The organism is Nocardia sp. PLKS1-43 (genome assembly GCF_059510335.1).
On sequence record NZ_JCAJZQ010000021.1, the window covers coordinates 1 to 57,509 of the forward strand.

The following is a 57,509-nucleotide window of genomic DNA, read 5'->3' on the forward strand; positions in this document are numbered from 1 at the left end:
CAACGCCACGCCGGTGCCGATGGTGGCCGGCTGAACGAGTCCGAACGCGAGGAGTTGCTGCGGCTGCGGCGCGAGAACGCCGAGATCGCGATGGAGCGCGACGTGCTCGAGCGATCAGTGGTCCTGTGGGTGAAGGAGGCGACCAAGTGAGCGTGGCCCGGTTCATCGCCTCCCAGAGGACCGAGCACGGTGTCCCGCACGCCGTTTGCTGCCGCGCCTTGGGGGTGAGCGAGTCGTGGTTCTATAAATGGCACGACCGACCGCCCACGCCGCGGCGCCGGCGGCGCGAGCAGTTGACCGAGGCGATCCGGGTGGTGTTCGAAGACTCCGGTGCCACCTATGGCAGCCCCCGTATCGGTGACGAGCTGCGCGAGCAGGGTTGGCAGGTGTCCGACAACACCGTCGCCGCGATCATGGCCGAAAACAACTGGGCCGCAAGGAAAGTCAAACATAGACGTGGCTGCACCAAGCTCGGGAAACGGCCGGTGGCACCGGACCTGGTGCGCCGTCAGTTCACCGCGGTCGCCCCGGACGTGTTGTGGTGCGGCGATGTCACCGAAATACCGACCGAGGAGGGAAAACTGTATCTCGCGGCGGTGGAGGAACGGTTCTCCGGCCGGTTGCTCGGCTACGCCACCAGCGCCCACCACGACGCTGAATTGACCTGTGCCGCACTGCGAATGGCTGTTGCCACTCGCGGTGGCAATCTCGAGGGAGTGATCTTTCACTCCGACAGGGGCAGCGAGTACACCGCCGCGGCGTTCAACCGGCTCTGCAAGACCGCCGGCGTGGTGCAGTCCATGGGCCGGGTGGGATCGGCCCTGGATAACAGTCCCGCCGAGGCGTTCAACTCCACGCTGAAAGTCGAATTCGTGCACCGGCATCGGTTCCGCACCCGCGCCGAAGCGAGACTGAAGATCGTCACCTGGATCACCGGGTTCTACAACCCGACCCGGCGACACTCGCTCTGCGGCGGAATGGCACCGGTCGACTACGAAACCCACATGGCCACCGTCCGAGCGGAGGCCGCCGCGACCTGGTCACGAGACGAGGCCGCATAAACGAACCCTCCACACTTCGAGGGGATTGACAGAAAGCATCGGCAAAGGTGTGCTTTATCTCGGCTCTTTCAGCTGTGCGAATGCTTCGGGTGCTCCGAACACTCAGTCGCTTGATGAACTTGGGACCGACTCCAGGAATAGGCTCGTGAGCCTATCTCCGCGAAATATGGTTGTGGACAACGGCTTCCCGCACATGATTTCGGGCAGACCGGTATCAGCGATCGAGTCTACGAACACGCTGTGACGCTCACAGAAGCGCAAACAGCGGTGTGGAGGCTGGAAGCGTTGGCCGTCGATGTCGTTTTCGGCGTTCCAGACGATGCAATCCTGTCCGTCTTATGGATTCGCGATCGATCCAACATGTCCTGGTGCGTCATGACCAGGGTGCTGGATACGTTGCCACCGGCTACGCTCAAGTGACCGGCAGGTTGGCGTGTTTATGGCAACCTCCGGGCCCGGGGTCACCAAGTTGGTGATCCCGCTTGCAGACGCGCACATGGACTCGGCGCGGGGCGGGTCGGTGCGATCACCGGTCAGGTAAGCGGCGGACTGACCGGCACCGGCGCGTTCCAGGAAGCTGATATCTGCTGCATCACAATGCCCCATCATCGCCGAGGCGCGCGATCAACAACCGACGGTGGTGATCGACTTCATCGTCGGCGACGACGCCTTGGTGTGGCCGATGATCGCGGCCGGCGCCAGCAACTATCAGATCATGGCGCCTAAGCCTCGATCCACCGATGTGATCCTGAGTTGTCCGCGCGCCTGTGGCGTGTGCGGACGATTGGGTTTTGGGTGACGGGTAGCTGCTGGTCTGCCCAGCCTTTCCACTGTTGTTCCTGGTCGTAGGGGCGGTTTGTGGTGTTCAGGCGGTCGAGCGTGTGGCGGTGGTGGCATGCCACAGCTGCCGCCAGGCCGCGGCCCAGGGCCAGTGAGCGGGGAGGTGTAGAATCGGTCTTCGCTGCGGTCGGGTGAAACGAGCGGGAATAGCGATGATCTTGCGGCGCAACGTTGTTCCGCGTGCTCTGCCCAGTCGCGGGTCAGCGAGTGCGCCGGCGGCGCGCAGCAGGTTGTGCGCGATCGCTGCGCACAACACCCAGGCGGAGTTCGCGCCGAAGCGCCCGGACGGCATGTGCGCCAGGGGGCCGTCGATCATGTCGGCGAACACCGTCTCGATCACGGCGTGGCGGCGGTGGGTGAGGTCGGCATCAACTGCGGGTTCGGTCGAGTCGGTGAAGAAGGGGTGATACCGCCAGACCGGGAACAGTTCGTCCTGGCGGGCGGCGTCTTTGACCCGGCGCACGATCAGCCGGGCGGTGACCGAGTCGGTTTTCGAAGCGAAAGCGGTATAGGGGATTTCTGCGACCTCGGCGTCGGAGATCCACTCGCCGGTGTCCGGATCGCACACTGCGCCTGGATATTTCACCGGCGTCCACGCATCGGCGGGGATCGACGCGATCGCCCGCTGCACGGCCCGGTTTTTCGTCAGTACCAGCGAGAACCGGGCGCCGAAGCGATGGCACACGCGGATCACTCCACGGCCACCGTAAGCGGAATCACCGCGGACCAGGATCTCACCGCTCACCCTAGCGGCACGGGCGGTCGTGATGGCTTGGGCCACCATCCGACCGGCCCCTTTAGCGGAGCCGGCCTTCCCGGCGCGCAACCGCATTCCCGAAATCACTGGTGCGGCCAAGTCAGTACTGATCGTTGTCGCCAACGGTGAAAGCCCTTTGCGCAGAACCTGTTTGCCCGCAATCTTGGTGAACCCGTAGGACGCGCCCTGCTTGGCATACCCATACACCGGCCGCAACAGCGAATCGATATCGACAAACGCCCGCTGGCCGGCACCGGGCAGCAGATCGACTCGCTCACACAACCGGGACAAGTGCACACGCAGCACCGATTCGAGCTGACGGGCATGCCCGAAACTGAACTCCCGCAACAGGGTTCCGACCGTGGAGGGCGCATACACGCGATCGAACACCGCGTTCATACCGCCGCTGCGCAGCACATCGATATCGTCGATACTGTCCGCACCGGCACACATCCCGGCCACCAGGGTCGCCAGTTTCGGACCTGCATTCGCCGCCCCCGAGCGGATCCGAGGCTGCGCGATCACCACCTTCTCCGTCAGCAACTCACCCAGTCCGGTTTGCTCGGCCAGACGCATCACCGGCACCAGACCAGCCAGCGGCACCAGACTCTGATCATCGAACACCGCTGACTCCACGGCGAACCTATGCGAAACTTGCACTCGAAGTGCCCTTCCGAACCGGACCGATCACTGCCTAGACAACAGCGATCATCCCAGCTCGAAGGGCACTTTTCTCATTCAAAACCCATCCGCGAGCACAAACCCATCGGTGGATCGAGGCTAAGTGCCCGTCTACAAACTGATCGCTGATGTGTAGGGGGCTTGCGCTGGGATAGCTGGATGGTCCGCGTGTCGGGGCGGGATCGGTGGGACCTCCTGGTAGCAACAGGAGTTCTCGAATCACCTGACGTCCCAAAAGGTCCCGTATGTCGTTGTACTCCTGCGTTGCGGATGTTGGCAGCGAAACCGCCGCCAATGGTTGCGGGTGTGTGGCCTGCCGGTTCGGTCACGGCACGAAACATGCTGTGCACGAACGGCGTTACAGCTTCCGAGCTGACCGACGAGCAGTAAGAGGATTCGTCCCCTCCTTCGAAGATGACGAAGCGGCTGCGAAGGGGGATCCACTACGCGATGGACCGGTAACAGGAGTACTGCATGTAGTTCCATCGTCTGCGAACCGGACAGGCGGAACGGTCATTCGACAACCGATTCCAAGCCCCGCAGCGCGATTTTCTCGTTCTCGTCGAGGTGTTCGAGCACACCTTGCGCGACCTGGTCAGGACTTCCGTTACGGAACACATCGAGCAGCGCCGAGTGAACGAGTTTTCGACGTCTGTGCTCCTCCGGTTGCATGTCGAGCCCCAAAAAGGCAAGCCGGACATACCGTTCACCCGCATGCCATAGCCCTTCGAGGATTCGCAGGTCCCACACCGTGGCGGCCGGCTGCAAGAGCTCAAGGTGGAAGGTGTGGTGAGCATCGTATATCTCGTCGATGCCCAAGTCTTCATCACCGAACATCGAAACATAGGCTTTGAGTCGCTGAAAGTCAGAGGCCCGCAACAGCTGGCACGAACGGCTGGCGATTTCCGGTTCGATCTGCCGGCGCAGCCGGTAGATTCCGTGCAGGTCCTCCTGATCGAGGCTAGCCACCTGCGCGCTCCGGCCCGGTCGGGTCACGATCAGCCCCTGCGCCTCCAACTGCCGAAGGGCTTCACGGACCGGGATGAAGCTGACTCCCAGCTGTCCTGCGATCTCGCGCAAGGAGAATGTCTGGCCAGGCCTCAACTCACCAGCGAGGATGGAGCGGCGAATCTCTTTCGCAACCTGGTCGACAACCGATGTCGGCACCAACGTCCGCACGAAGTTCTCTTGGCTTGACCTAGTCACATCACACTCCGTCTTCCGTCGACTTCCGCAAGCGTCGATACTCTGTTATAGCACCACTCTCATGGCAGTCCCCTTGGTCTGCCGTTGTTACCGGCGTGGCCGATACGCCGGACACGCGCAGGCTACAGCCGAAAGCGTGTGTTATCACAAATATCGTACCTCGGTCGAGGTGATGGCCCATCCCGTGCAGTCGTCGTCGATATATGCCCCGCCTTGCGTTGTCCCGCTGACTTCGGGCGCGGGCGCAGACGTGACCGTTCAGATGCCGGAACGACCAGTCTTGTGCCATGACGGCGACCTGTCGTCTTTCGGCTTCGTAGCTCTCGAGCAACTGATCGCCGGCGAAACCGTTGACCGCGGCGGCCAGTTTCCAGCCTAGGTTCACCGCGTCTGAATGCCTGTGTTCAGGCCGTATCCGCCGGTGGGGATCACCTCATGTGCGGCGTCGCCGGCGACGAACAGGCGGCCCGACCGATAGTGATCGGCAATGAGTCCATTCGCGTGCCACACGCTGCTCTGCAGGACCTCCTCGACATGCAGATGCCGCCCGCAGACGGTATCCAATAGCTGCTGTTTATCAATATCTTCGGTTCGTACGCCGTCGGTGATCGCGGTGGTTTGCAGGGTCCACGTGTTGCGCTCGTCCTGGGCAATGATCGCCCCGACTCCACCACCGACGAAGAAGGTGTGCCAGAACTGCCCGTGGGTGTGCAAGGTGGCGAGATCACGGGATTTGAAGTGAACCTGGCAGAAGGTGATCACACCACGTTCACTCTCCATACTCAGGCCCATCGCCCGCCGGACCACCGATCCGGCTCCATCGCAGCCGACCAGATAATCCGCGTGAATCGAGTGGTCTATCCCGCCGTTCGGCGAGACGATCGGGACATCGACGCCCTCTGAACTCTGGGTGACTGTGCTGACTCGCCACGGTCGCAGAACCTCGATGTTCGCGTCTGCGAGGCAGCGGCGCATGAGCAGTTTCTCGACCTCGATCTGTGTGACGCGTTGCCAGGCCTGCGGCCGATGTGGTCCCGTCGTTCTTCGAGGCGATCCAGCTCGACATCTCATCGACGCTGGGGTACTTTCAGCGGCCGACTTCGGGACCGGCCATCGAGGTGCACGAGACGACATCGTGGGAGTGCTTCGCCGCGACGCCGGCCGCTCGGATCTGCTCGACCAAACCGCGTCGGTCGAGTAATTCCACACTGCGCGCGTTCGTTAGGTCCATTTTCGGGAATCGAATCGTGTGCGGCGCTTGTTCCAGGAGCGTGCTCCGTACCCCGTGAAGACTGAGCTCGAGCGCGAGGATCATGCCCACCGGGCCCGCGCTCCCGGAAATCAACACAGATCGCCGATACGACGTGTCGATCTTGGTGTCGGGGCGGTCCGGCCCCGGGGTGGCACCGGGCTTCGCCGGGTGGTTCCCTTGGTGATTCACGATGCTCCATTCGAAGTGGCTGCGGTGACGGGGCTGGGATCCATGAAGATCAGGTATTCGGTCACCTCACCGCTCTCGACCCGGGTACGGGTCACTGCGGGCAGGGTGAATTCGGTACCGGAGCGCATGCAGTGAGTGACCTCGACACGCATCGCGGTCACGTTTTCGTCGGACCGCTTTTCGAGGATCACGTGCCGCATCGCTGCAACCGCGCTGAGGTACGCCTGTTCGGGTCGTCGCGCGACGAGCCGCTCGAAGTAGGCGTGGAGGATGGTCTCGGAGGCATCGGCGGCGCCGAGCGCGCGGCCCAGTCGCATCTGTGCGGCCTGTTTGCCGGAGGCCTTCTCCTGGCTGAGAGTTCCGTGCTGTTGCCGGATGCGTTCGACGAAGGCGTCGGCCGCACCGCGCAGCGCACCGACAACGACAGGCGTTACCTCGGCCATCGCGAACGGCAGGAATGGCAGGTGGTACATCGGGTTCTCGTGCAGCAGCATCCCAGGTGCCGCGCCGGCCAGAGCAAGGTCGAATGGTCCGGTTCGGTACTCGGGGACGAAGACGTTCTCCACGCTGACATCGCTGCTACCTGTGCCCGACATGCCGGAGATGTACCAGGTGTCGAGAACCTTGACGTCCTGTCGGGGAACGAGAAACCACAGCGGTGCTGGCGCGTCGCCGCCCCGAAGGACAGGCCCGCACAGGTGAACCACTCAGCGTGCATCGATCCGGAGTTCCACGCGGTCTGGCCCGTGATTCGGTAGCCACCGTCGACCTTCTCCACCCGCCCGAGAGGGACGGCCGTTCCTGCGGTCAGGGTGTACGGTTTGCTTTCGAAGACTTCTCGTTGCGCCTGTTCGGTGAAAATGTTCAGCCGCCACGCCGCCCCGATATAGAACGATGTGACCCAGCCGGTCGAGGGGCATGGGCGCTGAGCGTGCGGACGACATCGGCCGCGACGTCCAAACCGAACTCCAGGCCGCCATAGGCCTTGGGGGTCAGCGTCGACAAGACGCTCTGCGGGAGCGACTTTGACGAGGCTGTGGTCCAGATCGAGGTATCTGCGCAGAGGGGATCGTAAATCTGCCATCCGCGAGTCGTTGGCAGTGAGCTGACCAGGACGCGAGGGGCGAAATGGGTCGCGGCGTCAGGGGCGGCGAGTAGGAGCGCTTTGAGCGGGACGTCGTCGTATGCGACGACGTCGGATTGCCTTTCCGGACGCAAATGGACGAGTCGTTCGACCGTGCATGCCGCGAGGTCGCTGCGGCGAAATCCTTCCGTACTCGAGGCGAGTTGTTGCGCGACGACCCAGATCTCGCCGAGGTCGCTCGCGGTGTGCGCGTGCCGTGTGCGGCGTGGCGGCCCTACGCCCAGATCGCCTGGACACCAACGGGAATGACGAGTGTGGCCCGCCGGAGTCGTGGTGGCGACGTGATATCTGCTGGGCGTGTCGGCGTGGCGGATGGGGGAGCCAATGGAGCCCCTGGGTATCAGGGGCCTGTCCAAGTCGCAGGTGTAGATCATCGCCCGCGACCTCGACGCCCAGGTCGAAGCACTGTTCGGGTGAGATCGAACCCTGCCCACAGACTCCTGTTATAATATATTTCAAGATGGTGCGATATGGATCATTCACTCCATCTAAGTGAGGAGTTCCCGGTGCTCAACTCTCGGTTAGCGTCTTCCGATTTCTCCGCGGTGTCGTTCCCGGAGGATGCCTACATCACCGACGCTGCCGATTCGGTTGTTGTCTTCCGCGCCAAGGCCTTCGGTTTGAAATGGGTCCGCGGCCACGTTCCGGTGGGCGCCGGAACGAGCGAGGTCGCCGACAGCCGTCTCAGCGGAAGGGGTCTGCTCGCGGCCAACCGGATCACCACTGGCCTCCGGCTGCGTGACTGGCATTTGAGGTCACCGCACTACGTCCACACGACCAAAGACCCTACTATCGCGGTAGCGGCGAACACTGCGGATCTCGCTGAACGGCGAGCTATCTGCGAGGTCACGGTCCGTGAAGTCACAGCGCCGGTGCAACTGGACCTGCAATCGATGAAGGTCGATGACGAAGGGCTTCACATCAGGGCGGGAACGACAGGCGATCCCACGGTCTACCCGATGTTTCCTCCGCTAGCGGGGGTCTCGCGACGAGTCCACCTTGAAATTCATCGTCGCCGCCCGCAAGTCGGATTCCAGCTAGTGCACCTTCGGGAAGGTGCGGCACTGTAATGCTGATGCAAGGCAAACTGCCATGAAAACCGACGGTTGGCTTCCGTCCGAGGGCGATGTCGCTGTGCGGATCTGGCTGGCGGGCGTGGTCTTCGACTACGTGGCCGCCGTATCGGCGGTACGCCACTTGATTCACGATTGGGGGCGAATGCATTGGTGCACAATAGAATTGTTACACGGCGCGGTTGGCGATCTCCGGCTGTTGTCGCGTCTGCCGTGCGAACAATTGTTCCTTGGGCCATGACCGACAGCGCAAAAGCCGGTTTGATATACAGCGACGTGCCCGCGTGCCGACGGCGGCGGCGGTCTGGGTGGATGTTGCGACCGGCGGCGCCCCGGGGGAGGGGCGCACGATGCAGGCCTGTAATGAGACACAATTCTCGTTGACTGACCCTGCTTGTCACGCCGACGGCATGCCGCCATCGGTATGCCTCTTATTCTCCAAATCATCGGAGCGCCATTTCATAACAAGGATGTGCTGACTCCCGCGATCGCTTACAGTTCCAACCCCCGTCGGTTGGGTGTCGAATGTCCGCTGCAGCTCGGCGTGGAGCTTCCACTTTCTGTGGCTCCCCCCGGGGGAGGGGGGACGTGCTGTTCCTGCCCAGGTTTCACTGCAGGTGCTGAACTCGTGCGGTGGTTCGGTGCCGTTCGTGGAGATCAAAATCGTCGACAGGACATGGCCGGGGAAGGTCGGTGAGGTTCTTCTGTGGTCGCCGTGGAGGTTCAGTGGCTGTTGGAGTTGCCACCAGCGGTGAGAACGTGTACTCGGGCCGACGGCCTATGCGCGGGCCGGCCGATTGTGGGCCGTCGAACTGAGCGTCAATTAGTATGCCTACGTGGGAGCAGCAGAAGACCAGGTGAACGAGACCGGCACGGGCTATCGCCGTCATCGAGCAGCGTATCCTCCGGGGTGAGCTGCTACCGAACGAACAGTTGCGCCAGGAGAAGCTGGCGGCCGAGTTGGGTATCAGCCGCGTGCCGCTGCGGGAGTCGCTGCTGATTCTGACGAATCAGGGTCTGCTCGATAGGGGCGGGCAGGGGTTTGTCGTCGCTCGCCGGTCCCGTGCGGAGTTTGCCCAGATTCATTTCATGCTCGATGTTTTGGAGAACGAACTGCTGCGTACTGTCACTTGGCCGGATGATGAAACTCTGGAATACCTGCGTTCGCTGAATGGCAGTATGACCGCGCACGGAACCCAGTTCACCTCGTGAGTTTTCGGTGAGAAGATCCGATCGGCTGGCTTGCTGCCCTCGTTCGGAACAGTCGGTGATGGTCTGGACAACGCGATGATGGAATCGTTCTGGTACTTGATGCAGATCGAACTACTCGACCGCAAGAAATGGAAGACCCGCCTCGAACTCGCGAACGCGATCTTCGACTACATATGCACCGAGCAGGCACCGAGCAGGCCCTGGCTCGTTCGGGCGATGAAGATCGCGTCGATGATCGACGAACATGCTCGCGAATCGCTACCGCACGTGGTGGAACGGTTGATCACCGCCGACCTGCTCGTCGCGGAGCTGGAGAAGGTATTCGCCGCCGCTGGCAGCTCATCGAGGGTGCTGCGGATGTGAGCGGTCCCCGCTGACGAGACCACCCGGGAGTAGAGCCAGGTGATTTCGTTCCGTGTTCAGTTGGTCCCGCAGGCCATCGGATGATGGGTGTGGGTGCAGGCCGCAGCGTACTCGGCCGGCGTGCGGTAACCCAGGGCCGAATGCCGGTGCCGCCGATTGTGGTCGGTCTTGAAATCGCCGATCACCACCCGGGCTTCGAGCAGAGTGGTCCAGTGGTTGCGGTTGAGGCACTCGGTCCGCAGCCGCCGGTTGAACGATTCGACGAAGCCGTTGTTCCAGGGCGTGCCCGGCGGAATATAGGAAATACCGACCCTGTCAGCGCAAAACTGTTGCAGGGCAGTGGAAATCATCTCCGGACCGTTGTCCATCCGTAGCACCCTCGGTGGGCCGCCGGCCGCGGCGAACACCTTCTCCAGCTCGGCGACGAGCCGATCGGCGGTGATCGACCGTTCCACGAGGTGCAGCAGGGATTCGCGGGTGTGTTCGTCGATCATCGACGCGATCTTCACCGCCCGACCGTCGGTAGTGGAGTCGAACTGGAAATCCAACGCCCACACCACCTTCGGCGCATCAGCCTCGAGCGGCGGGACCGAGGAGACCCCGGCTCGTTTGCGGGGATGGTGTTCGCGGACCTGCAGGCCCTCCTCGCGCCAGAGACGGTGAACCTTCTTGATGTTGACCCCTGCGCCCTCGTCGAACCGCAGGGCAGCCCAGGCGCGACGGAACCCGTGCCCCTGATTCTTCACCGCATACGAGCGCAGCCAAACCCGCAAACCGGCGTCCGGATCGGTCGGGGTGTCCTTGATTGGCAGCCGCCGATACGTCGACCGATTCAGCCCAACAACCTTGCACGCGAACCGTTCCGACATGCTCTTCACCTCACGCAGCATGTCCACAGCGCGGCGTTTGGTCGTCGGGCTCAGAATTTTCCCCGCGCGATCTCCCGCAGCGCGTCCTTCTCCAGCTCCGCATCCGCCAGCAGCCGCTTCAACCGGGCGTTCTGCTCGCGCAACTCCTTGAGCTCCTTGGCCGCCTCGGTGTCCACGCCACCGTACTGGCGGCGCCAGTTGTACAACGTCGCCGTCGACACTCCGATCTCGGCGGCTACCTCTTCGCCGGTCTTACCGGCGGCGGTCAACTCGTCGGCACGGCGCAGCTTCCGCACGATGTCCTCCGCGGAATGCCGCTTGCGTCCTGCCATGTCCCTCAGTGTCCCTTCTCGGCCCTCACCAGGCCAAACAAGGACTCTAATACCGAGTGGTCTCATCTATGGGGGACAGCCCAGATGGATAACGGTCCAGAGATGATTTTTGATGCCCTGCAACGGTTTTGCGTCGCCGGTAAACAAGCTGACTGTACAAGCCCGCTCATCGGCAACATTGCGCCCACTGAGAACCAGGCCCACTGAATCCACCTCAGTACGCCGAGCGGGCGATTCCCAGTGCCGCGGTCCGCACTGCGGGAGCCAGCTTGTCGATGGCGGTCTGGGAATGAGCAACGATTCCCAGCGCGGCGCGGACCGTGCCATTGATCCTGAGGATCGGTGCCGCCACGGACACCGCGCCTAAGGACATCTCCTCGTAGGAGAAAGCGGTTCCGGACTTGCGGACCTCGGCCAGTGCCGCGGCAAGACGGCCGGGCTCGGTGATCGTGTACGGGGTCATCCTGGGCAGCTGGGTGTCCACAACGGAGCTGAAGACTTCCTTTCCGGAGAAAGCGATCAGCGCCTTGCCGACTCCGGTGGCGTGCAGGGGGAGGTGTCCGCCAACATGCGTCTTCGTTGGCACGGCCTTGTTGCTGGCGATCTTTTCGATACACAGCGCGTGCGTGCCTTCGAGCACGGTGAGTTGGATGTTCTCCTGTGTCGCTTGGTACAGGTCGTGCATGTACGGCAGTGCGGCCTCGCGCAGGTCGCGCTGCCGTGGAGCGAGCGAGCCGACGGTCCACAACCGCATGCCGATCCTGTAGCGACCGTCGTCGAGGCGTTCCAGTCCACCCCAGGCACGCAGCTCGCCGATGAGTCGTCGCGCGGTGGAGATCGGAAGGTCGCTGCGCGCAGCGATCTCCGTCAGCGACAGCACCGGATGCGCGACGTCGAAACAGTCGATAACCGTCAACAACCTGCGGGAGACGGATTGCCCCGGAGCCTTCGTATGTCCTGCCATTGCGCCAAGTTAGCAAGATTGCCACTGGGCGGCAACGAATGATTGCCGCTGTCTCTGCGGCAGCCCATCATTGCCGTCGTCGCAAGTGCGCAGTCCGCCCAATGCCAAATGGGAAAATCCAGGCGGACAGTAACAAGGAGGTTCTGTGGTGTCAGGAAGTCGTGACGACAGACTTGCCCTTCGCGAGCTGGTCGAGAACTGGGCGCTCTGGCGAGACGCCGGGGACTGGGACCGGTTTGCCACTGTGTGGCACCCTGCGGATGGTTGGATGACCGCGACCTGGTTCCAGGGCCCCGCTGCGGAGTTCATCGCCGTGAGCCGTGAAGGATTCGAGAGCGGTGTGAGCATCCTGCATTTCCTTGGCGGGCACAGCTCGGATATCTCCGGTGACCATGCGATCGCTCAGACGAAGATGACAATCAACCAGCGCGCGGCGGTCGACGGAGTCGCGGTCGACGTCGTGTGCACCGGGCGCTTCTACGACTTTTGCGCCCGCCTCGACGACAGCTGGAAGATCGTGCGCCGACAACCCATCTACGAGAAGGACCGGCTCGACGTCGTCGACCCGTCTGCCCGGCTGGCGCTCGACCCCGAACTACTCGGCCGGTTTCCAGTCGGCTATCGCCATCTCGGTTACCTGCAGACCAAGGCCGGTTTCACGGTCAAGACCGGTCTGCCTGGTCTGACCGGGGATGCCGTAGAGCGCCTGTACGACGAAGGCGAGAAATGGTTGGCCGGCGCGGAAACCCCCGGCGACCCGCACTGAGGACCGATATGAGCACGATATTCACGCTGACCTGCAGCTCCAGCACGCTGCGAGCCGCGGACCTGCCAACCCGGATCGAGGCTGCCTCGACTGCAGGCTTCGCTGGGCTGGGGTTACGCCTCGATGACTACCGGCACGGCGGCCTCGCGGATGCCGTGTTGTGCGCCCGGCTCGAGGAGCACGATCTGCGCGTCCTGGAAATCGAACATTCCTGGGACTGGGTCGCCGCAACGCCATCCCCGGACGAACAGGAGATATTCCGGTTCGCCGATACCATCGGAGTCCGGCAGCTCAACGTCTCGATGTTCGCCCAGCACGACACGGCGACGCTCGCCGACGCGTTCGGCCGACTCTGCGATCGCGCTGCCGGTCATGGGCTCCTGGTGGGGCTGGAGTTTTTGCCGTTTACGTTTATCCGGACGCTACATCAGGCGTGGGAGATCGTCCGGACAGCGGACCGAGACAACGGCGGGATTCTCCTGGATATCTGGCACTGGCGGCGCTCGTCTGCGACCTTCGGCGATCTCGAGGGCATTCCACCGGACCGCATCACCTCGCTTCAGCTGTGCGAGGCGCGGGATCAACCGCTACCCGACCTGCGTTACGAAGCACGTCACCACCGCGAGCTGCCCGGTACCGCAACGGTCGACTTGGTGGCCGGGCTGATGGCGCACGGCGTCAGCTGCCCTGTATCGGTCGAGGTCTTCTCCGACGCGCTCGACGCGCAGCCGCCGCACCAAATCGCCACAGCGGCTGTCGCTGCAGGGAACCGGGTCCTCGCCGAGGCAGGGTGGCTCGACAGTCCTTTTCGCACGAGCTGCGGCGCTGCAAAGAGCAAGTCATGAGCGGCAATGGTTTCAGCGAGGCCGACTCGGTACGCGTCGTGGTGGAGAGTTTGCGAAACACTCCGGACGAGCGTGTCAAGGTGATCCTGTCCAGCCTGGTCGCGCATCTGCATGCGTTCGTCAAGGATGTGGAGCCCACGCATACCGAGTGGCAGCAGGGCGTCGACTTCCTCACTGCGGTCGGCCACATGTGTGACGACACCCGCCAGGAATTCGTGCTGTTGTCGGACGTTCTCGGCGTGTCGATGCTCGTGGACGCGATCAACAACCGGCGGTCGGCCGAGGCGACCGACACCACTGTGCTCGGACCGTTCCACATGGTCGACTCACCCCCCCGGGAGCTCGGTGCGAACATCTCCCTGGATGGCAACGGCGAACCCTGCGTGTTCGCCGGGCAGGTCCACTCGTCGGACGGGAAACCCGTGGCTGGCGCGACAATCGACGTTTGGCAGGCCAACGGTGCCGGCTACTACGATGTCCAGCAACCGGACCATCAACCCGAACGGAACCTCCGTGGGCTGTTCACGGCCGACGACCAGGGAGGCTTCTGGCTGCGGACGGTGGTGCCACGCTACTATCCGATCCCGGACGACGGCCCGGTCGGGCAGCTGCTCACAGCCACCGAACGGCACCCCAACCGGCCCGCGCATATCCACGTCATCGTCGAAGCTCCAGGGCACGCCTCACTGACGACCCACGTTTTCGTCGAAGGCAGCCCATATCTGGACTCCGACACGGTGTTCGGCGTTAAGGAATCACTCGTCCGGCCGGTCACTGTGGTCGACGATCGGATTCGCGCCGCGCAGTACCAGGTCGACAATCCCTTCCGGCTGATCGAGTTCGACGTTGTACTCGATCCTGTTCAGACGAAGGAGTTGTAATGGCACGCGAATTCGTACACGAGACTCGCCCGGGCCGGGTCGTCTTCGGGCCGGAGGCGGCGGACAGCCTGCTTCCCGAGATCGAGAGACTCGGCCTGCGGCGCCTGCTCGTGGTCTGTACGCCCGCACAGGCCGACCTAGCGGCCCAGCTCATCGAGCCACTCGTCGGTCGTATCGAGGAGCTTCACCCGCATGCCACTATGCACGTCCCCGTCGGCGTCGCGTCGACGGCGGTGGCACGTGCACGGGCGCTTGACGCCGATGGGTGCCTCGCGATCGGCGGTGGCTCCTCGATCGGGCTGGCGAAGGCCGTCGCGAAGGAAACAGGGCTACCGATCGTGGCCGTTCCGACCACGTATGCGGGCTCTGAGATGACCGCGGTGTGGGGCCTCACCGAAGCCGAGCGCAAGACCACGGGACGAGACCCCCGCGTCCTTCCGGTCACCGTGATCTACGATCCGCGGCTGACCACTTCGCTGCCCGTGCACCTGTCGGTCACGAGTGGCATGAACGCCTTGGCCCACTCCGCCGAAGGTCTCTACGCCCCCGACGTCACCCCTATCATCGCACTGCTCGCGCAGGAATCAGTCCGTGCTCTAGTGGACGCGCTTCCTCGCTTGGCCACCGACCCGGCCGATCTCGGCGCCCGTTCGGATGCTCTGTACGGGGCCTGGCTCGCCGGCACCGTACTTGGGTCGACCACGATGTCACTGCACCACAAGCTTTGCCACATCCTCGGCGGCACATTCGACCTGCCGCATGCCGAAACGCACACCGCGGTGCTGCCGCATGTCCTGGCGCTCAACCTGTCAGCCGCGCCGGCGGCGAAGTCCGCGTTGGAATCTGCACTCGGCGTTACCGACCCGGCCGCGCACCTGTTTCACCTCGCCCGGGACCTCGGTGCCGAAATGTCGTTGCGGCAACTGGGAATGCCGACCGACGGTGTCCCGACCGTCGTCGAACAGGCGCTCGCCGCACCTTATGCCAACCCGATCGACGTCACTGAAACCCAACTTCGCCACATTCTCGACAACGCTCTCGAGGGTTCCGCACCCACCGCTGGCTAACCCGAGCCCGCTCTTGACGTTGACGCAGCCGTCCAAAGGAGGACAAATGGTTGCAGAACATACCCTCGATCTGCAAACGATGATCGATCGCAACAGGGTCGGGCCCCTACAACGGCGGGTGCTGTTGCTGTGCTTGGGAGTGCTGATTCTCGACGGGATCGACGTCGGCATGGTCAGCTACATCGGACCCAGGCTCATCTCGGACTGGGGTCTGACAAAAGCCGAGCTAGGGCCGATTGTGACAAGCGGACTTTTCGGACTAGCAATCGGTTCCCTCGTTGCAGGCCCGCTCGCCGACCGGCTCGGCCGTCGGAAGGTCATCATCGCTTCGCTGATCTTCTTCGGGCTGATGAATGCGGCAACCGCGCTGACCACCAGTGTCGTCGGGTTCTCAGTGTTGCGTTTGCTGACTGGCTTCGGTCTCGGCGCGGCGATGCCCAACGCGACAACGCTGGTGTCCGAATTCGCTCCTTCGCGGCGGCGTAGCACGATGATGGCGATCACCTACTGCGGCTTTACCATCGGTGCCGCCATCGCCGGCCACTTCACCGACATTTTCATCAAGGCCGCGAGCTGGCAATGGGCGGTTGTCGCGGGCGGGATCCTGCCGCTGGTCTATGCCATCGTCATCGGGTTCGGATTGCCGGAGTCGCCGAAGTTTCTGGCGCGCCGACGTCGCCTGGGCGACCTCGGCGCACTGATGAGGCGCGTCGTATCCGAGCCGATTCCCGAAAGCGCTCACTTCTCACTCGACGAGCCCAGCACGGTCGCCAAAGTTCCTGTCGTCGGGCTGTTTGCGCGCCGCTACCGGCTTGGCACTCTCTCGGTCTGGATCGGCTTTGTCGCCTCATTCTTCATCGTTTACCTGATGAACAGTTGGCTGCCCATCATGATGACCGACGTTGGTTTCTCTCTCACGGCAACCGCCACCATCGGACTCCTGCTCCAGGCAGGCGGCACAGTCGGCAACTTCGCCGTCGGCTGGCTGATGGACCGGTTCGGCTTGCACCGAACGCTGGTGATCGGGATGGCCTGGGCGTCCGTGATGCTCGTCGCGATCGCCGTCGCGCCACAGAAGGTCGTGATCGTCGGCTTCCTGATCTTCGTGTTGGGAATGTTCACCAATTCCGTCGCCACCGGTTTCCCGATCTTGTCTGCCGATCTCTACCCGACGTCGATCCGTGCCACCGGGACCAGTTGGTCCACCGGCATCGCACGGTTCGGCGCCATTGCAGGCGCGGCAGCTGGTACGGCGCTGGTCGCCGCAGGCCTCAGCTACCAGCAGGTGTTCCTGACCTTGTTGGCACCCGCAATGGTCTTGATCGTGGCGGTGACGATCAAGTCTCGTGGCGCGGCGGCCCAACCGGTCGCCGAGCCGTTACTAGTGCACGAGGAGTTCGCATGAGGACATCGAAATTCAACATCGGCATCACGGGTGGCGGCGTGATGGGCACCAAGCATGCGTCAGTCATCCGTGAGGATGGCAATGCCAAGGTAGTCGCTGTTGCCGACCCGCTGAGCGACCGGCTCGCCACTTCGCTGGGCGTGCCGAATCACCGCCACTACGAGGATATGCTCGCCACGCCGGGTCTGGATGCCGTGATCATCGCGAGCCCCAACAGCGAGCACGTCCCAACCGCGTTGGCATGTTTGGACCGCGATATTCCGGTGTTGCTCGAGAAACCGTTGGCGTCATCCGTCGAAGAGGCCCGGACCTTGGCAGCGGCGACCGAAAGGGCATCGACGCCGATCCTGGTCGGGCACCACCGGCGCCACAATGCAACGGTTGCCGCTGCACATTCGTTCATTCGGGATGGCCGTCTCGGCCGGATCGTCGCAGTCAATTCCGTATTTCTCACTCGGAAACCTGACACCTATTTCGAGCAGGCGTGGCACCGGCAGAAGGGCGCAGGTGTGCTGCTGATCAACCTGGTGCACGATATCGATCTGCTTCGCTTTCTCTGTGGCGAGATCACCCGAGTCGCAGCCATTTCGACGACGCGCTCACGGAAATACGAGGTCGAGGACACCGCAGCGCTGACGGCCGAATTCGCGAACGGCGCGCTCGGCACGTTCATTGTGTCCGACAGCTCTGCATCGCCTGCCAACTGGGACCAGGTTTCCGGCGACGACACGAGTTTCCACCAGCATTCAGGAGTGGACACGCACCTCATCACCGGTACCCAGGGGGCGTTGACCCTGCCCCAGCTCGTCCACCATTACTACCCGGACGACGCGACCGGGCACTGGAAGACGCCGATGGCGATCGAAAAACTCCCCGCGGCGGACACCGAGACGTATTCGAACCAGTGGAAGCACTTCCTCGAAGTCGTCGAGGGAACGGCCCGCCCCATCGTGTCCGTCGCGGATGCTGCCCGCACCCTCGAAGTGGTCGAAGCAGTCAGAACCGCCGCTCTCGACGGCAAGACCATCGATATCTGACGCTCAATATCTGATAGCTCAATACGAAAGAGAGAACTATGCGCTTCGCCTACCGAAACCAGCCCGCCCCGCTCGCACTCGGCGGGATCTGCTTCCGTGACCGTCCGTTCGCTGAGATCCTCGCAGCCGGGAGCAGCAGTGGTTTCGCTGGCATCGGACTTACGGTGGGCCAGTGTGTTTCGGCACTCGAACGCGGAATCCCACTGGAGGAATTGCCCAAGCGCATCGAGGACGCGGGGCTCGTGGTAGCGGAATTCGAGCTCGTTCGTCTGTGCGATGGCGGTCCGACCCGCTATGTCAACAGCCTGGTGGAAGATTTGATCGGTGTATTGAACCCCGACCGCGTGCACACCGCGGCATTCACCGGCGACCTCGCCAAGGCGGCCGACGAATTCGCCGAGTTGTGCCGAAACCACCCGAACACCCCGATCGCGGTCGAGTTCATGCCGTACTCGGTGATCAAGAACGTCGAAGCCGCACAGCAGCTCGTCTCGCACGCAGGCACCAGCAATGCGGCGATCGTGCTGGACATCCTCCACTTCTTCCGGTCGGGAGGCAGGCTCGAGCAGATCGACGCCGGTCTGCTGGAACGCGTCGCGGTCGTGCAACTGTCCGATGTGTCCGCTCGCCCCGGCGTGGAACTCGCTCGGGAAGCCCGGCACCTGCGCACGTACCCGGGCCGGGGAAACCTTGACACTGTCGGCTTCCTGCGCACGATTCGCGAAGAGGGGGCGCCGCATCCGCCGATCAGCGTGGAACCCATTTCCGACGCACTCGAACGCCTCCCCCTCGAAGTCGTCGCGGAGGAGGTCATGTTCACCACCCTGCAGGTCCTCGAGCGTGCGGGATGGAGCAGCTGAGCGGGAGTAGCAATCCCGATGGGCCGAGGCAGATGGCGGCCGTAGTGAAGGGGGATCATGCCTGATCGCAGGCTGTGCAAACCGGACGTGCTCGACCGTCGTGCGCGTGATTGCGCCTCCGGTGAAAACCGTTGCGCGGCAGCAGATGCGCATGAACAAGGTGGCGCATGGGCGGTCTGGGCAGCATGCACGGCGGTCTTCATGGTTGCGGTAACCCAGCGGACCTCACTGGGAGCGGCGGGACTGGACGCCGTCGCCCGGTTCAGTGTGGGACCTGGTGCGCTCTCGGGCTTCGTGTTCCTCCAGGTCGCGGTGTACGCGGGAGGGCAGATCCCGGCCGGGATTCTCGTGGATCGGTGCGGTCCGCGCCGAGTGTTGGTGGCGGCCGGACTGCTGCTCGGTGCCGGGCAGGGGCTGCTTGCAGTGGTCAAGGCTTTACCGCTAGTGTTCGTCGCCCGCATCCTGGTCGGCGCTGGTGACGCCGTGGTGTTCGTGTGCGTGCTTTCGCTGGTTGCACGATGGTTTTCGCCCCGGCGAGTGCCAGTTATGACCCAGGTGACAACGATCATTGGCCAGCTAGGGCAGGTAGTGTCCGCATTTCCTCTCGTGTTTCTCCTGCACACGGCCGGATGGTCGGTGGCGTTCGGGGCCGCAGCCGCAGCAAGCCTCGCTGCAGCTGGGGTCGCCGGGATAGCGGTGCGCAACGGCCCCGCTGGGTGGCGTCCTCCGGATCCCGTCTCGACACGGGAGATCATGCGGCAGGTGGTCGGAGTCTGGCGACACCCTGGCACCAGGCTCGCTTTCTTTGGGCACCTCGGCACCCAGTTCTCGATGATGACCTTCGTTCTGCTTTGGGGCCTGCCGTACCTGGTATCGGGTCAGGCCGTGGATCCTTTGCTGGCGAGTGGCTTGCTGACGACCCTAGTGGTCGCCTCGATGTGCGTCGGGCCGGTCATCGGCGTGCTTAGCGCACGTCATCCTCTGCAGCGAGCGTGGCTCCTCCTCGGCGTAGTTGGCCTGACGGCGACGACCTGGGCTGTTGTGCTCGCGACGCCTCCGCCTGCGCCGACCCCTTTGTTGGTCGTGCTCGTCCTCGCGCTCGCACTCGGTGGCCCAGGCTCGGTCGTCGGCTTCGATATCGCCCGCACTACAAACCCGACGAAAACCACTGCGATCGCCCAGGGAGTTGTCAACATCGGAGGCTACAGCGCATCCCTCGCGCTACTGGCTGCGGTGGGCGCAACCCTGTCCGCCCTAGGCGGCTTCTCTCCCGCTGCGTTTCGGATCGCGTGGCTCGTCCAGTATCCGATCTGGGGACTATCAGTGGTCGGGATTCTCTGGAACCAGCGGCAGACAAGACGGCTGATCGGGCTGAGTGCGCCCCCCGACGGCGGTATGCAAAGATGCGATGCTGCCCTCGACTAGGACATAAGCCATGGTGATCTGGTCGTTCCGCTCGGGTTCAATGGAATCCGCCGGCCAGTCTTAAGGCTGATGCGGCATACGTGATATGACGATCAGGCACAATCACCGTGGCTTCGAACGGTCGGGTCCCTCGGTATTTGTTCCGCCGATCGCGGCCAGTGAGCAAAGCGGAGCATCGTTCCACTGACATTCTCAGGGGTGGCCCGCTGATGCGAACACTGGAGCCTAAAGGCCTGACCCTGCCCTGCTGGGCTCGCCGACCGTTACGGCATCCATTCAGGCGAGCCCGTTGAACGAGGGGTGCGCAGGTGAACGGGGCGGTGACGGTTGTGTCGGTGACGGTCTCCATCGAGTCTTCCACTGGACGTTCGAGCGAGTTGCTGTTGCAGGCCTCGTTTGCCTACGCAGTCTTCGGCCACAATCTCACAAGGGTCAGCGCCGTCGCCGGTTGAACCGCCACCGCCGGGCACCATCACATCCAACCGAAGCTCCACCCCAGCCGACATCGGCACCCGTTATCTTTTTTACGTCAAAGCATTCAGAGCATCAGGAAATGCGAGGCCCGGCTGTAATGTGGACGGCTCCGCCAATCGCAACGCCGATCCGGCCGGTTGCGGCGACGACGGGCTGATCGCTGTCAGGCTTCGTGCTTGTCGGCAGCGTATTGAGAGCGATCCTGCAGGTTTCTCAAATACACCGGAGTAGCGATGTCTTCATCGATCTCTACCTGCATTCGGTAACAGGCGCCGCGCACCTGAGCGTCGTCCAAGTATTTGTGGATTTCACGCATCACGTCCTGCCGCAGATCTTCCGCGGTGTCGGGATCAGAGAGTTCGCCAAAGAACACCAGGTCGGTGACCGACTCGCCGGTGCGGTGACGTGCGGATGTCTCGCTGGTGGCGGTCGAGGTCGCGGCGGTTTCTACCCGTCCCAAAGACATCACCGACGCAGTTCCTGACTCGCGCCACCATGTCAGAGCGGACCAGACTGCGTCCATCGCTGCACTCCGCGATGGGGCAGGCGGCAGATCAGCGCGCACCGACACGAGGTAAGGCGCGCGCCCGGTGATCCAGGAGTAGCCAGGCTCGATTGCGCATCGAAAGAAGTTCAGATAGGCAGCCGAGACTTTGACTGTCCAGGGCGTCGGCGCGTTCAGTCGTCGAAGGTACTCAGAGGAGGTCAGTACTGAGGTCCCCTTGAGATCGAGAACGCTGCAATACTCTTCCCCTCCGTCGCTGATACGAAGATAGCGGCGCGCACGGGTGATGCCAGGAATCGTCACGCGCTCGGGCAAATGTTGTGAGGTATGCCAGCGCTCGAACTCATCGGCCATCTCCGGCGCGAGGTCATGCCAGATTGCCAGCATCGCTGAGTGGGCGGCGGGCGTCGCAGAGCCGTTGTCAGTCTTCTTCATCAGGGATTCCTTTCGCGACGCATGGGGTTGACACGCGTCTGCCTCGTCGGACATTGGCCATGCTCAGTCGACCGGCGGCGGTCCCGGAGCGATCAGGCGGTCTTCCCATGGATCCTTGTCTCGGGGGTAGGCCACGATGATGAACTTCAGAGGCTCGGTCCCGGTGTTGACGATGCCGTGGCCAACCCCCGGTGGCACCCACAGCAGGCTGCCAGGCCCGATACGGGACACCTCGTCACCGATGCGCGCTTTTCCATGTCCTGAGATCACATAGAAGATCTCTTCTGCCTCGCGATGGCGGTGCAGCTCAACATAGGCGCCGGGCTCATACGACGAGACATCGAAGTTCAGCTGCGCTCGATAGTCGTTCTCGCCGACCTCTCCTCGGGCGACCAGGGTCTTGGCGAGCGCTTGGCCGATGTGGCCCGGTGGGTTCTCCCACAGGTAGTCGAGTTCGTTGCGGATGAACATCAAGATCCTCCCTCGCGGTCTGGGATTGACAATGTACCAAAGTGGACCCAAGCTCTAAAGTGCCACGGTGATCCAACTTGAAACGGAGTTCCAAAATGCTCGCGCTAGCTCATCTCAGTCTTCTGATGGACGGACCGCCGGATGTTGCCAGGGCGGCGGCGGCCAACGGCTTCACACACATCGGGGTTCGGGTGTTGCCCGCGACGCCGTCGGAGCGGCGCTATCCGCTCGCACCTGGTTCGCCGTTCCTTCGAGAGACTCAGCAAGTTCTCGCAGACCAGGGAGTGGGTGTACTCGATATCGAGGCGCTCAACCTCAACGGGTTCATCACCAGGGACGAATGGCTACCCCAGCTCGAGGTTGGGGCAGAACTCGGGGCATCGGTCCTGAACATCATCGGGTCCGACCCTGATCGCGCGAGGCTGACCGCAACCTTCGCTCGGCTCGCGGCCGATGCAGAGGAGCACGGCATCGTCGCGTCGCTGGAGCCGATCTCCTATCAGCCGCTGGATCGGCTCGAGGATGCGCAGGCCATCATCCACGAGGTCGGTCGAGGCGGCATCATGCTCGATGTTTTGCACTTCACTCGAGCGGGACATCGTCCAGAAGATATAGACAGGATCGATCCAGCCTTGTTCACGGTCATCCAGGTGTGCGACGGTCCTGCACGAGTTCCGCGGATGATGTCGGTTGATCCTGCCGATGTCCCGATGAATCAAAGCGTCGACGGTTCGGATCGCGAACAGGAGGCGCGCCTCAAGCGGCTGATCCCAGGGCAGGGGGAATTTCGTATTGCGGAGATTCTCCAGCGGGTGCCGGTCTCGGTTCCGATTTCTATCGAGGTTCCCGACCCCGTCCGAGCCAAGCAACTCGGCAGTAACGGGTGGGTCGCCGAGCTGGCAGCTGCCGGCATGACAGTGGCCCGGCGTCGAGCCGAGCAAGGACAAGACCTAGCAAACAAGGAGTAGAACACCATGACGGACAAGTCACTCAGCGGTCGAGTCGCCTTCGTGACAGGAGCGGCACGCGGCCAGGGCCGCAGCCACGCGGTACGACTCGCTCAAGCCGGCGCAGACATCATCGCAGTGGACATCTGCGCGCCGATCGACAGCATCAGTCGCTATCCGCACGCGACTGCCGCAGATCTTGCCGAGACCGAGCGCCTGGTCAAGGAGGCGGGCAAGCAGATCATCGCTCGTACAGCGGATGTCAGAGACCAGGGGCGTCTTCGCGAAGTCCTCGACGAGGCGCATAACGTATATGGGCGGCTGGACATCGTCTGTGCAAATGCCGGGATTTTCGACTTCGCACCCGCGCTGGAACAGTCTGACCTTCATTGGCAGACGATGATAGATATCAACCTCACTGGCGTGTGGAATACCTGCAAGGCAGCTCTCCCGTTCATGCGGAAAGGCGGTCGTGGCGGGTCGATCATCATCACGAGCTCAACGGCCGGAACCAAGGGGAATATCAACACTTTGAGCTACAACGCCAGCAAACATGGCGTTGTCGGCTTGATGCGGACCCTGGCAAACGAGTTCGGGGGAGAGGGGATCCGAGTCAACACGATCCATCCCTGCGCCGTCGATACACCGATGATCATGAACACCACGACGTTTGGCTTGTTTGAACCCGAGAACCCAACGCCGACACGGGAATCTGCTGCACCCAGGTTTGCCGCGACGACCGTCTTGCCAGTCCCGTGGATCGCAGTCGAGGACGTCACCAATGCAGTTCTCTGGCTGGCCAGTGATGAGGCGCGGTTTGTGACGGGGGCGACGATCCCGATCGATGCAGGATTCGTGATCAAGTGAGCAGAGAAGGAGTCGGGCCGGAGTCTGTGGGCGACGTATTCCGCGAAGGCACCCCGACCACCCCAGTTCATAGGGAGCTGTGCTGTGGGTGAGGCGCTCAGGGTGGGAGTATGTGGGGTGGGCACGATCGGGCGCACACATCTCGAGTTGTTAGCGGCTTCACCGCGGTGGCATCTGGCTGCGATTGCTGATCCCGCACCAATCGCTGGGCCGATCGCCGCGAGATACGGGGTTCCTCACTTCGAGAACCAGGATGAGATGCTCGATCGAGCAGCGCTCGATGCGGTGGTGCTCGCCGTGCCGAACCAGTTTCACTTGTCGGCCGCACTCTCGTGCATAGATCGCGATGTTCCCGCCCTCATCGAAAAGCCGCTCGCAGACAACCTGGAAGCGGCGGCCAGCATCGTGGCGGCTGCCGAAAGTCGTAATGCGAGGCTGCTCGTCGGGCATCACCGCCGCCACACTCCCCAGATGCTGGCTGGGCGCGAGTTGGTGCAGGACGGGGAACTCGGTCGGATAGTGGCGATGAGCGGGCTTTGGTTTTCCCGGAAGCCCGACAGCTACTTCGATCCACTGTGGCGGCGACAAACAGGTGGTGGGCCCTTTCTCATCAACCTGATCCACGAGATCGATTGTCTGCGGTTCCTGGCTGGCGACATCGAGTCCGTACAGGCGGTCGCGACAAATCGAACTCGGGGATTCGATGTGGAGGACACTGGTGGGGTCTTGATGAACTTTGAATCGGGTGCCATCGGCAGCTTTGCGATCAGCGACGCCGTTCCCTCGCCCTGGCAGTGGGATGTCGCGTCCGGGCAGGGAGCGGGCTTCCCGTACATCTACGGTGATACCTACTTTATCGGCGGCACGAAAGCATCGCTCGGGCTGCCTTCGATGCGGATGCACTGGCATGCAGAGGGCGAGGATTGGCGTAGCCCGCTCCTGACGATGACGAAGCCGACCAGCCGTCGAGATTGCTATGCCGCTCAGTTGGATCACTTCTCAGAGGTCGTCCAGGGGCGCGCCGAGCCAGTGTGCTCTGCACGGGACGCATTCGCCACACTAGCGACGACTCTCGCCGCGGACACGGCCGCCAGCAATGGTCGAGCAGTCGCAGTGCAGCGTGCCTAGCCATGACCTCGCATGTGGCCCACCTCATTCCTCGAGAGTGAGCTAGCAGCACTCTCGGCCCAGGGACAGCGGAATTCTCGGTAGGTCTTGACTGCCCCGTTGGCCGAGGTACTATTTTGAAACGCAGTTCCAACTTGCAACATCGCACCAGGAGTGTTATCAGCCCATGGAGCAAGCTTCCAGTCAGCCGACCCTCATCGCCGAGCCGGATTCAACGTCTGAAGGAGCAGAGGTCCTCGTCGAGCTCCGTGACGTGGAGAAGCACTTCGGTGGTGTTGCGGCACTGAGCAGAATCACCTTCGACGTCCGCGAGGGCGAGGTGCACGCCCTCGTGGGCGAGAACGGTGCAGGTAAAAGCACCCTTATGAAAATCCTGAACGGTGTGTATTTTCCCGACGCAGGTGAAATCTACGTGCAGGGGCAGTCGCAAAAGCTCACCTCTCCCCGCGATGCCGAAGCGCTTGGACTCGCCTTGGTGCCTCAGGAGCTCGAGCTGTTCCCCGATCTGCCGGTCTACGAGAACCTCTTCGTCGGTCGCGGTCGGCCGCGAACTCGCACGGGAGGCATCGACGTCCGGTCGATGCAGCGAACGGCTCGAGACCTCTTCCGTAGCCTTGCGCATCCGATCGATGTGAAGAGGGCAGCGCGCCATATCTCGGTCGCTGATCAGCAGATGGTCACCATCGCACGTGCGCTGATAAACAACGCACGCGTCCTCGTACTCGACGAACCGACCGCTGCGCTGAGCGATCGTGAGGTTGCTCGTCTGTTCGAGGTGTTGAAAGACCTCCGGTCGCGTGGTGTCGGCATGGTTTACATCAGCCACCGTATGGACGAGATCGACGAACTCGCCGATCGCATCACAGTGATCCGCGATGGCCAGCATGTCCTGACCGCCTCCGCTGGCGGCATCAGTCGTTCGGAAATCATCACGGCAATGGTCGGCCGCCCTCTGACTCAACTGTTCACGCGCGATGCTGCAGAGCAGGGCGCGGTCAAGCTCAAAGTTGACGGCCTCGGACGGCGCGGGGAGTTCTCCGACATCTCGTTCGCCGTGCGCGCGGGAGAAGTTCTCGGGTTCGCCGGCCTCGTCGGGGCAGGGCGCACCGAGCTCGCCCATGTGTTGTTCGGCCTGGCCAAGCCAGATCACGGCGTAATCGAGGTCAACGGCGCGGTTTGCCGGGTCAGAAGCCCGGCTAGGGCACAGCAACTCGGCATTGGGCTGGTACCGGAGGAGCGCCGCGCCCAGGCACTGCTCTTGTCGGTATCGATCGCCCGAAACATCACGCTCGCCTCGATGTCCCTGCTTACGCGAATCGGCTTCGTCAACACACGAGCGGAAAGAAGACTGAGTTCACGGCTGTTCGAATCGCTCGGTGTCCGGGGTGGTGAACTCGATAAGCCAGTGGGCCTTCTCTCCGGAGGGAACCAGCAGAAAGTCGTCCTAGCCAAAGCCCTGGCTCGGCAGCCGGAGGTGCTCATCTTGGATGAGCCTACGCGCGGCGTCGACGTGGGTGCCAAACAGGAAATTTACCGACTCATCGATGAGCTCGCCAACAGTGGAAGCGCTATAATATTGATTTCTTCAGAACTAGACGAGGTCTTGGCCCTCTCCGATCGGATACTAGTCATGCGGGAGGGGCACCTGGCGGAGGAATTCTCTGCCGCCGATGCCACCCGCGAATCACTTATCGCAGCAGCCGCCGGTGCAGCTGGCTCTGCTCCAATGTCGACGAAAAGTGCCAGCGTCGACATGTCAGGAGGTGTCAGGTGACGACAATGGCTGTCAGGCCGGGCGAAAAGACATCGTCCGCCCGGCAATTTGCGCTACGATTTCTCCTGCGGAATGAGAGTGCGGCGGTTGGGTTTCTGGTAATCCTTGTAATCATATTCGGCGTGGGTGCCAACCGGTTTATCACACTGGGTAACCTGGGCAACATTCTCGAGCAGGTTTCGATTATCGGAATTATCGCACTCGGTGCGAACCAAGTAATTCTTGCCAGCGAGATAGATATTTCCGTGGGGTCGGGCCTCGCAATCACCACATCGATCGTGGCAACTGCGGTAGCCAAACACAATGCAAACCTCGCCGTAGTCGTTGTGCTCGCAATTGTTGTCGGCGCAGCGATTGGTGCAGTATCGGGCCTCCTTGTTGTTCGCGCGCGAATACCTTCCATCATTGTTACCCTGGGTATGCTCAACGCACTTCGCGGGATCAACAACTTGATCAACCCGGTTGGTGTACCGAATGTCCCCAATCAAATCCGGGTCTTTGGGCACGGCCACTTCCTGGGCATCAGTAATTCGGTACTGGTTTTTATTGCGTGCTGTATTGTAGCGTTGCTCATTGAACGTAATACAAACTGGGGGCGTAACGTCGCCGCCGTTGGCGGAAATACGTCCGCTGCTCGTCTTGTCGGTCTCAACGCTAGGCGGATCACCCTTCTCGCGTTCGTTTTCGGCGGCATCTGCGTAGGTATCGGATCCTTGGTGTACATCGGCCAACTCGGTGCAGTGCAGCCGGCTGCGGGAACTGGGTTGGAGCTGCAGGTGATTGCTGCGGTGGTAGTGGGCGGAACCAGTATCAGTGGAGGGCGTGGCTCGATATTTTCGGCGATCGCCGGTGCGCTCGTGCTCGGCGTCATCCTAAACGGCGCCAATCTACTCGGGCTGGAAGAGCGATGGCAGAACGTATTTGTCGGGGTGACGATCCTCCTCGCAGTAGGTATCGATTATGCGCGGCAGCGCCTCGTGGAAAGACTAATGACATGACTCTAACTCGTAGTATCGCAGAAAAACCGTGGACCCGAGTCAGCCGATTGCGGCCAGGACGGGTGGCGGTACTCGCGGTCATCTTTGTGGCGCTGATCGTGGTGATGTCGCTGCTGTCTCCTCTATTCCTTACTCTTTCCAACCTTCTCGACACATCGCGCTACTTCGTCGAGACGGGACTGATCGCGGTCGGTATGACATTCGTGATCATCAACGGCGGAATCGATCTGTCGGTGGGGTCAATATTGGCACTGAGCTCGGTCAGCTTGGGATTCAGCTATCAGAGTGGCCTGCCGTTGCCACTCGCGGTGATTCTCGCGGTTATCGTCGGAGCTGCATGCGGAACGTTAAACGGTATCCTTACCACGTCGTGGAAGATCCACCCCCTTGCGATCACCGTCGGCACGATGGCGCTATTCCGGGGAATCGCCGAGGCGGTCAGCAACCAACAGGCGGTATCCAGCTTCCCGGCGTGGTTCGGGGTATTCGGTCAAGGTGCCGTCGGACTCGTCCCCAACCAGCTTTTCGTGTTCGTCGTCGTAGTGGCAATTGGCGGCTTATTGCTGAACAGAAGCCGGTTCGGACGCTACACCTACGCCATCGGTCTGAACGATGTTGTCGCCCGCTTCTCCGGTATTCCGGTTCGTTCGCAGCTAATCAAAGTATATGCGCTGACCGGTGCGCTTGCTGGCCTGGCGGCCGTGATCTACACCTCACGTGTAGCCAGCGCCCGGTCTGATGCCGGCATGGGCCTCGAACTGAGTGTCATCGCTGCGGTCGTACTCGGAGGTGCCAGTGTCCGAGGTGGCGTAGGCACTATTTCCGGCACCGTGCTCGGATTGCTCATCATCTCGGCGCTGAATCAAGGACTTCTCCTCACATCTATCGACGCCAACTGGATTCTGGTCGTTATCGGAGCCGTCATGGTGCTCGGCGTGTTCTTTAATGAGTTCTTCCGTGACCGAGTCAAAAACTAATTGTTCGGATGAAAATCTTCGAGTTGGCATCCGCTCGGCGCGACAGCCCGTAGCGCCAAATGAAAGGTAGTACCATGTTATCGATGAAAAAGCGGCTGCTGCTCGCTGTAAGCAGCGTGGTTGCGCTGATCGCCGTCACGGCATGCAGCGCCACAGCGCCTTCTACTACATCAGGTACTTATCGTGCCGATAAGGGGTGCAAGGTTGGTTTGTTGCCGAAGACCACCGCTGACCCGAACTTCCAGGCGATCGCCAAGGGCGGCAGCCAGGCTGCTGACCAGCTCGGGTACCATTTCGAGTTCAATGGGCCGACGACTCTGGACTCCGCGGGGCAAATCCAGTTCATCGAGCAATGGACTCGTCAGAAGTACTGCGGCATCACAATTTCTGCCAATGACCCGAATGCTTTGCTTCCCGCGATTTCGGTTGCTCAGAAAGCCGGTGTAGCGGTTACAACCTTCGACTCCGCAGTCAATTCTAAGGATGTGATCCATCTCGCGCCGTTCTCCGCGCAGGGCATGGGCGAAACGCTAGCTGACGAAATCATTAATTTGACCTCGCCATCTGCCAAGATTTATATCTTGACATCATCCATGACAGCACCCAACCAATTGTCATGGATCGATGTCATAAAGAAGGTAATGGCCCAGAAGTACCCGCAGGCTGTTATCCAGACCATCCAGCCTGGAGAAGGCGATACGCAGAAGTCGTACAACACGGCCAAGGCGTGGCTGCAGGCGAACCCGGATACCAGCGGAGTCCTGGCGCTGGACGGAAATGCCCTGCAAGGAGCATCCCAGGCGATTCAGTCTCTCGGACTGACCGGCAAGGTCAAACTCACCGGCGTCGGTGTCCCCAGCCAGAACCGAACTGCTCTCCTCGATGGGATCGCGTCCTCCTTCTTCCTGTACGACTCGCCGAATATTGGAGTCGCCGCAGTGCAGTTGCTCGGTCAGGTGATGGCGGGCAAGGTGAAGCCCGGTTCGGCCAGCGTGAACCTGGGAAGTCTTGGAACACGGAACTTCACCGATCAGAAGACAGTTTTGTACGGCCCTCCACAGAAATTCACGAAGGACAATGTCGACAACTTCCATTTCTGATCCCAACGGTCGAGCTACTTCTAGCCCAGTCGCCGGAGATTGATAATGCGAGGAGGCGGATTCGATGCCTGAATTTATAGAATCTGGAAGCCTGCGGCAGGTAGGAAGATCAGACGTCTACTTGCCGCCGTTGATCCTCGGATCGGGCCCGCTGGGTGGTCTCTTCAGTGAGGTGGATAAATTCTCGGCCTTGGAGACCTTCGACACGGCCGTGAGACTTGGGATCACAGCCTTTGATACCGCGCCCTTCTACGGACATGGGCTGAGCGAACAACGCCTGGGTTTCTTTCTGGAATCGAACTCCAAAGTTGTTCCAACCGTATCGACAAAAGTGGGGAAGCTGCTGCGACCCGGCTATCCGCCTCAAGCAGATTCTCCTTGGGCAAAGCCGGGTGACTTCGGTATCGACTTCGATTACACCCGATCTGGTGTGCGGCTATCCCTGGAGGCCAGCAGTCAGCGGATGCTGCGAGCGTATATCGATATCGCACTGGTCCACGACATTGATATACGGACGCATGGCGAAAGCTTCGAGGAGCGCCTCGAAGAGGTGACGAGCGAAGCCCTCCCGGCCCTGCGTGAGTTGGTCCAGGAGGGACGCGTCGGCGCCGTCGGGATAGGCCTGAACGAAACCGGTCCTGCGCTCAGGGTCCTGGAGCGCAGTGATCTCGATTGCATTCTTCTTGCGGGGCGGTATACGCTGCTGGATCAGCAGCCTATAGAGACGCTCATCCCCATGTGCCGTGACCGCGGCGTTACGATCATTGCCGGTGGGGTTTTGGCGAGTGGCATTCTTGCCACTGGTCCGCGGGAAGACGCGAGATACGACTATAAATTGGCTCCGGCCGACGTTTCGCGTCGCACCGCCGCCTTGCAGGCTGTAGTGCGAGAGTATGACGTACCCCTGGGCGCGGCTGCCTTGCAGTTCGTCATTGCGGAGCCCGTCATCTCATCTCTGTGTCTCGGTGTTCGCAACCCGACCGAACTCAGACAACTTGTTGATTGGTGCGCCGTGAAGATCCCTGATGAGCTTTGGGAAACGCTACGCGATAAGGAATTGATCGATGAGCGTGCTCACACGCCCACTGCTACGGGGAACCGGCTTGAATTATATGGAAGGTTGTGATCGTGATGAATGATGTAGCGAAGCATCACCACCTGATTCCGGGCGGTGCCGGGAGAACGGAGGATACCCCGGTCTTCGAGCGACGATCGCCAATAAACGGCGAGCTCGTCGCCACCGTCACGTTGGGGAACCGCTCGGATGTCGGCCGTGCGATTGAGATCGCACGCGCGGAGTTCGACAGCGGCGAATGGCCGCGCCTCTCCGGCGCTGGACGCGCCCGGGTCCTGCTGCGGTGGGCCGAATTGATCGCCTCCGATAGGCGGTCCCTCGCAGAGATCGAGGTCGCTGAGGTCGGCAAGCCGATCCGATCCGCCGCAGGCGACGTGGATGCGATGATTTCACTGATCGAACGAGCTGCATATGCCGGCTCGGAACTTCACGGCGCCGCTTACGACGACATGGGCGATGACGACTTCGCGTTCACGCGCCGAGAGCCCGTCGGCGTTGTCGGTGCGATCGTTCCGTGGAACTATCCAGGCGTCTTATTCGTCCAAAAGGCTGCATTCGCGCTCGCCGCAGGCTGTACCGTTGTGGCGAAGCCGAGCGAGTACACCACTGGCTCTGCACTGCGGCTTTCCGAACTAGCGTACGAGGCCGGTGTGCCGAGGACTGCGCTGCTCGTAGTAACAGGATTGGGCGAGGACGTTGGAGCCCCTTTGGCCGAATCGGACAATGTGGACCTCCTGACCTTTACCGGCTCAACACGAACAGCACTTCGGCTGGCAGGTACCTCCCGGCGGTTCCCGCAACGTCAGCATTTCGAACTCGGAGGTAAGGGTGCCACCATTGTTTTTGAGGATGCGGACATTGCCGCAGCCGTAGACGGCGCGCTTTTCGGATTCTGCATCAACCAAGGCGAGACGTGCACAGCCGGAACGCGGCTAATTGTCCATGAGGATATCGCGGATGAATTTGTTGTCCGACTCAATGCGGCTGCTTCAAGATTGAAAGTCGGCGACCCTTGGGATAATGATACCGATCTCGGTCCGCTGATCCATGACGAACATCGACGCACTGTCATGAAGCGTGTCCAGGACGCAAAGGAGGCAGGGGCTACCGTACTCTGCTCAGGGCCCGATGTGAGCGACATGAAAGGTGCTTTTGTATGGCCTACCATCATCCGCGGTGCCGGTGTCGATAGCCCGGTATTCCAGGAAGAAATTTTCGGTCCAGTCCTCGTGGTCGAAACCTTCGCCGATACCGATGAGGCAATCTCGATTGCAAATTCGACCGTATATGGTCTAGCGGATAGCGTCTGGACGCGCGACTATCGGAGGGCGCTTACTGTCGCTCGTCGCCTGAGAAGCGGAATGGTCTGGATCAATGACGTTCAGGCGGATCGAGCACTCCTTCCCTTCGGCGGGCGCAAGGCCAGCGGTTTCGGTCGCGAAAAGGGAACGCTCGGCGTCGAGGAGTTTACCGAGTTGAAGACAGTGACGCTTCGAATCGGTCCCTCGAAAGATCGATACCCGTCCTCGAATGAGGGCCTGGTCGTAGACCCTAACCTCTGAGGGCCTTCATGACCGGTACGAGGCGTCGCCGGTTCTGAGTTCGCGGGAGCCCTAGCGACAGAGAACGTGCGCGAAGCCCGTTATGAGGGGCGGGCTTCGCGCAACGTCGGTGCTCGCCGCGGCGCCTGTGCTGGGACCGACCGTCAAGTAGTCCTACGTATGTTTGTGTGACCTCTGCCTGGCCTGTGGTGCTCGTCTCCTGGCGGGTTGTCGCAGTGTCCACGGATACGCGTTAGACTGAAGTGGATCGTTGTTTCATCATAGAATATCGTTCCGATTTTGGAGGTGCGTGTCACAGTGGCCGTCGGAGTCAGCCGTGCGATGGAGATCATCGAACTTCTCGCCAATCAGACCGACGGGCTCGGGCTTGCTGGCATCGCCGAGGCCGTTGAACTTCCGAAGAGCGCCGCGCACAGGATTCTGGCCGATCTGATCGCCAGTGGCTATGCGCGCCAGGCGGAGCCGAATGGGCAATATGTATTGACCTTGAAGTTCGACACGCTCGGTGTGCGACACCTGGCGCGAAACGGCCTTGTGCAGCTGTCTCGTCCGTTGCTTGCGGACCTCGCTCGCAAAGCCGGCGCCCTCGTTCGTCTGTCCTTGATCGAGGGCGACGACCTCCGGTTCGTGAGCCAGTTCCAGGGTGCAGCCGCTGGTCTGCGTTATGACCCGGACGCTGGAACCGTTGCGCGTTTATCCTGCTCGGCATCGGGAATGGCATGGATGTCGCAACTGCCTGAAGACGAGGCTTTGGAGAGAATCTATCGGCAGGGCATCGGAACTCCCGAGGAGTTCGGGCCGAATGCGCCGACCAAATTGGAGGAGATCAGGGCCCTGTTGGACGAAACACGTGCGCGAGGGTGGGCAACAGTCGACGAAACGTACGCTGTAGGAACGGCCGCGCTTGCTGCTCCAATCGTGGATGCGGAGAGTGGAAGGCCCGTAGGGGTTACCAGCATAGCCGGTCCGCACGTTCTACTGACCGAGCCTCGGCGTTATGAATTGTCATCAGATCTGCTCGAGGTGGTCTCAAGCTTGTCGTATCTGGCGTTTGAAGGCACGCAGTCCGTAATCGCCTGAACGTAATCTCGTGCTCGAAATCGTCGCTCTCTGTCGATGGTGTAGCGCTACCGATTAGTTTCCTCCGCCGCCTGGCGTTCCTTCGGGAGTGCAGCTGAAATTGGAATGATGCGTGTGCGCTGAAAGGGGCGCACGGCATTCACGTTTACATTGATAGGTATATCGAAAGACAGCAGGATTAGGTGGCCAGACCTGAGGTCGGAAAGTCTCGTCAAATTCAAGGAGAGTGTCATGACGTTGTTGACCGGACAATCAGGCGGCCGAATGATTCCCATCGGCCCCGTTGTCGATGGATCCGTGGATGTCCCGGCACCATTGAATGTCGTCTCGATCGCCTACGAGCCGGTAACCGAACCTTTTCACGCGTGGGTCGTCGAGGTGGGTGTTCAACTGTTCGATCAGCTACGCAACCTGGTCCACGGGGCATCGGATGACGAGAAAACGCTGATCGCGGTCTTGGTTACGGCCCCGCCAGTCGATCGTCGCGACCCCGACTCTGTCGCGGCCGTGGAATCAGTCCGCGGTGCGGTGCTGTCGATCGCGATCGAGGTCGGTCCGAAGGTTCGACTGAACGTCGTCATCTCCGATCACCCAGAAGCGGCGTGCGCCACGCTGCAATACCTTGCGAGCTCGGACGCCGATTACGTCACCGGATCCACCTTCGACCTGCGGGAGTCTGCATGACCATTCTCGTTACCGGCGCCGGTGGTGGCATCGGCCGCGCGGTCGTCGAACTCGCCATCGAGCGCGGTCATACAGTAATCGCACAGGATCTTTTCCATGCTGTTCTGAGCTCTGTGAAAGGTGTCGCCACTGTAGCCGGTGACCTCACTGACCCGACGCACCTGGCTGAACTAACCGAGCGGGTCGCCGATGTCGAACTCGAGGCGGTCATCGGATCGCATGGAATCGCGGGCGCGGTCGCGTTGGCCGACATCACGGAACAGCGTTCGCGCGCGATCCTCACAGTCAATGGGTCGACAGTCCCGAGGCTATTCCAGGCCGTGCGTTCGGCGCTCTTGCGGTCGCAGGGCGTATTCGTCGCCGTGTCTTCGCAGGCTTCACTGCGCGCTGAGCGGGAACAGGCAGTCTACTGCGCATCCAAGTGGGCCGTTAGAGGATGGGCGGAGGCTATGGCCGCTCGTGGGTCAGCGGAGCCGATCGTGCGTGTATTTTGCCCAGGCCGCACTGAGACACCACTGTTCTGGGAGACCACGAAGACGATTGCGTCTGCACAGGCCCATACACTCGAGGACTACACTCGCGACATTTTCGACCTGATTCCGCTGCGGCGCTTCGCCACGACCCGGGAAACGGCCTCGCTCGCACTCTTCCTGGCGACCCAACCGCGTGGTGGCGCTCCAACTCTCGTAGCCAACAGCGGGGGAGAGGTGCCGTACTGACACGAATACCGGTATTCCAGCCCCACCTGAATCGGCAACAAAGACTAAGGATGCTGCGCAGATCATGAAATATCTCGAACTGCTCGACGGGGGCCTAGGCCAGTCGAACATAGTGCTCGGAATGATGCGGATCAACGAGATCTCCCCGGACCAGCTACGAACGCTGTTCTCCGTCGCACGTGACATGGGCATCAACACCTTCGACCATGCCGACAGCTATGTGAACAGCCCACACGAGTGCGAATCTCTGTTCGGCTCGACCGTGCAGCTCAGCTCATCACAACGCGAGAAGATCGTGCTGCAGTCCAAGGTAGGAATCCGCAAGAACGCCGATGGGGCCAACGGCTACTTCGACTTCTCCAAGGAGCACATCATCGAGTCGGCCACGGCATCGGTCCGGGCTCTGCGAACCGACTATCTCGACGTGCTTCTACTCCACCGTCCCGATGCACTCGTCGAGCCCGACGAGGTGGCTGCGGCGTTCGACCACCTGCATTCAGCCGGCCTGGTCCGCCACTTCGGCGTCTCGAATCATGCCCCACAACAAATCGAACTTCTCCGCGCATCGATCCGCCAACCTCTGAAGTTCAACCAGGTCCAACTCAGCGTGGCACATGCCAGTCTGCTGTCCGCCGGGCTCGCGGTGAACATGGCAGGCCTCGACCAGTCCGCAAGTCGTGACAACGGCCTGATCGACTACGCCCGCCTGCACGGCCTTACGCTGCAAGCATGGTCACCATTCCAGACCGGATTCTTCGGCGGTCCCTTTATTGGCGATCGATCGAACTTCGCAGCACTCAATGACAAGCTGGACACGCTTGCGACACACTACGACGTGACGCCCTCAGCGATCGCCGTCGCCTGGATCACGCGTCATCCGGCCAACATACAAGTCGTGCTCGGCACCACGAACCCGCAAAGGGTGATCGACTCGGCCGCCGGATCCGACATCCCGCTCACCCGGCCACAGTGGTACGACATCTTCGTCGCGTCGGGACACACACTTCCGTAAGCTAAGGAATTTGCTGCGCGGCTGCATCATTCGCGGGAAGTTATGGAGCGCCGCCGCGCGCTCGCACGCCGCCGCGACCAGAATGTCAGCGACGCCGTGCGGGAGTATTGGTCGGCATGGCAAGCGATTTCAACGATCGAACAACGCCGCGACCGCCGCATCCGAGCCGTCGGTAGAAGGGCAGCAGCGCGTACGTCTGCTGCGCATAGAGGTCCGCCGGTGGACCGCTCAAGCTGGGCATGATCTGGCCCCTCGAATGGACCGAGCGCGGGGTACGGGGTGTGAGGTGGAGCGAACGCGCTTGCAGATGGCGCTTACGCAACGGATCCGGCATCGGATATTGCCGCTCCAGCACGGCGGCATCCGGGCCTCCTCGGCCGCTTGCCGGCGAACGGGCGCGATCTCAGGCAGACCGGCCTTCGAGCGCGTCGGCGATCGGCGCTGAGGCGGCAATTGGCGCGCGATAGTGGAGGAGCCGCCAGGCCGCGTCGACGCCGAACGCGCCTCCGATCCAGCCAGTACGTTCGAAGAGCACCACGAACGGCCGCTCGGCGTCCGGCTCACCACACACGACGCGCACTGCATCGACCGGGTCGGCGTGCCCGAAGAACTGCACCTTCGAGCCGAACCGATCCGACCAGAAGTAGGAGACCGGTGCGTACGGGGCACGTTCGTGCGTCCCGAGGAGATCGCGACTCACGGCGACGGCCTGTTCCCGTGCGTTGGTGAGGTGCTCGATCCTCATCTCCCGGCCGAACAGCGGATTGTGCCACCGGGCGACGTCTCCGACGGGGAGCTGCAGCGCAGAACTTGTCGCACACGACGCCGTCCGATATGCGAGCCTCGGCGCCGAGGCATTCGACATTGGGCACGGCCCCGATACCTACAACGACGACGTCGGCACCGAGCACGCTGCCGTCTTCGAGTTCGACCTCGCGGACCCTGCCGCCGTCGATGGCAGCCGTCACCAGGCGCCCACAGCGGAGATCGACTCCGTTGCGCCGCAACAACGATTCGCATAGCGCACCGATTACCGGGCCCACCTTGTCGATGAGCGGGGCGCCAGTCGTTCGACGACGGTCACGTCCATGCCCGCAGCACGTGCGGCCGCCGCGATCTCTGCGCCGATGAATCCCGCGCCGACCACCATGGCGCGTCGACTTGGTCGCAGCTCACCGCGCAACCGCACAGCGTCCTGCATGGTGCGCAGCGCGTGGAGCCGGGCGCTGTCGAGCTGTCTTCGAGACCACGCGACGCAACTCCAGGAAGCCTGGATTGTAGCGGCGCCATAATGTACAGCCTCACCAAGAGACTTCTTCGCGAACAACGCCGCAGGCCGTGACGGCCATTTTGTACCCGTATGCAGCGCGCTTCGTTTGACTGGATCTACTACCTCAATCGGCACATCCCCCTCGCTCGCCGGCTTTTGGGCGAGTACGGACTGAATGCAGCGACCGTCATCGTGGCTTGCACGGCGCGACCCCGGATGCCCCGTGGCTGTGAAGAGGCTGGAATGCACCGGGCTCGACGCGATGACGACGGGCGTGGCGGCCGCCGGCCGGACGCTGGCGGCAGACGTCACCAACTTCACCACGATCACGCCTATCCTGCAGACATCGGGCTGGCAGTATGACGCCACCGCGCGGGCTTAGCGCCGCACCGCCGGGGAGGGTGTGCCGGTCGGTGCGTCCTCGTCGGCATGGCTCCCGACGCGAGCTCCGCGCACGATCTGGATCAGCTCGCCGGGGTCCGCGGGGATCTCACTGCTGCGCCACGCGACCATTCCGTCCGGCCTAACCAGCACGAAGGGGCTTTCGTAAAGTGCAGTAGTGCTCTCGTCGTCGATCTCGGCGACCCGAAGCGGCACTCCGTATGCAGCCGCGCTCGACACCAGTCCGGCGGCGTCGGATGCAGGCCGCCGGAGGCACAGTAGCACGAAGTCGCCTCCGTACATGTCCAAGGTCGACGAGCCGTCTGGCAGCCACACATGCGGCGCACGGTGCCCCGGGCGCGCAGTCGGGACGTAGGTCTCGAACGTGTAGGCCGGCGCATCCGTACCGTCCGGAACGCAGATCGGCGAGTTCTCGTACCGGTAGCCCAGTGCGCCGCCGACCGCGTTGAACTCGCGGCTGAAGGTCTTGACGAGCAGCTCGCCCATCTCGGCGCGGGCCGCTTCGGCTGCTGCACTGTGGCCCGTGAGCGGCCGGGCCTCGAAGTCGGCCATTCGCCCCTTCATCGCCTGCCAGTCGCTGTAGATCTCGGTGGCCAGCGCCGCGGTCTGGGCCGCACTCGCCTTCCGCTCCGTCTCGTAGGTGTCGAGAAGATCTGGATGGCCCCATCCCTGCAGTACCGCTGCTAGTTTCCACGAGATGTCGACCGCGTCGAGTAAGCCCGTATTCATCCCAAACCCACCCGTGGTAGGCATGCTGTGTGCCGCGTCGCCGACGAGGAAGACGCGGCCGGCCCGGAACCGCTCACTCACCCGTAGCCGGTTCGTCCACGGAAACACGTTGCCGACGAACTCGAAGTCGAATTCCCGGCCATCACCTAGCCTGCCGATGGCCTCGGCGAGGTCCTCCTTGCCAGCTCCTTCGCGGTGCACCATCAACGTGACCCGGATGATGTCGCCACCGTCGAACGGGAGCAAGGAGACGGACATGCCGGTGGGCTCGATCAGCGTGAACCGGCCACCGGAACGTACCAGCGGTGCCGCCGCGAGTTCGGGGCAGCGAACCAAGGTCTCCACCGAATGCCCCAGCTCCCGGTGGACTTCCGCGCCAATGCCCAATGCCTTCCGCACGCCACTGCGTGGCCCATCACACCCGAGCAGATACGTCGCCCGGAACCGCTGATGGGCGCCGTCCGGGTCCGTGGCGTGCACGGTCACCCCGTCGGGGTCCTGCTGCTCGAATGACGTGACTTCCCACCGCCAGCGGAAATCGACCAGCGGTTGCCGCGCGGCCATCCGAGCCAGGATCGGGTTCAGCCACGTTTGCGGGCATCGCTGGTAGAAGCTCGGACTGAACTCCTGCGGCGGGGTGTCGTCGACTGCGGGCCACGGGATTCTGGCGATTTCGGGCTCGTAGACACCTGCCCCCCACACGACGTCCATGGCTCGGTCCCGGGGCCAGCCACTGTTACGCAACTCTTCCTCGACTCCGAAACGCCGCATGAGTTCCATCGACCGCACGTTGGTGGCCTGGGCCCTCGGATCGGCAACCGAACCGTCGGTGCGATCGAGCACGAGGACACGAACGCCGCGGCGGGCCAGATCCGTGGCGACGACCGCTCCCGTTGGTCCACCGCCGACGACGATCACATCGAACGACTCGTCTTGCCGCGAACTTGACATGTGCCCCATTGCTCCTTTGTCGAGTGACTCATCCGGGACCCCGGGGTACTTCGACCACGCCGAGAGCCGATGTTGACAGATGACGAACTGAGCGTCACTCTACCTATGGAAAGCGAACACGCAAGTTCGCCTAGCGAACACGGTGCGGTGCGACATACGACCTCGTTTTCGCTCCGCCGGGCAAGGAGGACAAAGATGTCGGTGTCGGAGGATGTGACCACGTTGGAACCGGGTGATACGGATCGGCGTCGCCGGCCGACGAGCCTGCATCACACGGGCTGGGTCGTGCGCGATCAGGAGGCCAATCGGCATTTCTTCGAGGATCTTCTCGGACTGCCCTTGGTCGCCACATTCACTGATGAGTCCACGCTCGAGCCGGGCCTGAAGTTCTCGCACACGTTGTACGAGATGGGCGACGGGAACATGCTGGCGTTCTTCCAGATGGCGGAACCGTACGCCCAGACCTACCTGACCGACCAGCTCAACCGGTTCGATCACATCGCACTACGCGTCGATGCGGCTACGTTCGAAGAAGCGCACCAGCACCTGGTCGCGGATGGTGTGGAGCATTTCACGAAGGACCATGGCTGGTGTCATTCGCTGTACGTTTCTTCTCCGGACGGGCTCAACATCGAACTCACCGTCGATGCGGACTTCATTGATGACGTCATGGCGAAGCGGGCTACGGACGCGCATTCCGAGCTCGAGCGGTGGCTCGCCGGGGACCATACGAGCAACGACGAATGGAAACCCACCAGCGACGACACGGTGCGGCGGTATCCAAGTGGCACCACTGCGGGCGACGCCGACCTGCCGACACATGCGAGTTTCTAGATGCGGCTCGCCACTGTTGCCGATGTCCCGTCGGTTCTGCATGGGGATAATGCCGTCTCGATTCCCGAAGCTAGCGGGGGAAGGTTTTCCGACTTTCTGAGTGTGTTCGATAACTGGGCGGAGTTCGTTCGGTGGGCCCATGAAATTTCGCCCAATGCCGGAAAGCCCTTCGAGAGTACCGATCTCGGCGTGCCACATCCCGCGCCTCGTCAGATCTTCGGCGTGGGCTACAACTATGCCGCGCACGTCGCGGAGACCGGCAAGAAATCCGCCGACCTCCCGGTGATCTTCACCAAGTTTCCGTCGAGCCTGGCCGGCCCTGGGCACGCGGTCGGCTTGATCAGTGCGGAAGTCGACTACGAGGTCGAACTCGTCGTCGTGATCGGACGGAAGGCCGACCGGGTCACACCACGCCAGGGATGGGACTACGTTGCGGCCGTCACCGGCGGGCAAGACCTATCAGCCCGGAATGTGCAACGAGCCGGCAATCTCAGTTTGGCCAAGTCGTTCGCCGGGTTCACCGTGGCTGGTCCCGTGCTGGTAACGCCCGACGAGTTCGCGAACCGAGATGCCATCGGCTTGCGGTGCTGGGTGAACGACGAACTGCGCCAGGACGGCACCACAGCTGAGATGATCCATGACGTCCCGGGACTGATCGAGCTGATCTCGGCCGTGACACCGCTCCTTCCCGGCGACCTCGTCTTCACCGGAACTCCTGCGGGTGTGGGTTCGAGCAGGCAACCGCCTGCCTTTCTGCGCCCCGGTGACGTGGTGCGATCGGAGCTGGACGGCATCGGCGCGTTCTCCATCACGTGCGAGAAATACGACGATCAGGGTGGCCGGGGTGCCAGCTGGGCGTCCGCGCGTCAGCAGTGAAATCACGCAAGGGAGCGTGCCGGTATGGATCGGAAATCATCACAGCCGACAACGGCCAGGTCTGGTCAGCCCGAGGAAAGGGGCCCAGCCGAGCCTGGGCCGGAAATGCTTCTCCTCCGGGTATATACGGGCTCCGACGGCAACTCGTATTTCCGCGAATCGCATGTCCCCACGAGTTTGATCAGATCGGCGACGGCTGGCTCGCTCGCCTGGCGTACCCAGGCGTTCCCAGTCTCATCGATGGCGTGGCGACTGGTTCAGACTGAGGCTTCGGACACCGAGCCGCACAATGCGCCATGTCGGCAGATCATCGTTCATCTGGCTGGATCTGCTGAGATCCAGGTCAGTAGCGGTGAACGACGTCAAGTCAAGCCCGGCGAGTTCGTCCTGGCCGAGGACCTGACAGGAAGAGGCCACATCACGCGGAGGGTGGGCGAGGAGACCCGCATCACGTTGGTGCTCGAGGTTCCGGCGGGAACATTGTTGGAAGGATAGCCAGAAAAATGAAGACACGAGCAGCAGTGCTGCGCCAGTCACCGGGACGCTGGAATGTCGAGGAAGTGATACTCGACGAGCCCGGATACGGTGAGGTACTCGTCGAGATGGCTGCAACCGGGTTGTGCCATAGCGATGATCACCTCGTGCAAGGTGATGCGGTAGCCGGGCACCTGCCGATTGTCGGGGGTCACGAAGGTGCCGGCGTCGTGCTCCAGGTCGGGCCAGGTGTGCAGGATCTAGCGATCGGCGATCATGTGATCACGGCCTTCATTCCCGGCTGCGGGAAATGTCGTTGGTGCGCAAGCGGAATGCAGAACCTCTGCGACAACGGTGCGTTGATCCTGGAGGGGAACCAGCTCGACGGCACGTTCCGGATGCATTCTGCGGACGGCGCGGATATCGGGACCTTGAGCTTGCTCGGTACGTTTGCCCAGCACCAGGTATTCGACCAGTTGTCTTGCGTCAAGATCGACAAGGATATTCCGCTGGGCATTGCGTGCCTGGTGACCTGTGGCGTGCAGACCGGGTTCGGATCGGCCACGACAGCGGGCAACGTCCAGCGAGGCGACGTGGTCGCGGTCGTCGGGGTCGGTGGCGTCGGCATGAACGCGGTTCAGGGCGCCCAACTCAGCGGTGCCAGCCATATTATCGCGGTGGACCCCGTGGAGCAGAAACGTAAGTGGGCAGCCGATTTTGGGGCGACGGAGTCGGCAGAGTCGATCACCGAGGCGATGCCGCGCATTCTGGAGCTGACCAATGGACAGGGCGCCGACGTGGTGATCCTATGCGCCGGAATCGTCCGCAACGAACTGCTCGGCAAAGGTTTCCAGGCGGTCCGAAAGGGGGGCACTCTAGTGGTGACCGGCGTCAGTTCACAGTTCGATGACAGCCCTCTTCCGGGGATCAATGGGTTCAGCCTCGCCATGTTCCAGAAGCGAATTCAGGGTGCCCTTTACGGCATGAAGTCGCCGCGCGAGGCGATGCCGATGCTCTTGAATCTTTATCGTGCGGGCAAGCTCAAGCTCGACGAGCTGGTCACCAGCGTCTACACGCTGGACGAGATCAATGTCGCCTACGACGACATGCGCGCCGGCCGGATCATTCGTGGGGTCATCGACTTCACAGCACACGAGAACAGTGTCGTTCCGAAATGAGGAGAGGAAAATGACTGCGACTGTCACCCCAGGAAGGTCGGGCACGGGCGCCTATCTCACCGTGAATCCTGCGACCAATGAGGTCGTGCGGGAATTCCCGACCCTCTCCGACGCGCAAGCCAAGGAAATGCTGAGCCGAGCGCACGCAGCCTACCTGGGCTGGCGAGCGACGCCTGTCCCGGATCGAGTGCGGATGTACCGCAAAATGGTGGAGCTTATCGAGGCCAACACTGACGAGCTGGCCCGCCTGACGACCTTGGAGATGGGCAAACCGCTGGCTCATTCGGTTGGCGAAATGTCCATGGCCGCGGACATGTTCCGCTTCTATGCCCGGCACGGCGAGGAGTTGCTGGGCGACGAGGAGCTGCAAGTCTCCGGTTTCACCAAGGTGATCACGCGCCGCGAACCAGTCGGCGTCGTGCTGGCCATCGAGCCGTGGAACTCACCGATCTACCAGGCCGCACGGGTTTCCGCACCGAATCTCGTCCTCGGCAACACGGTGCTGCTCAAGCCAGCGGAGATCTCGGCCGGATCGTCGCTGCTCTTCGAGCAGTTGTTCGGCCAGGCGGGTTTCCCCGCCGACGTGTACCAGACGGCGCTCATATCGGTCAGGCAGGTGTCGGCGTACATCGCCGATGAACGGGTCCGTGCGGTGACGTTCACCGGTTCGGACGAGACCGGCTCGCGGGTGGGGGAACAAGCCACCAGGCACATCAAGCCCGTCGTGCTGGAGCTGGGCGGCTCAGACGCGTTCATCGTGCTGGACTCGGCCGATGTGGCCAAGGCCGCCGCGACTGCGGCAGCGTGTCGGCTGGTCGCAGGTGGCCAGATCTGCGCCTCCCCGAAACGGCTGATCGTGACCGACAAGGTCGCCGACGCCTTCGTCGAGCAGTTCATCACGGGGTTCGACGGGCAGGTCATCGGAGACCCTTTCGACTCAGCCGTCACGATGGGACCGCTGGCCACTGTCGAGGCAGCCGATCGGTTGCAGGAGCAGTATCAGGACGCGATCGACAAGGGTGCGACGGTGCTGGTGCCGGGTGGGCGGCTCGATCGACCAGGCGCGTTCTTCAAGCCCGCCGTCGTCACCGATATCACACCGGACATGCGCATTTACCGAGAGGAGGCGTTCGGTCCACTGGCGATGATCTATCGGGTTCCTGATGCGAACGCAGCGGTCGAACTCGCGAATAGCTCGCCGTACGGTCTCAGTGGCACCGTCTTCGCGCAGGACACCGATGAGGCGCGCTGGGTAGCGGGGCAACTCGATACGGGAAGCGTCGGTATCAATGCTTACGTGGCCGGTCCGGTCGAGGTGCCGTTTGGCGGCACCAAGCGTTCTGGTGTGGGACGCGAGCTGGGCCGGATCGGCCTGGACAATTTCGCCAATATCAAGACCTACGGCACCGCTTAGGCCTGCGGACTCGTGTGGTTCGGTGGGGCGGCGTATCTGAGATGTCAGCTGGCGACGGCTTTGAGGAGTGGTGATGTTGGACACGCGCACCGGGACGGGCGTTAAGTGAGTGATCGTGAAGAATTGGCTCTCGCGAAGCGTTTCCTTCGTGCCAGCGGTCTTCTGGATGCGTCCGAGGAAGGCCTGTGGGAGCCGTTGACCGGCGGCGTTTCGTCTGACCTGTGGCTGGTTCGGTTGCCCGATCGGGAGTTGTGCGTCAAGGGCGCACTCGAGAAACTGCGGGTCGCGGACGAGTGGCATGCGCCGAAGGAGCGGAATGCCGCAGAGTATGCCTGGCTCTCCTTTGTCGGCGGAGTGTTTCCAGGCGTTGTGCCCAGCTTGCTCGCTAATGACCCAGGCCTTGGTTTCTTTGCGATGGAGTACCTACCGGCCGATCGCTTCCCCTCATGGAAGAGTGAGCTGATGGCTGGAAGGGTCGACGTCGGCGTAGCGGCCTCGGTCGGCAGAATTCTCGGGAGCCTGCACCAGCTCTCATCCGCCAAACCGGAACTTGCCGAGGATTTCGCGAACGACGCGAATTTCGCGGCGCTGCGCCTGGATCCTTATCTACGGGTCACGGCGGGCCGGAATCCGGCTGTGTCCGACCGGCTCGAGGAGCTCGCCCAGCGCACGGCCGGTACCCGTCTCGCCTTGGTGCACGGCGATGTCAGTCCAAAGAACATTCTCGTCGGCCCGACTGGGCCTGTTTTCCTCGACGCCGAGTGCGCGTGGTGGGGTGATCCGGCCTTCGACGTCGCCTTCTGCCTGGTGCACCTTGTGCTCAAGGCTCGCGTCCGGCCCGAGCGTGTGGGTGAGCTGCGCGCGGCGGCGATGGCTTTCCGCACCGAGTACCAGCAACAGGTGACCTGGGAGCAACCTGAAACCCTCGAATCCAGGGCGGCGACACTCTTGCCCGCCCTGATCCTGGCCAGGATCGACGGCGCTTCGCCGGTCGATTACCTGTCCGATCCGGACAGGACCGCTGTAGGCGCGATCGCTCGGCGCATGCTCGATGCGTCGAGCACGTCCCTGCGGGCGGTGCTCGACGAATGGTACGACAACAGCTGATCCGCACTGCGGGACAAAAGAGGCCCTGGCGGGTACGTGCCGCCCAGGGCCTCTTTGGTTTCACCAACCGGCTTAAGGCTGAGAATCCCGGAGAGCACCCAACGTGGACTCCCATCGCGCCAATTCATCGAGCATCAACTTAGCTGCGGCCGAGTGCGTCATTGCCACAAAACGCACCTTCGGCGTCGAACATGGAGTCGACGAATGGCACGCTGACGGCCTCTGGAGCTGGAATCGCCTTCAATGCCAGGAACACCGGCCGCAGTTTGCCGGGGCCGGTTCGGTCACGATTTCGTGGTGACAAGGCGGGCGATGCTTTCGAGAACCTCGCAGACCTCATCAGCCGCCGAGATGATAGCCTCGTGATTGCTGGCAATTTCGAGGTAGCGCCAATCAGGATGACTGCGGGCGTGCTCGATGCTCTTTAGGAGGTCGCCGTATCCGGGCTGCGTGAACCGGACGTAGGTGCCCGCGAGTCCGTTGCCAGGAGGGTGATGGAGGACGAGCGGCGATGCTTCGACGCTGAGCGGTTGCGACGTCATCCTACGTTCGACCCACGCGATGTCTGCCGCTTCAGTCAACCCAAAGTGGATGGCGGGAGGCGGCGGGACGCTGATGCCCCCGTCGTATTCCTCGGCCGCCGCGATGCGAGCCTTACGATCAGCTGCTGGTATCGCATCGAGCTTGCTGCGGCCATCGAAAACGATGGCGCCGTCAAGCGAAACAAGATGCGCGAGGCGTTCTGGGATACGATCGGCGACTCCCATGACGGTCCGCATACCGAAGCTGTGCCCGACCAAGACGACGTCGTGCAGCTCCTCGCTCTCGACGAGGTTCACGATGTCGGCGACGAACGTGTCCATTGTGATGGACCTCGACAACAGATGGCGGCGGTCACCGAGCCCGGTCTGCGATGGGGTGTAGACCCGCGCGCCTGCACGGGTCAAGCGTCGCCGGACTCGTTCCCAGCACCACCCGCCGTGAAACGCGCCGTGAACCAGCACGAATACGGCGTCGTCCAGCTCGGTCAATCGTGTATCCCCTCGACCTGGTGGCGTGTCCGTAATGGCGATCCGGCGAATGGCAGGCTGATGTCCTCGGCGATCCGCAGCAGTTGGTTGTACTTCGCGAGCCGGTCCGAGCAGCGCAGCGAGCCCACCTTGATCTGCCCGGCGGCGGTACCGACTGCGAGGTCGGCGAGGAAGTCGTCCTCGGTCTCACCCGATCGCGCCGAGATGACCGGGACGTAACCGGCGGCCCGGGCCTGGGCGACGACATCGAGGGTGCCGGTGAGCGTGCCGTTCTGATTGACCTTCACCAGCACCCCGTTGGCCGCGCCCGTGACGATCCCGCGCTCGAGCCGTTCGGCGTTGGTGGTGAACAGATCGTCGCCAATCAGCCGGATCCGGTCGCCGAGGCGGTCGGTCAAGATCGTCCAGCCGTCCCAGTCTTCTTCGTCAAGACCGTCCTCGACGGAGACGACGGGGAAATCACGAACCCAGCCCTCGATCATGTCGATCATTTCGGCACTGGTCCGGACCACGCCTTCGCGGGGGAAGGAGTACGTCCCGTCGGGATCTACTAGAGAGTGGGCGGCCACGTCGATCGCGATCAGGGCCTCGTCGCCGGGTGTCACCCCTGCCTTCTCGAAGATCTCGATCATCAGCGCCAGTGCGGCGCGGCCGCTTTCGCAAGCAGGGGAGAGTCCGCCCTCGTCGGCGAGCAGTGTGGGGAGCCCGCGGGCGGCCACGACATCGGATGCGGTCGCACGGACGCGGGCGACCGTGCGCAGCGCCTCTGTGCTATCGGTTGCGCTGGCGGGCACGAAGAGGAAGTCCTGAACGTCCATGCCGCGGCCGGCGTGTAGTCCGCCGGAGAGGATGTTGACCATCGGCATGGGGAGCACGGGGGTGTCGATCCCGGCCAGCTCGGCGATGCGCCGGTAGAGGGGTTTCCTGCTGGCCCGGGCGCCGGCTCGGCACACCGCCAGTGAGGTACCGAGCACCGCGTTGGCGCCGAGGCTGCGGAGATTCGCCGTGCCGTCGAGGTCGCGCAGGATCGTGTCGATGGTGGCCTGGTCGGTGACATCTCGACCGTGCAGTGCCGGTGAGATCTCCTCGCTGACAGCGCGCACCGCGTCGCGTACGCCGAGCCCGGCGTATTCGGCCGGGTCGCCGTCACGCCGCTCGTGTGCCTCGTGCGTACCAGTGGACGCACCCGACGGGACCGAGGCACGGCCCAGCGTGCCGTCGTCCAGGGTGACGTCGACCTCGACGGTCGGGCGACCACGCGAGTCCAGGATCTGGCGTGCGTTGACCTTTTCGATGACTCTCTGCCTCGCGTTCACGCGCCGACCCCGGTTTCGGCCGGGACGTTGTGCGGGTGGCGTGGCGTCTCGCCGCGGAGCACCCGCACGACCTCTTCCGCGGCACTGCGCCGCAGTTCGAGCAGGGACAGATCGGATGAGAACGCGATGTGTGGCGTGATCACGGCACCCTCCTGAGCGAGTAGGTCTGTGGGAACTTCGGGTTCGGTGTCGAGCACGTCGAGACCAGCCCCGGCGAGTCGGCCCCTGGCCAGTGCCTCTGTGACGGCGTTGGTGTCCACCAGGCCGCCGCGGCTGACGTTCACGAGCAGAGCGCCGGGTCGCATCCGAGCCAACTGTTCCCGCCCGATCAGCCCCTGAGTCTCGGCCACAAGCGGGGTGTGGAGGATCACGATGTCGCTGGTGGCGAGCAGGGTATCGAGATCGAGAAACTCGACGGAGCGATCGGTCGGCGGGTGTGGGTCGGAGGCCACGACGGTGCAGCCGAACGCCTGGAGCTTGCGGGCTGTCTCTCGGCCGATCCGGCCGTAGCCCACGATCCCGCAGGTCAGTGCACCCAGGCGACGGAGGCGTGCGGCAGAAGGCTCCCACCGCCCGGCGCGGACCGCACGGTCGGCGGAGACGATGCCGCGGGACCACGCGAGTGCCATCGCAATCGCGTGGTCCGATACCTCGGCAACGCAATAGTCCGGCACATTGGTGATTAGGACACCGTGGTCGGTGGCGGCTTGGACGTCGATGTTGTCGAGACCTACGCCCATGCGCGCGACAACCTTCAGCGACGGCGATGCGTGGATGGTTTCGCGGGTGACGGGTGCCCAACAGGTCAGGATCGCCGACGGGCGGTGCTCGCGAACGAGTTCCTGGATCGCGTTCCCGGGAGCGGGCTCGGCGGGTCCGGTGACGAACCGGAATCCCGCGCCGGTGATGATCTCGCGTTCGACCTGGTCGTCGGGCCATGCCCGGTCGGTGAGCAGGACGGTGGACTGGTGTGCTGGCATGCTGTCCTTTCAGTGCGCGGGTGGTGCGGTACTGCCCCGGAGCACGATTACTCCGGGTGAGGTTGCGGAGTAGGCCGCGTCGTCCGGGGACGACGCGGTGTGGATCCGATCGAGGAGCCAGAGGGCGCAAGTCGTCGCCAGTTGTTGAACGGGAAGCGAGATCGTGGTGAGCCCTGGTCCCCACCAGGACCAGCCTGGCTCGTCGCCGAACCCGACGACCGACAGTTCTCCGGGGACGTCCGTACCACGAGCGCGCAGCTCCTCAAGCACGCCGCGGGTGGCCTGCACGGATCCGGTGACCAAAGCGGTGGGCGGACCGGGCAGGTCGAGCAGCCGGTTCACGGCCTCGCGTCCGTGCTCCACCGATGACGGCGCGCCGAGCACGACGAGAGCCGGATCCACCGTCATACCGGCACTTCCCATCGCTTCAGTGAAGCCACGCTGGCGGGCAGCGCCGGTCGGCAGGTCCGGGGCGCCACCGACGAAAGCGATCCGCCTGTGGCCCAACTCGATGAGGTGTTGGGTCGCTTGGCGCAAGGACCGGTCGTCGTCCATGCCGAACCAGGTCGGAGCCAAGGAGCTGACGCTGCGGAGTAGCTGAACATGCGGAAGCCTGCGCAGCAGGCGGACGGTCTCGGTCGCCGGATGTGCGGTCGGCACCACGATCGCACCCGCTACCTGAGCGGCCGCGAAACCGCGGACCTGCCGGAGCTCGGCGGTCCGGTCGTCGGCCGTCTCGCCGAGCATCAACTGAAAATCGTTGCGAGCCAACGTTTCGGACAGCGCGTGCGCGATTGTCGCGTAGAAGCCGTTGCTGATGTCCGGCACCACGACGCCCACGATGTCACTGGAGGCCCCGCGCATCATGCGCGCCGCGCGATTCGCGACGTAGCCCATTGACTCGGCGGCCCGGGCGACGCGCGCTCTGGTCTCGGCGCTGATTCTCGGATCGTTGGACAAGGCTCGACCGACCGTCGACACAGACAAGCCCAGGCTGGCCGCCACGTCTTTCGCAGTGGTCACGGTCCTCCCTTCGTGATGCTAACGATAGCATAACCATGACTGGACCCCTCCAGTTGATCATTGACATGCACGCCGGCGGTGGTGACACTTGTCCGAACTTCATCGTTCGTTCAGCGAACGAGACCTCGATAGGAAGGGGCCCCTCTTCGCGAGGGTCCAGGATGGAATTCACCGTGGGCAAGACTGTCGCTCTCCGCGAGTCGAGGTGTGGGGCAAATGAACGCTGAAACGGACCGTCCGCCGCCCACGCCCACCGAAATGACGTCTGATATTTCCCAAGCTTCAGGCCGCACCTGGAGAATCTTGCTCGGGACATCCGCCGGAAACGGGGTCGAATGGTTCGACTGGACGATATACGCGATCTTTGCTGTATTCTTTTCCGCCCAGTTCTTCAATCCGGCCAATCCGACGTCGGCGCTGCTGGCCACATTGGCGGTTTTCGCTGTCGGCTTCGTCATGCGGCCGATCGGTGGTCTGTTCTTCGGGTGGCTCGCAGACCGCCGAGGGCGGAAGTTCGCCCTTGTCGTATCGATTGCCACGACCTCCGTGGGAACCTTGTTGGTGGCCGTTTCTCCCACCTACGAGCAAGTCGGGGTCTTCGCGTCGCTGTTGCTCCTGCTGGCCAGGCTGATTGCTGGATTCGGGCTGGGTGGGGAGTTTGGTGCCGCCTCCGTATATCTCGCGGAAGTGGCTCCACCTCAGCGCAGGGCGCTGTGGGCGAGTTCGATCCAAGCCGCGGTGGTCATCGGCACCAGCAGCGCGACGTTGCTGGGCGCGCTGCTCTCGAGCTTGCTGAGTCGTCAGGAACTTGTTTCCTGGGGTTGGCGGATTCCGTTTCTGATCGGTGCGGTCGTTTCGAGCGTCATGATCTTTATTCGCCGAGATCTTCCGGAATCGACCAATGTCAAAGTTGCAAGGGGAACACTTCTGCGTGGTATTTGGAAGAACCGGTTGGCGTGCTTGAAGTTGCTCGGACTCAGCTTGGGCGCCAGTGTTACGTTCTACACGTTCGGGCCGGCAGCGCCGGCTTACGCGATCTCCGCACACCATGCTGATCCGTCGATGACGTTCTGGATCGCGATCGGGGCTAATGTCCTTTACTTGGCGACACTCCCGTTATGGTCGCTTGCCGCCGATCGATTCGGCCGGAAAATCAACGGCTGGATCTACACCGTGGGCATGTCCCTGCTCTTTGTGCCGCTCACCGGCCTGCTCAACGCCAACCCGTTGAGCCTGTTCGTGGGTATCGCGGGTGGGCTTGTCATCCTCGGCTCCCTGAGTTCGATGAACCCGGCGTGGTATGCGGAACTGTTCTCCTCCAGCGTGCGGGGCACGGCCTTCAGTTTCAGTTACGCGTTCGGCGTCGCCCTCACCGGTGGTACCACTCCCTACCTTCGGACCTGGCTTAACAGCAACGGTCTACATCACGTATTCCCGGTTTATACGATCGCACTCACCCTGTTGATCGGCTTCACGATGCTGTTCGTGAAGGAGACGAAAGGCAAGGACATAGCATCATGAGCGGCCCCATACTGTGCCTGACCGTCGACAATTTGGGGTCTGCCCGATACGTTGGCAAAGGACTCGCCGTACGCCCTGATCCCGACGAACCCGGCCTCAAATACGGGCTTGGTTGCGCGCTCGATCTGTTCGAAGAGTTCGATGTTCAGGCGTCGTTCTTCGTGGAGGGCTGGAACGCGATCCATCATCCGTACGCCCTGCGTCACATCGTCGACCGCGGTCATGAGGTCGGGCTGCACGGGTGGGTGCACGAGCGATGGGCAGAGCTGACTCCCGATCAGCGCGAAGTGTTGCTGCACGATGGCACTGCCGCGCTCCGGCTGGCCGGAATATCGCCGGAAGGGTTCCGCGCGCCTGGCGGTTTCCGCGGCAGCCGAACTGAGGATGTGCTGCGCGAGCTGGGCTACCGCTACGACAGCTCGATCGACAGCGAACGATTCGAATCGGAGCCGTTGGAGGTGGTGCGGCTGCGGAGAGGCCTTCCGTCGATTCCCTGGCGATGGGGTATGAACGATTTCTGTCAGTATGTGGGCCACACCCGGTTTCCGTCGGGCCCTTTCTCCCCGTCACAGGTGTTGGCCTATTGGCGCGCGCAGTTCCTGGACGCGATCGAAAACCGTGGACTGGTGGTGTGGACGTTGCACCCGTTTGTGACGTTCGTCGACGAGGAGCGCGTCGAGGTGGTCCGGACTCTGCTGCGGCTGGCGCTTGACGATTCCCGGATGAGAGTGGTGAACTGCCGCCAGCTTCTCGGGATTCAGGGCTGAGTGATGATCGGGCGTCCGAACACGCCCGATCACACTGAACTAGGCTGGCCGGGGCCCATGCGTAGGTACGAGCCCGTGTGAGGGGAGCGATGGAAGGATCACGGACCGTCGACCAGGTGGTGACGGTCATCCTGGCCGTGGAGGACAAGCCGCTGACCGCATCGGAGATCGCCGCTGCGACGGGGATCAATCGCACGGTTGTGCACCGGATGTTGACAACGCTGCTCGAGCGAGGAATTCTCCGGCGCGACCAAGAGGACAAGTACAGCGGCGGATACGTCCTCGCGCGATTCGCCCGCTCCCTCGGCCGGTCCATGGTTACCGTGGCGCGCCCGCACATGGAGAAACTCGCCGAAATGACGGGTGAAACGGTGGCTCTTTCGGGTTTCGACGGTGTCGAAGTCGTAGCACTCGACCAGGTATTGCCTCGTAATCAGGCGTTACGCATCGAGTACGAGATTGGATGGCGGTCCCCGCTCGACCAGGGGGCGCTGGGTCGCGCGCTGCTTGCTCATCTCGACAAGACCACCATCGACTCGGTTGTCGAGAGGGCGGCGGATCCCGACAAGCTCCGCCGTCAGCTGCGCGAGGTTAGGAAGACGGGCTGGGCGTACGGCCGCGACGAGTTGCGCCGAGGGGTGCATGGCGTCGCCGCGCCGATCGTCGCGGGTGAGCGCGGTATCGGAGTGCTGAGCGTCGTCATGCCGACCGGGCGGGACGAGAACATGGCCAAACTGGCTGTGCCCGTGGTCAAAGCCGCGCGAGCGATCGCTGCGGAGTTCGCCGATCCGCCGGCGAGTTTGCCCAGCTTGCAAAGTGTCTGACATGCTGCGTCAAGCTGGAGTATTTCGTCGCCGTCGTCGAGCACGGGACTATCGCGGCGGCAGCCGCCAGCCTTCTGTATCGGAGTCGATGATCTTCATCGCGCTCACCGAGCTCAAGAGCCTCATCGGTGCAATGCTTTCCATCGCGTCAGGGCACGCGGTGCCGCCTTGACCCCCTCCGGCGAGGCGCTGCTGCCGGAAGGCCGCGCGATCGTGTAGGCAGGCTCGCGAGTTCGAGCGGCATGCTACGGATGTTGGCGACGGGGTCTCCGGTTCGGTGCGGATCGGCATCGGCCCGGCCCTTATCCCGACGTTTCTCCCGCATCTGATGACGGGCTTCTCGGCCCGCCATCCCGCCGTCGGCCTGTCGTTCATCGAGGGCATGGACGAGACGGTGCAGGACATGCTCGCTGCCAGCCGGTGTAACGTCATCGTGCTCTACGACTTCGGCCTGCCGGACGGTTTCGAGGTCGCCGAGCTGTTTACCCCTCGACCCCGGGCGTTGGTTGCTGAGCGGCTGGTTCCGCCCGACGTCTCCTCGATCGACCTCACCACCTTGTCGGACCTGTCGTTCATCAGTATCGACATCACCGGCGGCGCTCGGTTCTAGCGTGGCGTGCTGCGAGATGTAGGTATCGATCCGGATGTCGGTTACCGGACGGCCAGCATCGAGGGAGTCCGGGCACTGGTCGCGCAGGGCCTGGGCTGGTCGATGCTGCTGCAGCGGTCCCAGTCCCGCATGAGCTACGAGGGCCTGGCGTTCCGCGAACTCGTCATCGAAAACAAGGTGCCCACGGCCACCCTGGTGGCCGGGCCATACGATGCGCCTGATCCCGGCTGCTCCGGTACTCGACCGAGGTAGGACCGAGTGATGTGCTACAACTCGCATAAGTAGTTCTCGTAGACTGTCGAATATTAGGCCGCAATGCCCGACGCCTGCGCTCGCAAGGATGCTGCGCAGATCGTCATCACTCTCGACGATTACTGAGGGTAGCCACATCAGGTTCTCGCCCGATGCTTTCGATGGCCACCGCCTAGTCAACGTGGTATTCTACAGACGACTAGCGATCCGTTAAAGCGATGTAGATAGATAGGTTACTCAGTAGGGTGTTGACCGGCGTGGGTGGCGCTTGCTTTGCTCGTCGCCAGCGGCGCGGTCGAACTGACACCCTCGGACACCCTGAGCATGGGACAGTCACTTCCCGCGCTGGGACGTGACCCGAATACCAGGCGAGTCCTCTTTCTTCGGCGACCACCACCAGCAGGGCGGGCACTCGGACCACGGTCTCCATCCCGCATCCTCCTGCGCACGATTCCCGGAACTCCCGCGTAGATCAACGAAAGGACCACCCAAGAACATGGGACGAGTCAGTGGAAAAGTTACCCTCATCAGTGGCGCAGCACGGGGTATGGGCGCCGCGCATGCCAGGCTCCTCACCAAGGAGGGGGCGAAAGTCGTCGTGGCTGACGTTCGGGACGAGGAGGGGGCCGCGCTGGCCGCCGAGATCGGCCCCGACGCCACCTACGTCCACCTCGACGTCACCCGATACGAGCATTGGGAGGCCGCGGTGGCGGCCACGTTGAACCACTACGGCCGCCTGGACGTCCTCGTCAACAACGCGGGCATCGCGGGCTTCGGGAGCATCGACGCCTACCCGATCGACGACTGGGAGAGGATTATCTCGATCAACCTCACCGGCACTTTCCATGGCATGCGGGCGGCCGTTCCCGCCCTCAAGGAAAGCGGTCGTGGATCGATCATCAACGTCTCGTCCATCGCCGGACTACAAGGCTTCGAAGCCGCGCCGGCCTACATCGCGTCCAAGTTCGGTGTGCGGGGGTTGACCAAGGCCGCTGCGCTCGACCTCGGTCGTTTCGGCATTCGCGTCAACTCTGTTCATCCTGGACTCGTACTGACGCCGATGGCGGGGGGAATCGAGGCACCACAGAGCCATGTGGCATTGCACCGGGCCGCCGAACCGACTGAGCTGAGCCCCCTGGTACTCTTCCTCGCCAGCGACGAATCGAGCTTCTCCACCGGCGCGGAGTTCGTCGCGGACGGTGGTGAGACGGCGGGCCTGGTGCACTACGATCGCGACGGCGTATCGGGGAATCGCGAGGAGGGCTGATGTGTGACGATCGGACTGGACACGGCTCATTCGGTATCGGTCGTCGCCGATTGCTGACTCGAAGACCTCGCGCTGGGTTTGCTCGGTGAAGTGTTGACCTGCCACGTGCCACCGATATCGAACGGGCTTGACGGTCGACGGACATGCGGCGCTGATGAGCTATCCGACTTCGGAGGCAACGTCCGGTCTGAGGTTCCGGCTGCCCACCGTGCGACATCGATCCCAGCGGGCGTTTCCTAGAGCGGAACGTGCACTGGAGGAGCGCCGCGGCGGCAGGTTGTCTGGGTGTTATGACCTCCACCATCCGACCTGCCACCGAGTCCGGGGCGTGCGGCGGAGCCTGTGAACCGCCACGTTGTGTCGCGACCGCCGCGCCGCGCGGTGCCCTCCGCCGTCCAGCCACGATGACCAGCAATCTGGACGTGTCCGGGCTTGTCGATATCGAGGGGGCTGCTGGACCGGCGATCTTCACCGACGATGCCATCTACCAGCATGAGATGCGCCGGATCTTTGCTCCGAGCTGGCTGTTCCTCGCCCACACCGACCAGTTCCACAAGCCAGGGGACTTCTTCACCACGTACATGGGTGAGGACCCGGTCATCGTCACCATGAACAAGAACCGCAGCATCCGCGTGTTCCTCAACTCGTGCAGGCACCGCGGTGCGCGGGTGTGCCGCGCCGACTTCGGCGCTACCAGGAACTTCACCCGCACTTACCACGGGTGGGCCCACGACCTCGGGGGCAAGCTGATCAGCGTCCCCAACGAGGAGGGCTACCCGGAGTCGTTCGATGTCAACGACTGGGGCCTGGTCGAGGTCCCGCACGTGCAGATCTACAACGGGCTGATCTTCGGCACCTGGAATCCGGAGCCGGTCTCGCTGCGTGAGGCGCTCGGCGATATGGCCTGGTACATGGACGCCATGCTCGATCATGATGAGCAGGGCACTGTCGTGGTGGGCGGGGTACACAAGTGGGTGCTCAAGGGAAACTGGAAGCTATCGGCTGAGCAGTTCGCCACCGACTGGTACCACGTAAACATGAGTCACGCCTCGGCGCTGACGGTGCTCGCGCCCCAGGGCAAGGCCAAGGACGAGATCGTGCACCGCACCGGGCGTCAGTACGTCGACCCGAACGGTCACGGCGCCGGCTTCCCCGTCCATCAGAAGAACCGCTTCGACGCGCCCACCGTGCATGAGTGGGTCGACTACGACGCGCTGCGCGAGCGCCTCGGTGACGCCCGCGTCGAGGGCCCGCTCACCAACGGCCACGCCACCGTGTTCCCGAACTTCTCCTACCTGCCGGTCAACGGCTCCATTCGCATCTGGCACCCCAAGGGGCCAGACCGTATGGAGGTGTGGGCGTCGACCATTGTCGACAAGTCGATGCCAGAGGAGGTGCGCGAGGCCCAGCGGCTCTACAACCTGCGGACATTCGGTCCCAGTGGCATCTTCGAGCAGGACGACGGGGAGAACTGGAGCGAGGTCCAGGCAATCTCGCGCGGTTTCATCACCAACGGTGTGGCGCTGAACTATCAAATGGGAATGGGCTCCGAACACGAGGACGGCCGATACCCCGGCAAAACCAGCGAGCTCTACAGCGACGCCGCAGGGCGCGCGTTCTACGCCCGCTGGCGTGAGCTGATGAACACCCCCGCCTGGCACGAGGAGAAGTCATGACCACCGGAATTCGCGTCGCGGCACTCGATGACATCCCCGAAGGCGAAGGGATCGCCATCGACAAGGCAACGATCGGTACCGACGACAACATCGCCTTGCTGCGCGACGACGACGGCACGGTGTGGGCACTCGGTGACACCTGCACTCACGCCGAGGCCTCGCTGGCCGAGGGCTGGGTGGAGGACGGCCACGTCGAATGCCGTTGCACTTGAGCAAGTTCTGCCTGAAGACCGGCGCGGTCGACGGGCTGCCCGCCCCAAAGGATGCCCGCCCTCAACGGGTCGAGGTTCGCGACGGCGAGGTCTACCTGTTCCCGAACGAGGTTCCGTGATGACCAGTGGTGTGGAGCGCATCGTCCTCGTCGGTGGAGGAGTCGCGGGGGTCAGTACCGTCGCGGCCCTGCGCGCCGGCGGCTACACCGGAGAACTAACGCTCATCGACGCTGGGGAGTTCCCCTACGACCGCCCGCCGTTGTCCAAGGAATACGTTGCCGGTGCCAAGGATCTGAAGCAGATCGCGCTGCAGCAGCCGGAGTGGCACGACGACAACGGCATCCTGTTGCGCAACCACACCCTCGCCACGGCGCTGCGGCCCACCGAGGGCGGAGTCGAACTGAGCGACGGCCGCGTCCTGCCCGCTGATCGCGTGGTATTGGCCACCGGTGGGTGTGGAGGCGTTGGACCGAAGACGGACACGGCCACGCGTGACCGAACCTGTCAGATCGCCCGGTGCTGCCCCGCAACATGGGTTGGCCGTTCTCGGCGTGGAGTCTGTCGAAACTGGTAGAAGTGTTCCGCGGCAACGAGATCGCCGACAGCCGCGAAACGCTGCGTCGGATCCTCAAAGCCGTGGCAATCCACGAAAACGTGGAAGGTCAGCAACGATCCGGAATTCTTCGCGAAGAGTTCTTGGCGTTCGTGCAATCGTTGCAGGCACGCTGGCCAGTGGACGCCTGTATCTGGTTGTGGGC

54 protein-coding genes and 7 pseudogenes (1 of these 61 running past the window's edge) are annotated in these 57,509 nt (G+C 62.8%); 44 read left to right on the forward strand and 17 right to left on the reverse strand.

Annotated features, from left to right (window positions below):
• From AC5WS7_RS38875 to AC5WS7_RS38885, 3 genes and pseudogenes are all read left to right on the forward strand, one after another.
• Positions 1–1,061 (forward strand): IS3 family transposase (locus tag AC5WS7_RS38875; protein ID WP_495959662.1); only part of this gene is annotated, 1,061 nt, incomplete at its 5' end.
• A gap of 213 nt (positions 1,062–1,274) precedes the next feature.
• Positions 1,275–1,664 (forward strand): annotated as a pseudogene (locus tag AC5WS7_RS38880) (thiamine pyrophosphate-binding protein); the annotation flags it as partial.
• Between the two features lie 34 nt (positions 1,665–1,698).
• On the forward strand, positions 1,699–1,860 hold the full coding sequence (locus tag AC5WS7_RS38885) for a hypothetical protein (protein WP_495959663.1): 162 nt from the start codon (positions 1,699–1,701) through the stop codon (positions 1,858–1,860).
• A gap of 66 nt (positions 1,861–1,926) precedes the next feature.
• On the opposite strand, the gene AC5WS7_RS38890 is transcribed toward AC5WS7_RS38885, so the two are convergent.
• The 5 genes and pseudogenes from AC5WS7_RS38890 to AC5WS7_RS38910 all read right to left on the reverse strand — a co-directional run bounded on the left by AC5WS7_RS38890 (position 1,927) and on the right by AC5WS7_RS38910 (position 6,582).
• Entirely contained in the window at positions 1,927–3,318 is a 1,392-nt protein-coding gene (locus AC5WS7_RS38890; protein WP_495959664.1) for an IS1380 family transposase, read from the reverse strand.
• Between the two features lie 534 nt (positions 3,319–3,852).
• Positions 3,853–4,518, reverse strand: a complete 666-nt coding sequence (locus tag AC5WS7_RS38895) for a GntR family transcriptional regulator (RefSeq protein WP_495959665.1) — start codon at positions 4,516–4,518, stop codon at positions 3,853–3,855.
• A 28-nt stretch (positions 4,519–4,546) separates the two neighbouring features.
• Positions 4,547–5,679: pseudogene (locus AC5WS7_RS38900) on the reverse strand (FAD-dependent monooxygenase).
• Positions 5,633–5,986, reverse strand: coding sequence for an FAD-dependent monooxygenase (locus tag AC5WS7_RS38905; RefSeq protein ID WP_495959666.1), 354 nt, complete (start codon positions 5,984–5,986; stop codon positions 5,633–5,635). Before AC5WS7_RS38905 ends, AC5WS7_RS38900 begins: the two are co-directional and overlap by 47 nt.
• Entirely contained in the window at positions 5,983–6,582 is a 600-nt protein-coding gene (locus AC5WS7_RS38910) for a hypothetical protein (RefSeq protein WP_495959667.1), read from the reverse strand. Before AC5WS7_RS38910 ends, AC5WS7_RS38905 begins: the two co-directional genes overlap by 4 nt.
• A gap of 1,018 nt (positions 6,583–7,600) precedes the next feature.
• Between AC5WS7_RS38910 and AC5WS7_RS38915 the strand changes: the two genes are divergently transcribed.
• The 3 genes and pseudogenes from AC5WS7_RS38915 to AC5WS7_RS38925 form a co-directional block, all read left to right on the forward strand.
• Positions 7,601–8,200, forward strand: coding sequence for a YceI family protein (locus AC5WS7_RS38915; RefSeq protein ID WP_495959668.1), 600 nt, complete (start codon positions 7,601–7,603; stop codon positions 8,198–8,200).
• An 891-nt stretch (positions 8,201–9,091) separates the two neighbouring features.
• Positions 9,092–9,238 (forward strand): annotated as a pseudogene (locus AC5WS7_RS38920) (GntR family transcriptional regulator); the annotation flags it as partial.
• A gap of 153 nt (positions 9,239–9,391) precedes the next feature.
• Positions 9,392–9,589: pseudogene (locus AC5WS7_RS38925) on the forward strand (IS3-like element ISAar24 family transposase); the annotation flags it as partial.
• Positions 9,590–9,834: 245 nt separating this feature from the next.
• Here the strand turns inward: AC5WS7_RS38925 and AC5WS7_RS38930 are convergent.
• Positions 9,835–10,979 (reverse strand): IS3 family transposase gene (locus tag AC5WS7_RS38930; RefSeq protein ID WP_495959709.1). Its coding sequence is split into 2 segments (ribosomal slippage): positions 9,835–10,703 and positions 10,703–10,979, totalling 1,146 coding nucleotides; the frame shifts between segments, so codons are not numbered across the junction.
• A gap of 214 nt (positions 10,980–11,193) precedes the next feature.
• Positions 11,194–11,943, reverse strand: coding sequence for an IclR family transcriptional regulator (locus tag AC5WS7_RS38935; RefSeq protein WP_495959669.1), 750 nt, complete (start codon positions 11,941–11,943; stop codon positions 11,194–11,196).
• A gap of 148 nt (positions 11,944–12,091) precedes the next feature.
• Between AC5WS7_RS38935 and AC5WS7_RS38940 the strand changes: the two genes are divergently transcribed.
• The 8 genes from AC5WS7_RS38940 to AC5WS7_RS38975 all read left to right on the forward strand — a co-directional run bounded on the left by AC5WS7_RS38940 (position 12,092) and on the right by AC5WS7_RS38975 (position 20,229).
• Positions 12,092–12,709, forward strand: a complete 618-nt coding sequence (locus AC5WS7_RS38940; RefSeq protein WP_495959670.1) for a nuclear transport factor 2 family protein — start codon at positions 12,092–12,094, stop codon at positions 12,707–12,709.
• 8 nt (positions 12,710–12,717) lie between these two features.
• The gene (locus AC5WS7_RS38945; protein ID WP_495959671.1) at positions 12,718–13,554 is read left to right on the forward strand and encodes a sugar phosphate isomerase/epimerase family protein; all 837 of its coding nucleotides are present in this window, start codon (positions 12,718–12,720) and stop codon (positions 13,552–13,554) included.
• Complete coding sequence (locus tag AC5WS7_RS38950) at positions 13,551–14,435, forward strand: dioxygenase family protein (RefSeq protein ID WP_495959672.1); 885 nt, start codon at positions 13,551–13,553, stop codon at positions 14,433–14,435. The genes AC5WS7_RS38945 and AC5WS7_RS38950 overlap by 4 nt, the downstream gene beginning before the upstream one ends.
• Positions 14,435–15,502 (forward strand): maleylacetate reductase, encoded by a 1,068-nt coding sequence (locus AC5WS7_RS38955; RefSeq protein WP_495959673.1) that lies wholly within the window; start codon positions 14,435–14,437, stop codon positions 15,500–15,502. The genes AC5WS7_RS38950 and AC5WS7_RS38955 overlap by 1 nt, the downstream gene beginning before the upstream one ends.
• Before the next feature lie 46 nt (positions 15,503–15,548).
• On the forward strand, positions 15,549–16,907 hold the full coding sequence (locus AC5WS7_RS38960; protein WP_495959674.1) for an MFS transporter: 1,359 nt from the start codon (positions 15,549–15,551) through the stop codon (positions 16,905–16,907).
• A complete protein-coding gene (locus tag AC5WS7_RS38965) occupies positions 16,904–17,944 on the forward strand; it encodes a Gfo/Idh/MocA family protein (protein ID WP_495959675.1) in 1,041 nt (346 codons plus the stop codon). The genes AC5WS7_RS38960 and AC5WS7_RS38965 overlap by 4 nt, the downstream gene beginning before the upstream one ends.
• 164 nt (positions 17,945–18,108) lie before the next feature.
• Positions 18,109–18,804 (forward strand): sugar phosphate isomerase/epimerase family protein, encoded by a 696-nt coding sequence (locus AC5WS7_RS38970; protein WP_495959676.1) that lies wholly within the window; start codon positions 18,109–18,111, stop codon positions 18,802–18,804.
• Positions 18,805–18,861: 57 nt separating this feature from the next.
• Entirely contained in the window at positions 18,862–20,229 is a 1,368-nt protein-coding gene (locus tag AC5WS7_RS38975; RefSeq protein ID WP_495959677.1) for an MFS transporter, read from the forward strand.
• 637 nt (positions 20,230–20,866) lie between these two features.
• Here the strand turns inward: AC5WS7_RS38975 and AC5WS7_RS38980 are convergent.
• On the reverse strand, positions 20,867–21,643 hold the full coding sequence (locus AC5WS7_RS38980; protein WP_495959678.1) for a hypothetical protein: 777 nt from the start codon (positions 21,641–21,643) through the stop codon (positions 20,867–20,869).
• A gap of 63 nt (positions 21,644–21,706) precedes the next feature.
• A complete protein-coding gene (locus AC5WS7_RS38985) occupies positions 21,707–22,114 on the reverse strand; it encodes a cupin domain-containing protein (RefSeq protein ID WP_495959679.1) in 408 nt (135 codons plus the stop codon).
• 95 nt (positions 22,115–22,209) lie between these two features.
• Between AC5WS7_RS38985 and AC5WS7_RS38990 the strand changes: the two genes are divergently transcribed.
• The 13 genes from AC5WS7_RS38990 (at position 22,210) to AC5WS7_RS39050 (ending at position 36,037) form a co-directional block, all read left to right on the forward strand.
• Entirely contained in the window at positions 22,210–23,082 is an 873-nt protein-coding gene (locus tag AC5WS7_RS38990; protein ID WP_495959680.1) for a sugar phosphate isomerase/epimerase family protein, read from the forward strand.
• Between the two features lie 6 nt (positions 23,083–23,088).
• A complete protein-coding gene (locus AC5WS7_RS38995; protein WP_495959681.1) occupies positions 23,089–23,928 on the forward strand; it encodes a mycofactocin-coupled SDR family oxidoreductase in 840 nt (279 codons plus the stop codon).
• 102 nt (positions 23,929–24,030) lie between these two features.
• Positions 24,031–25,056, forward strand: a complete 1,026-nt coding sequence (locus AC5WS7_RS39000) for a Gfo/Idh/MocA family protein (RefSeq protein ID WP_495959710.1) — start codon at positions 24,031–24,033, stop codon at positions 25,054–25,056.
• A gap of 166 nt (positions 25,057–25,222) precedes the next feature.
• On the forward strand, positions 25,223–26,830 hold the full coding sequence (locus tag AC5WS7_RS39005) for a sugar ABC transporter ATP-binding protein (protein ID WP_495959682.1): 1,608 nt from the start codon (positions 25,223–25,225) through the stop codon (positions 26,828–26,830).
• Between the two features lie 5 nt (positions 26,831–26,835).
• On the forward strand, positions 26,836–27,828 hold the full coding sequence (locus tag AC5WS7_RS39010) for an ABC transporter permease (RefSeq protein WP_495959711.1): 993 nt from the start codon (positions 26,836–26,838) through the stop codon (positions 27,826–27,828).
• A gap of 62 nt (positions 27,829–27,890) precedes the next feature.
• Entirely contained in the window at positions 27,891–28,805 is a 915-nt protein-coding gene (locus AC5WS7_RS39015) for an ABC transporter permease (protein ID WP_495959683.1), read from the forward strand.
• Between the two features lie 83 nt (positions 28,806–28,888).
• Positions 28,889–29,905: a substrate-binding domain-containing protein gene (locus AC5WS7_RS39020; protein ID WP_495959684.1), complete on the forward strand. Its 1,017-nt coding sequence runs from the start codon at positions 28,889–28,891 to the stop codon at positions 29,903–29,905.
• 64 nt (positions 29,906–29,969) lie between these two features.
• A complete protein-coding gene (locus tag AC5WS7_RS39025; RefSeq protein ID WP_495959685.1) occupies positions 29,970–31,031 on the forward strand; it encodes an aldo/keto reductase in 1,062 nt (353 codons plus the stop codon).
• 5 nt (positions 31,032–31,036) lie between these two features.
• Entirely contained in the window at positions 31,037–32,542 is a 1,506-nt protein-coding gene (locus tag AC5WS7_RS39030; RefSeq protein ID WP_495959712.1) for an aldehyde dehydrogenase family protein, read from the forward strand.
• Between the two features lie 321 nt (positions 32,543–32,863).
• Positions 32,864–33,622, forward strand: a complete 759-nt coding sequence (locus AC5WS7_RS39035; protein ID WP_495959686.1) for an IclR family transcriptional regulator — start codon at positions 32,864–32,866, stop codon at positions 33,620–33,622.
• A gap of 231 nt (positions 33,623–33,853) precedes the next feature.
• Positions 33,854–34,306: a hypothetical protein gene (locus AC5WS7_RS39040; RefSeq protein ID WP_495959687.1), complete on the forward strand. Its 453-nt coding sequence runs from the start codon at positions 33,854–33,856 to the stop codon at positions 34,304–34,306.
• On the forward strand, positions 34,303–35,025 hold the full coding sequence (locus AC5WS7_RS39045; protein ID WP_495959688.1) for an SDR family NAD(P)-dependent oxidoreductase: 723 nt from the start codon (positions 34,303–34,305) through the stop codon (positions 35,023–35,025). The genes AC5WS7_RS39040 and AC5WS7_RS39045 overlap by 4 nt, the downstream gene beginning before the upstream one ends.
• A gap of 64 nt (positions 35,026–35,089) precedes the next feature.
• The gene (locus tag AC5WS7_RS39050; RefSeq protein WP_495959689.1) at positions 35,090–36,037 is read left to right on the forward strand and encodes an aldo/keto reductase; all 948 of its coding nucleotides are present in this window, start codon (positions 35,090–35,092) and stop codon (positions 36,035–36,037) included.
• A gap of 403 nt (positions 36,038–36,440) precedes the next feature.
• Here the strand turns inward: AC5WS7_RS39050 and AC5WS7_RS39055 are convergent, their stop codons facing one another.
• The 3 genes and pseudogenes from AC5WS7_RS39055 to AC5WS7_RS39065 form a co-directional block, all read right to left on the reverse strand.
• Positions 36,441–36,782, reverse strand: coding sequence for an oxidoreductase C-terminal domain-containing protein (locus AC5WS7_RS39055; RefSeq protein WP_495959690.1), 342 nt, complete (start codon positions 36,780–36,782; stop codon positions 36,441–36,443).
• Positions 36,783–36,849: 67 nt separating this feature from the next.
• Positions 36,850–37,080 (reverse strand): annotated as a pseudogene (locus AC5WS7_RS39060) (FAD-dependent oxidoreductase); the annotation flags it as partial.
• A complete protein-coding gene (locus AC5WS7_RS39065; protein ID WP_495959713.1) occupies positions 37,068–37,556 on the reverse strand; it encodes an FAD-dependent oxidoreductase in 489 nt (162 codons plus the stop codon). The gene AC5WS7_RS39065 and the pseudogene AC5WS7_RS39060, both read right to left, overlap by 13 nt.
• Here AC5WS7_RS39065 and AC5WS7_RS39070 point away from each other — a divergent pair.
• A complete protein-coding gene (locus AC5WS7_RS39070) occupies positions 37,531–37,689 on the forward strand; it encodes a hypothetical protein (RefSeq protein WP_495959715.1) in 159 nt (52 codons plus the stop codon). The genes AC5WS7_RS39065 and AC5WS7_RS39070 overlap by 26 nt on opposite strands.
• On the opposite strand, the gene AC5WS7_RS39075 is transcribed toward AC5WS7_RS39070, so the two are convergent.
• The gene (locus AC5WS7_RS39075) at positions 37,686–39,398 is read right to left on the reverse strand and encodes an FAD-dependent oxidoreductase (RefSeq protein ID WP_495959691.1); all 1,713 of its coding nucleotides are present in this window, start codon (positions 39,396–39,398) and stop codon (positions 37,686–37,688) included. The genes AC5WS7_RS39070 and AC5WS7_RS39075 overlap by 4 nt on opposite strands.
• Before the next feature lie 60 nt (positions 39,399–39,458).
• On the opposite strand from AC5WS7_RS39075, the gene AC5WS7_RS39080 reads away from it, so the two are divergent.
• From AC5WS7_RS39080 to AC5WS7_RS39100, 5 genes are all read left to right on the forward strand, one after another.
• On the forward strand, positions 39,459–40,223 hold the full coding sequence (locus AC5WS7_RS39080; RefSeq protein WP_495959692.1) for a VOC family protein: 765 nt from the start codon (positions 39,459–39,461) through the stop codon (positions 40,221–40,223).
• The gene (locus AC5WS7_RS39085) at positions 40,224–41,099 is read left to right on the forward strand and encodes a fumarylacetoacetate hydrolase family protein (RefSeq protein ID WP_495959693.1); all 876 of its coding nucleotides are present in this window, start codon (positions 40,224–40,226) and stop codon (positions 41,097–41,099) included.
• Between the two features lie 503 nt (positions 41,100–41,602).
• Positions 41,603–42,751, forward strand: coding sequence for an NDMA-dependent alcohol dehydrogenase (locus AC5WS7_RS39090; RefSeq protein WP_495959694.1), 1,149 nt, complete (start codon positions 41,603–41,605; stop codon positions 42,749–42,751).
• A 10-nt stretch (positions 42,752–42,761) separates the two neighbouring features.
• A complete protein-coding gene (locus tag AC5WS7_RS39095) occupies positions 42,762–44,165 on the forward strand; it encodes an aldehyde dehydrogenase family protein (protein WP_495959695.1) in 1,404 nt (467 codons plus the stop codon).
• A gap of 105 nt (positions 44,166–44,270) precedes the next feature.
• Positions 44,271–45,272 (forward strand): phosphotransferase family protein, encoded by a 1,002-nt coding sequence (locus AC5WS7_RS39100; protein WP_495959696.1) that lies wholly within the window; start codon positions 44,271–44,273, stop codon positions 45,270–45,272.
• Between the two features lie 284 nt (positions 45,273–45,556).
• On the opposite strand, the gene AC5WS7_RS39105 is transcribed toward AC5WS7_RS39100, so the two are convergent.
• The 4 genes from AC5WS7_RS39105 to AC5WS7_RS39120 are packed head-to-tail and all read right to left on the reverse strand — an operon-like array spanning position 45,557 to position 49,622.
• Positions 45,557–46,303, reverse strand: a complete 747-nt coding sequence (locus AC5WS7_RS39105) for an alpha/beta fold hydrolase (protein ID WP_495959697.1) — start codon at positions 46,301–46,303, stop codon at positions 45,557–45,559.
• Positions 46,300–47,619: a phosphopyruvate hydratase gene (eno, locus tag AC5WS7_RS39110; RefSeq protein ID WP_495959698.1), complete on the reverse strand. Its 1,320-nt coding sequence runs from the start codon at positions 47,617–47,619 to the stop codon at positions 46,300–46,302. Before eno ends, AC5WS7_RS39105 begins: the two co-directional genes overlap by 4 nt.
• Complete coding sequence (locus AC5WS7_RS39115) at positions 47,616–48,599, reverse strand: C-terminal binding protein (RefSeq protein ID WP_495959699.1); 984 nt, start codon at positions 48,597–48,599, stop codon at positions 47,616–47,618. Before AC5WS7_RS39115 ends, eno begins: the two co-directional genes overlap by 4 nt.
• Positions 48,600–48,608: 9 nt before the next feature.
• Complete coding sequence (locus tag AC5WS7_RS39120; RefSeq protein WP_495959700.1) at positions 48,609–49,622, reverse strand: LacI family DNA-binding transcriptional regulator; 1,014 nt, start codon at positions 49,620–49,622, stop codon at positions 48,609–48,611.
• A 216-nt stretch (positions 49,623–49,838) separates the two neighbouring features.
• On the opposite strand from AC5WS7_RS39120, the gene AC5WS7_RS39125 reads away from it, so the two are divergent.
• The 11 genes and pseudogenes from AC5WS7_RS39125 to AC5WS7_RS39175 form a co-directional block, all read left to right on the forward strand.
• Entirely contained in the window at positions 49,839–51,143 is a 1,305-nt protein-coding gene (locus AC5WS7_RS39125) for an MFS transporter (RefSeq protein WP_495959701.1), read from the forward strand.
• Positions 51,140–51,910 carry a polysaccharide deacetylase family protein gene (locus tag AC5WS7_RS39130; RefSeq protein ID WP_495959702.1) on the forward strand — a complete coding sequence of 257 codons (771 nt, stop codon included), beginning with the start codon at positions 51,140–51,142 and terminating at the stop codon, positions 51,908–51,910. Before AC5WS7_RS39125 ends, AC5WS7_RS39130 begins: the two co-directional genes overlap by 4 nt.
• A gap of 116 nt (positions 51,911–52,026) precedes the next feature.
• The gene (locus tag AC5WS7_RS39135) at positions 52,027–52,734 is read left to right on the forward strand and encodes an IclR family transcriptional regulator (RefSeq protein ID WP_495959703.1); all 708 of its coding nucleotides are present in this window, start codon (positions 52,027–52,029) and stop codon (positions 52,732–52,734) included.
• Position 52,735: 1 nt separating this feature from the next.
• Entirely contained in the window at positions 52,736–52,906 is a 171-nt protein-coding gene (locus AC5WS7_RS39140; protein WP_495959704.1) for a hypothetical protein, read from the forward strand.
• A 99-nt stretch (positions 52,907–53,005) separates the two neighbouring features.
• Positions 53,006–53,344 (forward strand): annotated as a pseudogene (locus AC5WS7_RS39145) (LysR substrate-binding domain-containing protein); the annotation flags it as partial.
• Between the two features lie 6 nt (positions 53,345–53,350).
• The gene (locus tag AC5WS7_RS39150) at positions 53,351–53,596 is read left to right on the forward strand and encodes a hypothetical protein (RefSeq protein WP_495959705.1); all 246 of its coding nucleotides are present in this window, start codon (positions 53,351–53,353) and stop codon (positions 53,594–53,596) included.
• A 496-nt stretch (positions 53,597–54,092) separates the two neighbouring features.
• Positions 54,093–54,863, forward strand: coding sequence for an SDR family oxidoreductase (locus AC5WS7_RS39155; protein ID WP_495959706.1), 771 nt, complete (start codon positions 54,093–54,095; stop codon positions 54,861–54,863).
• Between the two features lie 506 nt (positions 54,864–55,369).
• Positions 55,370–56,539 (forward strand): aromatic ring-hydroxylating dioxygenase subunit alpha, encoded by a 1,170-nt coding sequence (locus tag AC5WS7_RS39160; protein WP_495959714.1) that lies wholly within the window; start codon positions 55,370–55,372, stop codon positions 56,537–56,539.
• Positions 56,536–56,870: pseudogene (locus tag AC5WS7_RS39165) on the forward strand (Rieske 2Fe-2S domain-containing protein). Before AC5WS7_RS39160 ends, AC5WS7_RS39165 begins: the two are co-directional and overlap by 4 nt.
• A complete protein-coding gene (locus AC5WS7_RS39170; RefSeq protein WP_495959707.1) occupies positions 56,870–57,325 on the forward strand; it encodes an FAD-dependent oxidoreductase in 456 nt (151 codons plus the stop codon). Before AC5WS7_RS39165 ends, AC5WS7_RS39170 begins: the two are co-directional and overlap by 1 nt.
• A gap of 2 nt (positions 57,326–57,327) precedes the next feature.
• Positions 57,328–57,509: the 5' portion of a hypothetical protein gene (locus tag AC5WS7_RS39175; protein WP_495959708.1), read on the forward strand. 64 nt of this gene lie beyond the right edge of the window; 182 of the gene's 246 nt are visible here — the first part of the coding sequence; its start codon is at positions 57,328–57,330; its stop codon lies off the right edge, out of view.

Bases quoted from the DNA above. Each gene is read 5' to 3' on its own strand.
- AC5WS7_RS39130 (WP_495959702.1), top strand. From the start codon at position 51,140: ATGAGCGGCCCCATACTGTGCCTGACCGTCGACAATTTGGGGTCTGCC.
- AC5WS7_RS39055 (WP_495959690.1), bottom strand. From the start codon at position 36,782: ATGAGGATCGAGCACCTCACCAACGCACGGGAACAGGCCGTCGCCGTG.
- AC5WS7_RS39080 (WP_495959692.1), top strand. From the start codon at position 39,459: ATGTTGACAGATGACGAACTGAGCGTCACTCTACCTATGGAAAGCGAA.
- AC5WS7_RS39010 (WP_495959711.1), top strand. From the start codon at position 26,836: ATGGCTGTCAGGCCGGGCGAAAAGACATCGTCCGCCCGGCAATTTGCG.
- AC5WS7_RS39020 (WP_495959684.1), top strand. From the start codon at position 28,889: ATGAAAAAGCGGCTGCTGCTCGCTGTAAGCAGCGTGGTTGCGCTGATC.
- AC5WS7_RS38985 (WP_495959679.1), bottom strand. From the start codon at position 22,114: ATGTTCATCCGCAACGAACTCGACTACCTGTGGGAGAACCCACCGGGC.
- AC5WS7_RS39075 (WP_495959691.1), bottom strand. From the start codon at position 39,398: ATGGGGCACATGTCAAGTTCGCGGCAAGACGAGTCGTTCGATGTGATC.
- AC5WS7_RS39050 (WP_495959689.1), top strand. From the start codon at position 35,090: ATGAAATATCTCGAACTGCTCGACGGGGGCCTAGGCCAGTCGAACATA.
- AC5WS7_RS38980 (WP_495959678.1), bottom strand. From the start codon at position 21,643: ATGAAGAAGACTGACAACGGCTCTGCGACGCCCGCCGCCCACTCAGCG.
- AC5WS7_RS38995 (WP_495959681.1), top strand. From the start codon at position 23,089: ATGACGGACAAGTCACTCAGCGGTCGAGTCGCCTTCGTGACAGGAGCG.
- AC5WS7_RS39085 (WP_495959693.1), top strand. From the start codon at position 40,224: ATGCGGCTCGCCACTGTTGCCGATGTCCCGTCGGTTCTGCATGGGGAT.
- AC5WS7_RS39140 (WP_495959704.1), top strand. From the start codon at position 52,736: ATGCTGCGTCAAGCTGGAGTATTTCGTCGCCGTCGTCGAGCACGGGAC.
- AC5WS7_RS38910 (WP_495959667.1), bottom strand. From the start codon at position 6,582: ATGTCGGGCACAGGTAGCAGCGATGTCAGCGTGGAGAACGTCTTCGTC.
- AC5WS7_RS39035 (WP_495959686.1), top strand. From the start codon at position 32,864: ATGGAGATCATCGAACTTCTCGCCAATCAGACCGACGGGCTCGGGCTT.
- AC5WS7_RS39115 (WP_495959699.1), bottom strand. From the start codon at position 48,599: ATGCCAGCACACCAGTCCACCGTCCTGCTCACCGACCGGGCATGGCCC.
- AC5WS7_RS38965 (WP_495959675.1), top strand. From the start codon at position 16,904: ATGAGGACATCGAAATTCAACATCGGCATCACGGGTGGCGGCGTGATG.
- AC5WS7_RS39040 (WP_495959687.1), top strand. From the start codon at position 33,854: ATGACGTTGTTGACCGGACAATCAGGCGGCCGAATGATTCCCATCGGC.
- AC5WS7_RS38935 (WP_495959669.1), bottom strand. From the start codon at position 11,943: ATGGCAGGACATACGAAGGCTCCGGGGCAATCCGTCTCCCGCAGGTTG.
- AC5WS7_RS39025 (WP_495959685.1), top strand. From the start codon at position 29,970: ATGCCTGAATTTATAGAATCTGGAAGCCTGCGGCAGGTAGGAAGATCA.
- AC5WS7_RS38955 (WP_495959673.1), top strand. From the start codon at position 14,435: ATGGCACGCGAATTCGTACACGAGACTCGCCCGGGCCGGGTCGTCTTC.
- AC5WS7_RS39090 (WP_495959694.1), top strand. From the start codon at position 41,603: ATGAAGACACGAGCAGCAGTGCTGCGCCAGTCACCGGGACGCTGGAAT.
- AC5WS7_RS39030 (WP_495959712.1), top strand. From the start codon at position 31,037: ATGAATGATGTAGCGAAGCATCACCACCTGATTCCGGGCGGTGCCGGG.
- AC5WS7_RS38950 (WP_495959672.1), top strand. From the start codon at position 13,551: ATGAGCGGCAATGGTTTCAGCGAGGCCGACTCGGTACGCGTCGTGGTG.
- AC5WS7_RS39170 (WP_495959707.1), top strand. From the start codon at position 56,870: ATGACCAGTGGTGTGGAGCGCATCGTCCTCGTCGGTGGAGGAGTCGCG.
- AC5WS7_RS38990 (WP_495959680.1), top strand. From the start codon at position 22,210: ATGCTCGCGCTAGCTCATCTCAGTCTTCTGATGGACGGACCGCCGGAT.
- AC5WS7_RS39005 (WP_495959682.1), top strand. From the start codon at position 25,223: ATGGAGCAAGCTTCCAGTCAGCCGACCCTCATCGCCGAGCCGGATTCA.
- AC5WS7_RS38945 (WP_495959671.1), top strand. From the start codon at position 12,718: ATGAGCACGATATTCACGCTGACCTGCAGCTCCAGCACGCTGCGAGCC.
- AC5WS7_RS38915 (WP_495959668.1), top strand. From the start codon at position 7,601: ATGGATCATTCACTCCATCTAAGTGAGGAGTTCCCGGTGCTCAACTCT.
- AC5WS7_RS39045 (WP_495959688.1), top strand. From the start codon at position 34,303: ATGACCATTCTCGTTACCGGCGCCGGTGGTGGCATCGGCCGCGCGGTC.
- AC5WS7_RS39155 (WP_495959706.1), top strand. From the start codon at position 54,093: ATGGGACGAGTCAGTGGAAAAGTTACCCTCATCAGTGGCGCAGCACGG.
- AC5WS7_RS38960 (WP_495959674.1), top strand. From the start codon at position 15,549: ATGGTTGCAGAACATACCCTCGATCTGCAAACGATGATCGATCGCAAC.
- AC5WS7_RS38975 (WP_495959677.1), top strand. From the start codon at position 18,862: ATGCCTGATCGCAGGCTGTGCAAACCGGACGTGCTCGACCGTCGTGCG.
- AC5WS7_RS39095 (WP_495959695.1), top strand. From the start codon at position 42,762: ATGACTGCGACTGTCACCCCAGGAAGGTCGGGCACGGGCGCCTATCTC.
- AC5WS7_RS39125 (WP_495959701.1), top strand. From the start codon at position 49,839: ATGAACGCTGAAACGGACCGTCCGCCGCCCACGCCCACCGAAATGACG.